The sequence below is a fragment of the Embleya sp. NPDC050154 genome, assembly GCF_044460165.1.
In the GTDB taxonomy this organism is placed as follows: domain Bacteria; phylum Actinomycetota; class Actinomycetes; order Streptomycetales; family Streptomycetaceae; genus Embleya.
Genome location: NZ_JBITJP010000033.1, coordinates 1 through 57,671, shown reverse-complemented (window position 1 = coordinate 57,671; position 57,671 = coordinate 1). Strand labels below are relative to the sequence as shown.

Here is a 57,671-nt window from a genome sequence, read left to right as displayed (position 1 = left end):
ATGGTGTCGGTCCAGGTCTTGGTGACGTCGAAGCCGACGGTGGCGCTGATGCCCTCGTGGCTGACGCCCAGGGTGCCGCCGACCTTGTTGGCGAGGGAGACGCTCTTGTCGAGCTTGACCGCGATGGGAGCCCAACTCGAGGCGGACCAGTTCGGTTCGTCGGGCCAGACGGTGTGGGTGCCGATGAATTTCGGGTTCTTGGCCTCGCGCTTGCCGGCGCAGGGCTTTCCGTCCGCTGCGGGCTTCTTGGCGGACGTGCTCGAGGACGCCTTGCGGGACGACGAGGAGGAAGAGGATGAGGCGTCGGCTGCGGTGAAGAGTCCGGCGAGGACGATCAACGTCAGTGCCAGGACCAGCGTAAGACGCAGGTGCGTTGTGCGGGTCGCCATGATAATTCTCCAGGATGGAGGCGCGGCGATGTCGTGACGTCGCCGTCGCCGTCGTGGGGATCGGATGTCGCCCGGCCGGGGCTGTCGACGGTGCGGCGCGGGGCCTGTCCCGTTCTCGGGATGTGAGGCCGGCCGTCGACGCCGTCCGAGCCGAGATTTCCCGTCCGTCGCGGCTGCGACAAGGGCTGTGGGCGTGTGGGACAGTCCGGCTCTGTCCGGCCTGGTCGGAGGCCCTGTCCGAGGGTGGGGACGTACGTCACGCCGGTGTCCGAGTCGGTGTCGGTCGGCGAGTTCGTGGTGTTGCGCCGCCTCGACGGGATATCAGGCATCCGGGACGCCGCGCCGTGTGGTTCGTGTTGCGCCGGGGTGGGCGCCTCGGCCGCGCCGACGCTCACGGAGGTGGGTTCGGTCCCGTGGCGACGACGGTGCGGGTCGGTGTGCGATGGCCGTGCCGCTCGTTCACGTGCCGGCGGGGTGACAGGGGCGTACCGGAGACGATGTTCGGCGAATGCCCATGCTCGTTCCGGGGCATGACAAAGCGCCTCGCCGGGTCGACGTCGGGCCGTGGTGGGCGTTGTTTCGCCGGGTGGCCGGGTGGGGCTTGTGTGCGCAAATCGGGTTTGAGCGCCCGCTACAGGCAGTCGTTGGTCACGTCGTGGCAGGTCTCCTCCGGGAAGGGGTCGGCCGGTTCGGTCCTGTACGGCGGCCAGGTGAAGGCGGGTTGCTGCGAGGTGGCCCGGGGCCAGGGCGGGGGCGTGTACTCGTCCCGGCGGGGCACCGTGATCGTGGTGCGCGGTGCGGGCGGGGCCGGTGGCGTGCTCTTGGGTGCGCCGGCCGCAGGTGGGGTGCTGTTCGCCGACGGCCGGGACGCGGGTGTGTCGTCCGCGACGGGACTCACGGCGGCGATCGGGGTATCCACCGTGGTGGGCTCAGCGCTGTGCGGACGGGGCGAGTTCGCGGGGGCCGATCCCGGCGGCGTCGGGCGGGCGTCGTCGGAGTCGCGCAGGATACCGATCCCGGTCGTTCCCGCGGCGAGCAGCAGCACGGTGGCCACGGTCACGGTGAGCCGACGGCGCCGCGAGATACCCGACAGGATCCGCCGCTTCGACGACCGGCGCGAGCCCGTGGGCGCGTCCTCGGCGGGCGGCGTGTCGGCAATCGGGGACGGGGCGTCGTCCTCGGCCGGAGTGTGCGGGAGTTCGTCGCCTTCGTGTGCCTGGCCCGTATCGGAGACCGGGATGCCGCCGCCGTCGTTGCCTTCGGCGCCGGGGCCGGGGCCGGGGGCCGGGGTGTCGCTTCCTTCGGTGGCGGGGCCGGGAGCAAGGGTCGGCGCGGTCTGGTCGTCGTCCGGGGGCTTTGTGTCCGTCGGTGCGGCCGGTTCGTCGTCGTGCGCGGGGTCGTCGTCGGGATCGGCTGCGGACTCCTGCCGGTCGGGGTCCATTCCCGACACGACGAGGCCTTCGAGGTCGACAGCCAGGCGCTTGCGCGCCAGTGTCCACTTCTCGACCGTGGCGGCGTCGCCGCCGCAGGCGCGTACGAACACCGCGAGGAGTTCCTCGCGCGGCAAATCCTGGCGGTTCAGTACGCCGGCGAGCGTTGCCCTGGGCAGGCTCGCCCCGAACCCCTGGGCTCTTCGCTCCAGCGCTCGGTAACTCAGGTTCGTCCATTGCCGTAACTGCCGCATCGCGGTCACGAACTCTGCTGGCGTGCGCGCCGAGTCCGGACCCGGTTGGGTATTCGTCACCGTGGTCGACCGTCCCTGTCCCCCGTGGCGGCCCGTTCACGGACCGAAACAGCGGTCATTCTCATGAACGGACGGCGGGCGGACAAGTCCTTCTCGACATCTGTCACGGCTTGTCCCGGTGCATGACACTGCCGGTCCGCGAGGCAGGAGCCTCGCGGACCGGCAGTGGAAGTGCCTTCGGAGTGAATCGTTCGGGATGTGGCCGGGCACCATCATCGATGAAGTCGGCCCCGGCCCGGCCGGGCCGCACACACGCGCATCCGTCGGTCACCGGTTAAGTGCACGACAATCGCACCGATCTGCAGGAGCACGAACTCGACGGCCGCTGCCGGGGCCGGCCACGGCGCGACGCCGGTCGCCGGCGGCAGCGGTACGCGCTCCGCCCAAGCCATCATCAGGCGGAGCAGATCGCGGCTGCGGATCACCTCGAGCACGCCCGCGTCTTGAAGCTGCCGTCCGTGGCGATCGCGTTCGGACCGTGACCTGCGGTCCTCCCTCTCGGGAGGATGACTCGCCGCCGCTGCGAAGAGCACTTCGACGTTCGCGCCGCCGGGCTCCCTCAGGTCTGTTCGGTGCCGCGGCGCGGTTGCATCGGTTGTCGAAGGGTGCGCCGGTCGGGCCAGGGGGTGTGACACGCGACGTGGGAGTTGTCAGCGACGGGCAGCGGTGATGTGGCGGTACGCGACGACCCGGGACGCCGAGGCGAGGGTGGCGACGGTGACGGTTTTACCATTGCCGGGGGAATGAACGACCTTTCCGTTCCCGATGTACAGCTGCACGTGGCCGCCGCCGTTGGTGATCACCAGGTCGCCGGGGACGAGAGCCCGGCGGGTGGTCGAGGTACCAGATCGGGCCATGTCCCAGGTGGTGCGCGGGAGTTGCACCCCTGCTGCGGCCCAGGCTCGCATCACCAGGCCCGAGCAGTCGAACGCGCCGGGGCCCGTCGCGCCCCACCGGTACGGCTTGCCGACCTGGGCCTTGGCGTAGGCCACAGCAGCGTCCGCGCCGGACGCGTGCGCGGCCGGACCGGGCTTGCGGGGGTCGGTGGTACCACGCGTGTCGGGGACTGAGGCCTGGGAGACGTCGGCATCGCCGGCGGTGTCGACGTCGGCCTTCGTCGCGGCCGGTGTTGTCGTCGCGGTGGGTTCCGTGGACGTGTGCGCCGTGGACCTGAGCGCCGTGGATCCAGGCACGCGCAGGGTGGCGCCGGCGTAGATGAGGGTGGAGTTGCCGAGTCCATTCGACGCCTGGAGCGCCGCCACCGTCGTGTTGTGGTCCACGGCCAATTGCCAGAGCGTGTCGCCCCACCGCAGGACGACCTCCCGCTCGGCCGCCGGCTCGACGGGTTCGGCTGCGGGGGTCGGCTCAGTCGCGGAGGCGGGGCCCGTCGGGTCGGGTTCGCCCGCCGCGATGCCGGGGGCGGTCGCGGAATTGGCGGGGGTGTCCGGGGCCGGCGGCTTCGCGGTCGGGGTGGACGCGTCGGCGCCCGGGGTGCCGTTCGCGGGCTTGCCGTTCGCGGGCTTGCCGTCCTGCGGAGCGGCGGTGTTCGTGGGGGCCGCCGTCGTCGGTGCGGCAGTGGTCGTCGGTGCCGTGGCGGCGGGCTCGGACGGCGTGTGGGGCGCGTCCGTGTCTTCCGAGGTCGGTACGTCCACGACGAGGTCGGGCGACGCGGCGGGTTCGCTCGCGCTCGGCCTGGGCGACACGAGCGCGAATACGCCGATGACGAGCGCGCACAGCAGTACCACCAGCAGGCCGCCGCGCTTGCGGGCCGCAGCCCGCCAGGCGTCCCTCGCGGGCGCCGTCGAGTGCCTGCGCCGCCCGCCGGCGATGGTCCTCGTACGGCCCGGGGCGGGCGACGCGTCGGCGATGGCCGTTCCCGCCGGCGGGGTGTCGGTCTTCGCGCGGTCGGCCGATCGCGACTCGCCCCGTCCCGCCGCGGATTGAGGCGTCGAGCCGGCGGCGGGACGACGCGCGGGTCGGACCCGGCCCACCGCGACGGTGCGCTCCGAAGCCGGGATCTGCCCGGCCCCCGTACCCCGCACGGACGTCGTGGCCGTCGTGGCCGCCCGCTCCGAACGGCCCGCAGGCGCGTCGCCCGCCCCGTCCCGGGCCGGAACGCGCCGCATTTGTTGTGTCATGACGACCTCCCTCGTCGGCCGCCCTCGCGGCTCGCAGGGAACGCTCGCTGTCTCGGCGATGTCCGGCCAGAGCATTCGCCGTCCGAGACAGTCCGGACTCGTCCGACGCCCGACGGCCGGCCCTTCCGCAGGCCGGCCGGCGGAGCGTCGCGACGCCGACCGACGCGACGCTCGTACGCCCGCCCAGGAATCAACCCCTGCGCGCCCGACCCGAAGCAACGTGAGTCACGGCCGCCCTGCGGCCGGCGCCGGCGCGCGTCGACACCCCCGGTGGACGTATGCCGTGTCCATGGAGCGCAAAGGCGCCTTCGAGAACCGGAGCCGTCGTCCGACCCGCGAAAGCGACCTCAGGAAAGCCCGCTGACCTGCGCGGACGACTCCGGACAGTCCCGGACGCCCCAATCCCTGGCCGGACGATGCGACCGGCGGGGAGGCTCGGCCGTGTTCGAGCCGACCAGTGACGAGGAGAAACTCCCGTGACACGACGACTGTTCGCAGCCGGTCCCGGAAGGCACCGCAGGGACACGCCACAACACCGGTTGCTGCGGCCCGTCGGCCTGCTGCTGGGCGCAGCCGCGCTCGGCGTACCGGCGCTCGCCTTCGCCGGACCCGCGGCCGCTTCCGAACGCGGACGCCCCGCGACCTACGGCATCGCCCCCCGCGAAACCACCGCACCCGAGCCTGCGGCTCCATCACGCAACACCCGCCCCGACACCAAGGCGACACCGCGGACCGATACCTCCTCCACCCGAGACCCCGAGGCGCCGGAGAGCGTTCCCGCGTGTTCATGCCCCGGCGACCGGCACCCGCCCGAGAAGCCCACCGACCGGCCCGACGCGAAGCCCCCGGCCGTGGACGGGTCGGATGCCCCCACCAACGACGAGAGCTGCGGCGGGGGTTCGACCGAGACGGCAGACGGCTCGAACGCATCGAACAAGACCGACGGCACGGAATCCCAGGACCCAAAATCCCAGGCTTCGGAACCTGGGGACACCGAAGTTCAGGACACGGAACCCAAGGACACGGAACCCGAAGACAAGGCGCCTGAGCCTGCGGCGACCGACCAAGCGGCGGACGACCCCGGCTCCGAGGAGTCGGGCAACGAGCAGGCCGAACCGGACACGACATCCACCCCGGCCCCGAAGAACGAGCCCGAGAACGACGGGGGCGGCACGCAGCCCGACGCTCCCCAGACCCCGACGAACGCCGACGCCGGCGGATCCGACACCGGGGCACCCGAAGCCGAGACGTCGAACGACTGCGCATGCCCCAAGGGTTCGAACGACACCCAGACGCCTCCCGATCCGGACGACAAGCCGGAGGCCCAGACCCCCAAGCAGGCCGACTGCTCGACGAACCCGGCGGACCCGGCGGACCCGACCAACGAAACCGACACGAAAGACACCGCTACCACCACCGACTCGACGGACTCGACGGGTTCAACCGGTTCGACGGGTTCGACGGGTTCGACCGAGCCGCCGGAGACCGACGCCCCCACCGACGCGACGAAGCCCGGCGACTCGCAGACCCGGCCCGACCGCACCTGCTCCCCCGCACCCGCCCGCGCAAAGGCCACCCCTCAACCGGACGCAAAGAAGGGCAAGGCCTCGAAGCCCAAGACCTCGAAGGCCAAGAACCCGAAGAGCAAGACACCGAAGAGCAAGACACCGAAGGCCAAGGCTCCGAAGGCCAAGACTCCGACCAAGCGTTCGCCCCACAAGAACAAGCCCCGATGCACGGAATTCGACCCCGCCAAGCCCGGACAGGTCGAACCGCACGCACCCGCCGACGACACCCTCGTCGCGTCCCGACCCCTCACGTCACGGCCGACGACGTCCAACATCGTCCAGACGGACCGCGTCGGCGCCTGACGCGAGACACCGAAGACCTCACCTCCGAACGCGACGCCCGTCGCGGCGACACCGCCGAACAACGAATGAACGGGCGAGCGTACGACCGAACAAGGAGCACACGTGAAAATCCCCCTCCGACTCTCCCGATCCACCGTCATCGCCACGATCGTCGGCGGCCTCACTCTCGCCGCCGGCATCACGGTCACCACCCCCGCCGACACATCCCGGACCCGATCCGCCCCCTCCCCCGCCTCCGCCTCCGACCCCGACGCCCCCTCGAACGACGGCCGGGGCCTGGCCGTCACCACCGATGCCGTCGAACTCGCCGCATCCACCTCCGCCTTCACCACCACCCCGGCCAAGACCGCACCGGCGCTCCCCGCCGTACGCAACCTCAAAACCAAGCCCGGCAACCAGACGGTGCAACTGTCCTGGTCCAAGGTCACCGGCGCCGACGACTACCGCGTCTACGCCGCCGCCGGATGCGACCTTCTCGGCCCGGACAAGGCCAAGTACCGCCGCGTCAAAGACAACCTCAAGACCAAGACGACCTGGACCCACACCAAGGTCACCGAGACCTGCATGAACTACTTCGTCGTCGCCGTACGCGACGGCCGCGAGGGCGCCCGCCCCGCGTTCGGCACCCGGGCCACCGCCGCCCAACCCAACCGCAACCACGACGAGGCGGTCCGGAAGTACTTCAAGTCCACCCCCTCCCCCGGCGACCGGGTCGCCCGCACCTCGGTCGCACCCGGCATCGACCGGGGCATGGTGATCACCCGCGCCTTCATCCGCAACAAGGACACCCTCAGCGACACCATCGGCGACCACCGCTCCTGGAGCAGCCTGCCGGTCGTGCCCGCCAAGGCCACCATCGCGTGGAACACCGGGACCGGCGAAGTCGCCGTGTACGTCCACAGATCCTGCGCCGTCGGCATCTCCCGGCCCGGCGGCGCCGCGGAGACGCTGTGCCGTAACGCGCTCCCAATCGCGTTCGTCGCCGATGCCGCCTCCGTGGGCGACGCCTCCAAGGACGAACGCAACCTGTTCTCCGTGTCCAAGACCGCCGACGGCGGCCTCAGCATCGGCATGTCCGCGGCGAACTCCTGGAACGACAAGGTCTGCGTCCCATCCGAGTTCGGGCCAAGCACCTGCTTCTCCCTCGGACGCATCAACGCCCGAGCGACCCTGACCCCCACCGGCAAGACCTTCTCCGCCAAACTCACCGGAGACCTCTTCCCGGCCTGGGAGTTCGTCCGCTATCCCACCACCGCTCCCGCCGCGCCCCTGGGACTGGGCCTGGTCCTGGGAACCCGCGACCAGACCCAGCCCCGCGACCTCACCAGCGGCAAGTCCTCCACCTGCACCACACCCGCCAAGGAAACCGAGACCTTCCCCAACCCCATGTCCTGCTGACCCACCTCCATCCACGGCCGCATCTGCACCTCTACCGCACCCACACCCCGCACCCGCACCGACATCCACGTCGCATCGGCACCGGCATTGGCATCGACACCGGCATCGCTTTCGACACCGACACCGGCATCGACGTCGCCGCCACCGCCGCCGCGTGGAGGTCGGTGCGGGTCGAGGCGATCGTCGGTGCCCGGCCCGTACCCGTCTCCTTCGTCGGCACCGCAGGCGAACCGCTGCGCGAGCCCGTCCGACGGGTCGAACGTCCGACAGATCGAGCCGATGGCGTGCCCGGCGTGCGACGACACCCAGTGCCTCGGGGGTGTTCGCCCGTTCGACAATCCGGCTTGTCGGCGCGCCCCTCCCGAACCCACGGCCTGCCGTTTCGGGAAGGTCGACACCCTGCACACGCCTGTCCGGATCGCGCGGCAGCGGGGCGACCCGGACACGGCACGGGCCCGGTTGAGGGGGGCGGCCGAGACCTGCACGCGAAGGGTTTGCGAGGCCCTACCCAGCCGGGCCGTGTCAGCTCTTGAGGAACTGGACGAGGTCCCTGTTGAACTTCTCCTTGTCGCCCGGGACGAGGGCGATGCCGTGGGAACCGCCTTCGTAGACCTTGAGGGTGGCGTTCGGGATGATCCTTGCGCTCTTGCGGCCGGTGGCGTCGATGGGCACCACCTGGTCGTCGTCGCCATGCACGATGAGCGTGGGAACGTCGAACTTCTCGAGGTCCGCGTGGAAGTCCGTGTAGGCGAAGGCGTCGACACACGCGACGCCGCCCTGGATGGTCTCGGCCATGGCCATGTACCAGAACGCGTCCTTGTTGCCCTGGGTGACCTTGTTGCCGTCGCGGTTCGCGGAGAAGAACCCGACCGCGGTGTCCTTCCAGAACTGCGAGCGCTCGGTGAGGATGCCGCTCTTGATGTCGTCGAAGACGGACTGGGGTACGCCCTCCGGATTGTCGGGGCCCTGGAGCATGAGTGGCGTGATCGCGGAGAGCAGGACCGCCGACTCGACCCGCTGTGTGCCGTGGCGCCCGATGTATCGGGCGAGTTCGCCGCCACCCATCGAGTGCGCCACGAGTGTGATGTCCCGCAGGTCCAATCGGGTGATCAGGTCGTTCAGGTCGTCGGCGAAGGTATCGAAGTCGTAGCCGTCGAACACCGGTGTCGAGCGACCGTGACCTCGCCGGTCATGCGCGATGCCGCGAAATCCGGCGTCGGCGACGGCCTTCATCTGGTCCTGCCAAGCGTCGCCGTTCAGTGGCCAGCCGTGAATGAAGACGACCGGACGACCGCTGCCCCAGTCCTTGTAGAAGATCTCGACACCGTCGCGAGTGGTCACCGTGGGCATGCTGGAATCCTTCCGGGGTCGGCTTCGAAGCGGGCACCGCGCCCACCTCGGCGAGCGGATATCACACGACGAGGCCGGACAAACATCGCCCGACACGGCTCCTGGGCGTCTACGACGATCGCCGCCACCCGGGCACGCCCCGATCGGGTCCCGTGGCTCGGTTCCGCCGAAGAGGCACAGGTCGAGCGTCTCTCGGCACCGCGCACACGCGGTCGGCATCTGCGACGGTGCGCACAGCGAGCCATACGGCCACGGCAGGGTCGTGAGTTGCCGCGAATGGAACGCCGGCGGCCCCTGCCCCAGCCGCGGCCGCGGTCCACAGGTGAGCGGCAACCGGCCGAGGAATCGATGACGCACCAACCGCCACGGCCAAGGCGGCGGCGTCCCCCGGTCCACACGCAGACGCGGGTGGACGGCAGCACAGCGGAGGTCCGGAACCTCGGTGACCAGCACTCCCTCGCCAAGGTCGTCAACTGCGGTCGGTCCACGGCACGCTGGAGACGAATCAGTGCGCTGCCGGGCTCGACACCAACGCCATGCTCGCCATGCTCTCCGGGGCGGCAGAGTCCACTCCTGGATGGGCGGCGGACACGCCGGACCGGGCACATTCAAACTCCCGGTGACTGGACGGCCGAGGTCATGAAGGTCGGCGAACTCCGGTACCGCGCGGAGATCCTCGGCGGTGAGGGCGCGGTGTAGGCACCGCGGGCCGGATCCGCGCCGCCGTCCGTTGCGGCCGCTCGATCCCGCATGTGGCGGGGAGCCACGGCCGCGGTGCCCGGTCGACCCGCGGGTGCGCTGGGTCGCAGGACGGTGACGACCCGGACGCAGGCGCCGGCCCGTCCCGGGCCGCCGCATCTGCCGTCTTCAGACCTGGTCACCGATCTCCAGACCCCTTGTGCGGCTGCTACCGAGGTGGCCGGAGCGCGTCGGTGACGACCTTGTCGGCGGCGCGTTGTTGGGAGAGCAATTCGGGCTTGCTTCCGTCGAGGGCGAAGTTCATGGAGACCACTGCTCTTCGTCGGCCGTCTTCGGTGACGCCGAGGATCACGATGGATCCCGAGTCGCCGCCGTCGTGGCCCCAGTAGCGATCACCGCCGGGCAGAGGTCGGGAGACCAGCCCGAGGCCGTACCGGCCGTCGGGCCAGATCTCTTCGATCTCGGAGCTGACCGGCCGGGTGGTCTTCATCGCGGTCAGTTCGGCGGGGCGCAGGAGACGTCCACCGAGGAGTGCCCGGAAGAAGGTGTCGAGATCGCGGGTGGTGGAGACGATGCCGCCGGCCGGGTACGAGGGGATCTGGGAGGTGACGTCGACGAGTTCGCCGTCGAAGCGCTGGTATTGCTTGGCGTGTGGCAGCCGGATGTCCGGCGAGGTCCCGGGCCAGTAGGTGTGTCGCATGCCCAGCGGCCGGAAGATGCGGCGTTCGAACTCGCGGTCCCACGGCTGTCCGGTGATGCGTTCGATGAGCAGTTCGGCGATCATGTAGCCGGTGTTGGAGTAGGCCCAACCTTCGCCGGGGTCGAAGAGTTGCGGCAGGGCGACCCCGTTTGCCACCAAGTCCTTTGTGGAGAAACGCTGGTGGCGCACCTGCAGGTACTCCGCCTTGGAATTCCACGTCGGGAGGGCGTCCTGCAGACCTGAGGTGTGTTGGAGCAGTTGGCGGATCGTGATCGGTCGGCCGGCCACGATCCCGGGCAGCCAACGTTCGACCGGGTCGTCGAGTCCAAGGCGTCCCTCGCCGACGAGTTGGAGGACCACGGTGGCGGTGAAGGACTTGGACGTGCTGGCGATCCGGAACGCGCCGTCGGCGGGGATCGCGCGTCCGGTACGCACATCGGCGACGCCGACGCGAGCGGCGCAGGTGGCGTAGCCGGTCGTCGCCCTCGCCTGAACAGCGGGGATTCCCAGGGCCGAGACTGCCTCGGTGTTGCGGCGCAGCTTCGGGTAGTCGGGCATGTCGAAGGTGCCGGCGGGGTTCTGCGCTCCCGTGCTCCCGATCGCCGCGCTGCCGATGGCTGCGATTCCGGCGGCTACATTGCCGGCGGTTACCTTGCCGGCAGCTACGTTGCCTGCGTCTGCGTTTCCGACGGATGCGTTGCCGGCCGCGGTCGGAGAGCACGGTGGCGTCGCCGCCGCGCCCAGGGTGGGCGTAGCGATCAGGACGGCGGTTGCGGTGGCGCCCAGGACCAGCGTCAATGTCAGCGGTGCGGCGCGAAGGTGGCGTTTCATGCCTGGAAAATTAGGCGCGGCCGGGGCCGTCGCCGATACGGCCGGCTGGAGGTATTGCGGTACAGCCTGCTGTAGTGCCGGGGCCGTACCCCGGTAGCGATACTGACCTGCATGTATGGAGCGAACGCGTGGCGCGCCTGCGCATACCTGCTCGGCAACCTGGTCGCCGCGGTCGGTGGTCTCTTCTTCCTCCCGCGTCCGGGGTCGGCGGGCAACTGGGCGGACCGTCGGCGGTCCGCCGCGCGGCGTTGGCTCGGCGTACCGGGCGAATCGTCTCCGATCACGCGCCGCCGGCTGGCGCTCAACGCGTTGACAGGCGTTCCGACGGGCCTCCTGGTACTGCTCGTCATCGGCAACTTCGTCGTCGGCGTGATCGGCACGACCGCCTGGTGGGCGTTTTCGCCCGAGAACCGCCCGCGGTTGTGGATCGACGTGCCGATCGACGGCTGGGGTGACGCGCTGTTGCTCGGCGTCCTTCAGGTCGCCGCCCTCAGCGCTGTGGCGTGCCTCGTGCTGCCGCCGCTCGCGCGTGCGCAGAATCGTCTCCTCGCGCCGTCCAAGGCGGAGCGGTTGGCGCTTCGCGCGGCCACGCTGACCCGGACCCGCGCCGACGTCCTCGACGCGCACGGCGCGGAACTGCGCAGGATCGAGCGCGACTTGCACGATGGCGCCCAAGGTAGGCTCGTCGCGATGACGATGCATCTCGACCTGGCGCGCCAGGCGGTGCGCGAGGAACCGGGCACGGCCGAGGCACTGATCGAACGCGCACACGCGAGCGCCGAGGCCACTCTGGCCGAACTCCGCGAGGTGGTTCGTACGATCTACCCGCCGATCCTCGCCGACCGCGGGCTGCCCGGTGCGTTGTCCGCGGTCGTCGCGCGTTCGGGTGTGCCTGCCCGGCTCGACATGGACGAGTTGGGTGACATACCCGCCGCGGTCGAGACCGTCGCCTACTTCACGGTCGTCGAGGCGCTGACCAATGCGGCCAAGCACAGTCGGGCCTCCGCCGCCACGGTCGCCGTCGAACGCGATGACGGCCGGCTGCGGATCCGGGTCACCGACGACGGGACGGGCGGTGCCGACGAGGCACGGGGTACCGGGCTGGCGGGCATACGCCGGCGCGCGTTGGCGCTCGACGGCGAGGTCACGGTGGACAGCCCGGTCGGCGGCCCGACGGCCATCACGGTGGAGCTGCCGTGCGGCTGGTGATCGCCGAGGACAACGTGCTCCTCGCGGAGGGTCTGCAACTCATACTCGCCAAACACGGCTTCGAGGTCGCCCGGGTCGTCGAGACCGCCGACGACCTGCTCGCGGCGGTGGAGGAGCACGATCCGCAGGCGGCCATCGTCGACGTACGTCTGCCGCCGTCGTTCCGCGACGAGGGACTCCAGGCGGCGATCGCACTACGGCGACGCCGGACGGACTTCCCCATCTTGGTGTTGTCGCAGTACATCGAGCAGACGTACGCGACCGAACTGCTGTCCACCGGCCACCACGGCGTCGGCTACCTGTTGAAGGATCGGGTCGGCCGGGTCGCCGAGTTCGTCGACGCCCTGCGCAAGGTCGCGGCGGGAGGGTTGGCCCTCGACGCCGAGGTCATCGCGCAGGTCGTCCGCCGCCGGGACGATCCGCTGGCGGCGCTGACCACACGTGAGCGGGAGGTCCTGGGTCTGGTCGCCGAGGGCCTCGACAACACGACCATCGCTGCGCGTCTGCGGGTGTCGGACAACGCGGTGCACAAACACATCGGCAACATCTTCGCCAAGCTGGGCCTGGCCGCCTCCGACGCCGGCCACCGCCGAGTACTCGCCGTCCTCACCTACCTGGACGCATCGCCGCACTGAGCGAGCGCTGCGTACGGCCGTCCCCCTCTGGCGGGCCGAGGCCGTCGAAGCCGCCGCCTTTGATCCGCAACGCCGAGCGCCGGGACGTCCGTTGACCCGGCCGGAGCCTCCCACCGCCCGACGTGATCGCGAATGTCGCGTACTCCTCCCCCCGCGATCCGGACCCATCTGCGCAAACGCGGCATCCGGCACCATTCCCAAACCGACGCACAGGCAGGCAGCCCCACCACTCGACCGCGGGAATGCCGCGAGTTCGTCCTCGAACGGGTCGGGCCCGGATGGAGAGCCTCGACGACGCCGTCGGTTCGGCCTGCCCGCTCCCCGACACGTTTGTCGGGGGCCCGTACGGCGAGCGTGTCCGCCGACATGTCCTGTCGGGCGGCGATGACCTCTGGGAACCCGACACATATGTCGGGTGGTTCAGTACGCGTGTGTGTCGGCCGACATGGCGGCGCCGGCCCGTGGCGGGTGGGACGACATGTCGTGTCGGGCTCGGTGGTGTCGGTGTCCGGAACCCGACACGCGCGTGTCCGGCAACCCGACACGTGCGTCCGGGAATCCGTACGGCGAGCATGTCGGCCGACACGCCACCGTCGCCCCTTGTCGGGCGTTGCCCCTCCACGCGCCGATGGCGGCCTGCCGGTGTCGGCTGTCCCGCTGTCCGGCTGTCCGGCTGTCCGGCGCAGCCGACACCGATCCGCGGCCGACCTCGGACGGCCGCGCAGGACGCCATCGCACCGCCTGCGCGCAGGGCTCGGACAGAGAGTCGGGAAGGTCTGCGTCCCGGACGATCTCGGACGTCCGCGAGTGAGGGCGGTTACGCGCTGCTACGGCCCGTGTACGAAGTTGCCATGCGGGTGGCGCGAGCCGGCGCGCTTCGTCGGGGCCGGAGACGCCATGCTGCCTGGAGCCCGACCTGCGCGGATTCCGTGGCCTACCGGCTGACGGAGGGCCCGAACGTTGTGGTGTCTATGGGGTGGTGCGTGGGGCGAGTTGGGAGACGCGTTCGTGGGGGAGGCGCAGGGCGGTACCGGCGTCGCGGGCCGTCCAGCCCTGGTCGGTGAGCGTACGGGCGGCGTGGCGGGCGGCGTCGCGGACGGCCTGTTCGGCAAAGGCGAGGGCGATTCGGGCCTCCTGGAGGTCCATGAGGGCGGCGGCGGCGTCGGGGTCGGCGGGTTTGACGGGTGCGAGGAACGTTGCCGGCTCGGCCTCGAGAACGTCGGCGACACGCGCGTGTGTATCGATCTCCGCGTCGTGCCAGGTGGCGGCTCGGACCCGGACGGCGTGGCCGTCGGGCAGACCGTCGACAAGGACGACCCACGATGAGCCGTCGCGGGTGGCGGTGGCGGGATAGCTCGGGATCACGCCGGTGAGGTCGTCGGAGTCGGAGTCGGGGTCGATGTCGGGCTGCTCGAAAACCGCGTCAAAGGACATGGGGCGACGGTAGGTCACGGAGGTCTCATATCTGTGCGGGTTTGCCGACTTCTATCCGCATGAGGCGACCGAACAATTCCTGCGGTGGGCGCAGCGTCGTCCACCGCGCCCGAGGGTCGCTCGACAACCTCTACGACGCGCTCGGTCTCCCCGGCGTCTTCTACACCGAATAGGCCGCCCACCCGCCGCAACGCACCTTCGAGGACACGCCGGACAGGTTCCGCGCGCCGGCCCCACACACGCGGAGCATCGGCGGGCGGTCCGGCCGCTACGCGGTCAGTTGTTTCGGGGGTACGACTGCTCCCTCGAAACTGGCGACAGCCCGAACGCCACGCGATTTCCTACGGTGACTTCGGCCAAATTCCCGCAGGCGGGCGCGAAGCGGCTCGCTCGCCAGACCTTCCGAGCCCGGGCCGCCCGCAGTTGCCGATGCCGATGCCGATGGCGATCGACTTGGGCAGATGGCCTCTCGTGATCGAGCCCAACGCGGCATGTCGGCGCCGGCGAAGGCAAAGGCCGTCTCGGCTTCGATCGCCGCCCGTCACCGTAAATGGCCTTGCCCTCAAGGTAGTTCGTCGGTTTTGTGGTGGCGGGCCGGGGCGGGTTCTACCGTGGTGGTGTGGCCGCTGATCCGGTGACACCTTCGACTCCGCCAGGGCGGCGACTCCGGTACGACGCGTGGCGGGCTCGATGGCGGGCTCGGCCGCGTTTGCCCGTCCCGTCGTCGCCCGAGGTCGGGTGGGACCCGCCCGGAGACTGGATTCGGGTCGCGGTGGTCGTCCGCAGGCTGGTGCTGTTGGGGGCGGCCGCCGCAGCGTTTGCCGTGTCGCGGCTCGTCGAGCCGAATCCGTGGAACCTGGACTTGCTGGAGCGCGGATTCCTGTCCAGCGAGATCGTCCCGGCCGCGATCGGCTGGTGCCTGATCGCCGCCGAGGTGGCAGCGACCGCCCGCGGCTTGCTGATCCGCGTCTGTGCTTTGGCATTCGTGGTGCTGACCGCGGTGTCGGGAGTTGTGCTCGCCGCCGTGGCGGCCTTCATCACGCCCCTCTTTGCCGGCCCCGATTCCACCGAAAAGGTCGTGGCGGTGTCGCCGGACGGCCGAACCCGGGCGGTGCGGGTGGACTACGAGGAAACCGCCCATCGCGACCGCGCATACGGCCTGATACTTCGCGTAGACGTGGGTCTGAACCGGAGCACGTGGATCCTGGACAGGTGCGACAAGGCGCAGGGCGAGATCGCGAATGTACGCTTCCTCGGCAACCGCACCCTGGAGTACACCCCGCCACAGGGCCCGCCGGTGCGGGTCCACTTCGACCGGAACGCGAAGGCCGACCGCCAGTGGTGCCCGTGAGACCCGTGCGGGGCGCGTTCCTTCCGGCGGGCGCCCACGAAGCCAGCGGGCTCGGCCGAACAGGCCGGTGAAGGCAACCGCCCCGGCGTACGGGCACTCGGAGCGAAGGTTCTCTCGTCCACAAGCCGGGACCGCGAATCGGAACCGGGACCGGACCCGCCGCGCTGTCACCGGGCGATCCGCCACAGGATGGCATATCACCCGAAGTCGGGGTGAATCGCACCAGGGTCACATGGTGATGACGACCTTCGCGCGGGCGTGTTCCACCTCGAGGTGTCGGATGGCTTCGGGGGCTTCGTCGAACGCGTAGGTCCGGTCGATGGCCGAGGTGATCTTGCCCGAACCGGTGAGTTCCGCCAGCGCCTCCAGGTTCTCCCGGCCGGCCTTCGCGGTCAGGACCAGCACCTTTTGGCGTGCGAGGCGCGACACCACCTGTCCCTTGACGATCAGGCCCATCGGGCCGACCAGGCTTCCGCCCTCGGACATCCCGCCGCCGGAGAGTACGAGGGCCCCCTCCGCGGTCAACACGCTTCGCATGTCCTTCAGGGTTCGATTTCCCACCAGGTCGAACACAACGTCGTACCGCGCGTCGGCCTTCGCGAAGTCCGCTCGGGTGTAGTCGACCACATGGTCCGCGCCGAGCGACCCGACCAGATCCACGTTCCGGGTGCTGCACACACCCGTCACTTCCGCGCCGAACACCTTGGCCATCTGGACCGCGAAGGTGCCCACGCCACCGGACGCGCCGTTGATCAGGACCTTGTGCCCCGGTTGCACTCGGGCCGCATCCCTCAGGCCCATCAGCGCGGTGTTCGCCGCCAGCGGCAGCGCGGACGCCTGCTCGAAGGTCACGTTCGACGGCATCCGCGCCACCAGGTCCTCCGGCGCCGCGACGTACTCCGCGAACGCGCCCTCCACCTCGCCGAGCACCTCGTCGCCGGGAGCGAACCGCTTCACGTTCTCGCCGACCGCCTCGACCACACCCGCGAAGTCCGTACCCCGGATGCGCATCTTCGGCCTGGTCAGTCCGAACACCAGCCGTGCGAGGTACGGGTCACCCCGCATGACGTGCCAGTCGCGCGCGTTGACCGACGCCGCCCGGACCCGGACCAGGACCTCGTGGCCGGCGATCGTCGGCTTGCCCACCTCCTCGACCCGCAACACGTCGGGTGAGCCGTATCGGTCCTGGACGATCGCCTGCATCGGATCTCCGTCCCGCGCGGGTGGATGCCGAACGACTCGCCCGGCACGACACGACGCTAGAGGAGCGAAGTCCGCACAGCCATCGGGGACTTTCCCTAGTGGATCGGCCCGGCAGGCGCGGGGATTGCTCCGCCGTGAGGTCATCGGGTCGCGGTCGTTCGTTCCCACCCACCCCCCGGCGACCCGGGTCGTCCCTGGCGTGGCTGGGCGAGCCGCCGGGCGCATGGGCCCGGTTGTGCGCGAGGCGCGACCCGCCGGGTCGGAGTGGTCATAACAGCGGACACCCGTGTCGCCGTTTACCCGGGTGAATCGCCTCTCGGCTGATGTGACGGCGTTTTCGGCCGGTGCGCGGCACGCCGAGACGTACTCGCATTCGAACACATGTGCGTACGATTGGTCGTGTGGTCGAGGAACTGAAGGACGCGCCTTTGGCGAAGAGCATCACCGCGATGCGCCGCGCGCGCGACGCGGAGGCGAAGGCGCCTGTGCGGATCAAGATCGCCCGCCCTCGGGTCAGGACGGTCCGGCGGCACTCCTGGACACGCGGGACCGGTGTTCGCGCGGTCGTCGTGCCGAGGCGGACGCCGCTCGCGGAGGCCGCTTGGTCTGTCGTGGACATCGCGTGGCGGGAACGCACGCTGCCGACTCTCCTCGACGACGCCGGACTGCCCTTCTACCGCCGGCACCAGGTCCTCTACGACTATCCGGACGTCGCGGCCCGCGTCGTCCGGATGCAGCTCGCCGCCGACCTCGAGGCCCTGCGCCAGGGGTACGCCACGGCGAGGGTGTGGTGCCGGGACGCGGGACTGCCGCCGCATGCCACCGAGGAGCTCCTCGCCTTGTACGCCACGCTCGGCACCACCCAGCACGAGATCATCGACCGCGCGGAGGCCCTCCTCCGGGAGCGGAGCCGCGGCGAGCACCAAGATCGGTGATCAGGCGGGACGGGCGGCCGCGCGAACACGCGCGGCCGAGTCGAGGTCGGTTGTCGCCTCGATCAGCGCCCCCAGGCCGGGTCCGGCCCCGATCGCGCCTCGGCCCGGAGCACGCGGTGGCGGCCGGCGGCGATGCCGGCGGGGACCTGCGCCCGGACAACGCCCGTCGTCGCGTCCCCGGCATCGCGGCCCGCCGCTGCATCCCCTGGTGGGCCGGAAGGGCCCGCGCGGCGGACAGTGGTCTGGGGCCTTGCCCCGCGCGCCGTGCTTCGTGGATCGGGAGGCCGGTCGTGGGATCGACGCGTAACGCTTGGGGAGTCGGCTGGGATCACGGGTGGGGTTCGGTGTCCAGGATCATGCCTGATGTGGCGCCGATCAGGCTGCGGAGGATGGTGTCGGCACGTTCGCTGTCGCGGTCCATGACCGCGTCGAGCAGGTCGCGGTGTTCCTTGTGGACCGCCTGTTCGGTCCAGTGGCGCGCGTCTTCCGGCGTGGGGCGGCACCACCGCCGGTAGAGCTCGGCCTCTTCCCTCAGCGAGGAGGCCAGGTCGCGCAGGCGGGGATTGGCGCAGCCGGCCAGGAGCGCGGTGTGGAAGTCCGTGTGGGCGATCAGCCAGTCCGCGGTGGGCTGGTCGCCGTCACCGCGTGGGGTCTGTTCGAACGTGTGGTGGGCGGCCAGCACCTGGGCGTGCCACGCGAGGTCACCCTCGCTGATCGCGCGGCTCAGGGCGAGGGATTCGATCTCGGTGCGTACGTCGGTCAGGGCGGCCAGCCCGCGGGCGGTCACGTCGGTGACCTGGAAACCGTGGTGTGCCTCGGAGCTGACCAGGTTCCTGGCGACCAGCCTGAGCAGGGCCTCGCGTACGGCGCCGGTGCTCACCCCGTAGCGCTCACTGAGCTCGGGGAACTTCAGCCGTTGGCCGGGCCTGAGCCGGCCGCTCAGGATGTCGGCCCGGATGCGGTCGTGTACCGCCTCGCTGCGGGTCTGCCGCCCGGCTTCTCTCACCACGCGACGGATCCTACAACATTCGACAGATGGCAGAACTTTTAAAAGTATGTTTGACTATTGAAAGTCAGCAGCCACTTCGATCGAGAAGCACCCCGATCGAGATCCGATGGGAGACCCGATGACCGGCCCGTACGACACCCTGCCCGCCGTTCCCGACTTCGCGGTCACAAGCGCGGACGTCACCGACGGAGCGCCGTTCTCACCGGCGCAGTTCGCCGCCATGAGTGGCGTTGCCGGCGCCGAGGACCGATCCCCGCAGTTGTCGTGGAGCGGATTCCCGCCCGCCACCCGCAGCTTCGTCGTCACGATGTACGACCCCGACGCCCCGACCCCGTCCGGCTTCTGGCACTGGGCGGTGGCCGACATCCCCGCCGATGCGACATCCCTCGACGCCGGCGCGGGCGCGCTCGGCGACGGCGGACTTCCCGATGGCGCCTTCCACATCGCGAACGACGTACGCGCGACCGCCTACGTCGGCGCCGCACCCCCGCCGGGAACCGGCAAGCACCACTACCACATCGCCATCAACGCACTCGACGTACCGTCCGTGAGGGCCCTCGGCGTCACCCCGGAGTCGACCCCGGCCGCCCTCGGCTTCCTCACCGTCGGGCACACGATCGCCCGAGCCGTCCTGGTGCCGTGGGCGGGCGAATGAGGGCGGGGACCTGATGGGGTGAGCCGACGCCCTGGTCCGGGACGAACGCGGACATGAGCCGGCGCCCGCCGGCGCTACATCATCGGTCGCGTCCGTCGCCCGGGTATCCGCGTAATCCGGGATTCCACGTACTCCGCACCGAGCCGGGAGCCGGCCACGTTCGCGGCGCTCGAATCGGAGCACAAGCGATCGATTGCCGCCCCGCAGGCCGCGCAGCCCTGCCCGGGAACGGTCGGCACGGGTATCGGCACAGCGCTGTTCCACCACTTCAACCCCGAGTGCCGGCACGGCCCGGTGATCCCCGCCATGTGAGCCGTCACCACGTACGCCGTCACCACGCCGAGTACTGCGCTCGCAGCCGGGCCGCTATCGATCCCACGGCGACTGCGGCTGCTCCCAAGCACCACCCAGTGGACGCTTGGCAAGAACGCCGACAGGAGCGGACCGATCGGACCGGTCCTCGTGACCGCCGACGAGATCGACGACCCGCACAACCTCGACCTCTGCACACGGGTGAACGGCGAGCTTCGGCAGAAGGCGAACACCTCCGAGATGCTGCACAACATTCCCCGCATCATCGCCTACATCAGCGACACCGTGACCCTGCTCCCCGGCGATGTGCTCGCGACCGGCACCATGGCCGGTGTCGGCGTGGCCATGACCCCGCCGCAGTTCCTCCGCCCCGGAGACGTCGTCGAGGTCGAAATCGAATCCATCGGCGTGCTTCGCACTCCCATCGTCGGACCTGACGAATACCGGTAGCGGTCGGGCGGCGAATATCGGCAGCGCGCACCGAGCCCGGCGCCGATGTGGAGCACCGCCCCGCCCCGGGGAGAGGATCGAACAGCAATCCGAGCGCCGAGCCAAGGCTTTGAGCCGTCGCATACGGGTGGACCAGGCGGCCCCCACCAGTCGTGCGCGCCATCCGGATCCGGCTCACCCCAACCCGCGTGGGGACCTCCCGGAGTCCTTGGACCGACTGCGGTCATCCCCCTTCCCGACACCCGCCGGAGGCGATGCCGCTGTATTCACCACGCCCGAGCCCACACGCGGCACTGCCTCACTCGCGGGACCGAGCACCGACGCCAACTTGCCGCCGAGCACGATGTGATGGCGATGTGGGGTCACCGGGACCGCAGGGCCGTGTGCTCCTGCCACTGCCACGGCGCCGGCGCCGGCGCCGGCGCGCAGCGTGCGGGTCGCGGGTCCGACACTCGACCCCGAATCCGGCGCAGCGGTAACTCGCTGTCCGAACGCGTTCGTTCTGTGCGTCGGCTTGGTTGTGCCGGGTGGAGTCGAAAGGGAAAGCGGTTGTCGGGGGCGTGACTGCACGACCGCGGGAGTGGGAGTGTGCCGGCCCCGACGAAACAGCGACCGGAGTCCTCGGCGCGGGGTGGCTTGCGCACGGGCTTGTCTGGCCTGTCTCGCTTGTTCGGCGAGGGCGCGGGCGTTCTCGATCTCGCGACGGCGAGCCACCAGGTTCGTGGTTTCCAGACCGGTTACCTCGTCGAGGTGGTGGCGCAGATGGTTGAACGTGACGACCAGCCCCGGGGCTGCGGCGATCTCCGCGGCGATGGACGGCCCCAGGCCCGCCACCATGAGGCTGGCGTCCCCTGCTTGATCACCGGCGATGTAGACCTTGGCTTTCGCCACCGCGTAGGTCTCCTCTTTGCCCGTTGCGGCGTAGGGGCTGATCTGTTCGGCGATCGCCTTGTCGTCCAATAGACGTAGCCGGGGGAATCGCGCGAAGGCCGGGTGCTGGGCTGTCCGACGCGACGAGGTGTTTTTGAACCGCGGTTTGGCTCTGCGAGCGGCCTTCCTGTCTGCCTTGAGGATGGTGGGCATGAACGAGTGATTCTCGCCGCCGAATCTGTACGCCTCGATATGGGACAGTTCGTGCAGTACGTGCGTGATCGCCGCGTATTCGGGCGAATCGTCAATGACGTGCTCGATACCCCCGACGACTCCCTCTGCCAGCCGATCCCGGTAGCCCTCGCCTCTGAAATTCGTCGCATGCAGGAGGACCGCCCCGGCCGGATTCGCGTGAGCCGCGTACAGGTCGTTGCCCCAGTCGGTGTCCTTGATTCCGAGGTAGCCGAGGTTGTCGTGTCCCGGGTGCAGTCCGGACCAGTGTCCGGCGGCCATGGCGACGAATTTGGCGATGTACAGGTCCGCACCGGTTATATCGACAACGACCTCCCCGACATCCTGGCCGAACTTGGTGTGCAGCAGGTCCCCCACCTCGGCTACGGAACGTGCGGCCAGCACCTGGCGGTAGAACGGATCGTCAGGTGTGATCCCACGAGGAGCCCGGAACGGGGTCGGCCGGGAGTCCTTTGCAACGCCGACGCCGACTCCTACCGCCTTGAGGATGGGGTCCTCGGCACGGTAATTCTTCAAATATGGCTTCACCCGAGGGCCCTTCGCCGCGACACCACCGGCAACCCCGAATCGTGTAGTCCGCTCCCTTGGCCGAAGAGAGGTCCGAACAAGCTCCAACGCGGCCATGAACTCACCGAGTCGTCCCGCCCACGCCCTGACTTCGCTTCCTCGCGCCCATCACCCGATCACCATGCGACGACACCTTCAAGCCGGTGTGCTCCGGCCGGCGCCCATCGTATGTCTGTTGCGCGGCAGATCTGTTCGAAGTGCGGGCCGACAACCTTGCTGAGGAAGGTGGCCTGGGATCGGGCCCAGATCTCGTCGGCGCGGCCGGGGCGTTCCAAGCCGCCGGTCCGGTCCCCTCGCACAACCGGTGCTGCGGCGGGGCGTTGAAGGGGGGTGAGGTATGGATGCCGGTAAGGGCCTCCACGAAGTGGGCTTGCCTGTGTTCAGTTGTGCCCTTCCGGCCCCACCCCCCATGACCGCGGACCTCGAAGGTGCTCTGACCGGCCTCAATCAACGCGGAGACCCTATCCTGCGCCTCCGACACGGGCGTTGCCGTGATCGACGCAGCAACCCGCCTCGCTCTCGCCCATGGTGGCTCCGCACACGAAGCGCGTGGCGTCGGTCGTTGAGGCTCCGGCTCACTCGACGAGTGCCACGTCGGGCATGACCGGCGCGTCACGGGATCCGCAACAGTGGCCCCACCGTGCCAGGCCGCTCGACCCGAACCGTGAAGCCGTGGGCCCGGGTTCCGTGACTCGTAGGCGGCGTCAACGTTCGAGCATCGCCGCCGCAAGCTTGTCGGCCGCCGTGTCGGGGATGACGGTGCCCATCTTGTCGAGGACGAGCAGGCGTGCTCCGGGGATTGCCGTGGCGAGTGCCTCGCCGTTGCCCACAGGGAAGAACGGGTCGACCCGTCCGTGCACGACGAGGGTCGGAAGTGCGAGGTCGCCCAGGCGCTCGCGCCAGCGCGGCGCGCAGTCGAGGCGGGCGAACACCATCGCGAGCTGATTCGCCTGCTGTACCGCCGGTTCGGTCGAGGGCGTGCGATCCCAGATCCGGGCCGCGGTCCTGCGTACCTGTTCCGGGTCGTTGCCAAGGAACTCCGCGCCTTCGGCGACGTATGCCGCGACCGCCGTCCGGTCGCTCCAGTCGGGCATGGGACGGGAGAACAACGCCTGTATCGTCGCCGCGTGGTGGTCCGGCAGGTCGTCGTCGACGGGGCCGGGCGCGACCGGCCGCGTGCCCACCAGGGTCAGCGCCGAGAACGCGTCCGGATGGTCGAGCGCGGCGACCTGGGCAACCATTCCGCCGACGCCGATTCCGGCGAGGTGGGCCGTCGTGGCGCCGAGGGCACCGACCAGCGCGGCGGCGTCGGCGGCGAGATCGCGCAGGTTGTACGCCGGCGCCTCCGGGTCGACGGTCGTCGAGGCTCCGCAGTCGCGCAGGTCGTAGCGGACCACCCGTCGTCCACCCGCCGCAAGCCGCTCGCACAGCGCATCCGGCCACGAGAGCATGGTGGTTGCGCCGACCAGGAGGACGAGCGGATCGGTGTCGCGACCAAAGCTCTCGATGCCGAGTTCGACGCCGTTCGCCCGCTGTGAGGTCATGCGTGATCGTACCAACGCACGCGCGCCGAGGCCGGGAACACGCGCGCAGGGTGATCCTCCGACGCCTCGCTCCGCTCCCGGGACGCCGTCGTCGACGGTGCTTGCTCCTCCGGGCGTCGAGGGACGCATTCAAGGCGCCCGTCGAACCTCTGTGCAAGCGTGTCCTGCTCGTCGGATGACACGGGTCAGTCCTCGTCGTCGAGCAGCCCGAATCCGTCGGGGAACTGCTCGATGAACTCGCGGCGAGACGGATCAGACTCCGCATCGGCCATCTCGGCGATCAGATCGAGCAATTCGGCGCGTTGGCCCGCCGACAGTTGACCGAGCAGATGTCCCACGCCCTCAAGCAACTTCACGGCATCGTCCAAATTCATTTGCTCGTCGTCGCTGCTTTCCACGAACCGGACGACGTCGATCAGCGCCTCGGCCACGGCACGAGTCAAGGACGGGTACACGGACATCCCACCGGCTCCATCGGATAGAAGCGACATGCTGAGGCCAGACGACCACACACATCCGACATCACACTTCGTGAAGCCCACTGAACTTGAGCCACGGAACCTGAGCCACGGAACCTGAGCCTGAGCGCGAGAACGGACGGCGCCTCGCCCGATGCCTGCGGGGTCGGGCGAGGTGAGCCTGTCGGTGTGGTCGCCGGCAGGGGCTATTGTTGTAGGGGCAGTTCGGCGGTGGGGGTCAGTGCAGCCGGGTGGTGGTGTATGCCTGGATGGCGTCCCGCTGGTATGCCGCCAGGAATGGTGCGCTTGCCTCGGATGCGTATGCGGCGTGCCAGGCGTCGTTGGCCACGCAGGTGCGGCCCATGGTGCGGTACTCCTCGGCGGACACGGGCCGCAGTTCGGACGCCCGCTGCCGCGCCTTGATCGCGCCGTACAAGTCTCCTGGCCACCGTTCTTCAGGGTTCGGTACGCGCGCCGCCGTCCGGGTTCGTGCGCGGTCGTGCCGCGTCAGACGGGTAGGTGCTTCGCCAGTTGCTCCCACTGCCGTATGGGCGGGGAGCCGGGGGTGGACGTTACGAGGTGGAGGCTGACGTGGTCGGCTCCGGCGTCGAGGTGTGCCTGGACGCGGTGGGCGATGTCCCCGGCGCGGCCGTGGGCGACCAAGGCGTCGACGAGCCGGTTGTCGAGGGCTTCCGGATTCTCGTGTCCGAGTCCGCGCAAAAGTTGGTGACGGTTCGGCAGTGCGTCCGCGGCGGTGGCGCGGGCCAGGTCGGCGGTGGCCGCTTGGTCGTCGCCCAGTACGCACAGTTGGGTGATGGCCAGGAGGCCGTCGTCCCCGAGGATGGTTCTTGCGGTGTGGGTGTACTCGACGGGCATGCCCAACACCGTTGCGCCCCGGGCGCGTTCGGCGGCGAGGGCGAGCATGTCGGGGTCCAGGGCGGCGAGTACGCGGTTCGGTGAGGTCGCGGTGTCGGGCGGCCCGAACGGGGCGATGTCCAGCGCGTCGAGGTAGGAGCGCATGGTGGCCAGGGGCGGGCCGAAGCGGTGGCCGCGAATGTCCTGGGCCAGGCTGGGGTGACTGTCCCACATGCCGAGCAGGAACCGTCCGGGAAACGCCTCGTCCAGGGTGCGCTGCCCGGCGGCGGTTGTGATCGGGTCGCGGGCGTAGATGTCGGTCATGCCGGTGGCCACGGTGATGTGCCGGGTGGTCGCCAGGAGGATCGCGGCCTGGGCCATGGCCTCCCGTCCCGTGGTCTCGGGGAACCAGAGCGTGCCGAAGCCGAGTTCCTCGATCGCGGCGGCGGCCGTACGGATCTCGGGTGCGCGAAGACGATCGAAGTCCCCTGCCCAGATCCCGACGCGTCCGAGGCCGTGGGTGTGGCGGTGGCCGTGGGTATGGCCGAGGCCGTGGGTATGGCCGAGGCCGTGGGTGTCACCGTTGATGCGGATGTGCGTGCGGGTGCTCATGCGTCCTGTCCGGCCGTGCGCTCGGCGTCGAGGAATGCGGCGATCCGGGCTGCGCCGGTGCTCTCCAGCCACGTGCGGAAGTCCGTCACGCCCGGGTGGATCCTCCGGGTGGCGGGAATGTCCGCGCGGTAGCCGCGTTCGTTGAGCCATTCGTTGGCGTAGGCGAAGTCTTCGCTCAGGGCCCGGATCGCGTCGATCGGAATCTGTATGTAGGGAAGCGGTATGCCGAGTGCTTTCCCGATGGCCGCGGCGATCTCAACCGGGGTGAGTTCGTCTCCCGCGAGGGAGACCGCTCGGCCGATCCATTCCTTCGGTCGGGAGAACGCCAGTGCGGTGACGGCGCCGACGTCGTCGACGGCGATGATCTGCTGGGAGACGTCGGGGGCGAGCCCGGTGGACAGATTCCCGTTCCGCAGCGCGTAGCCGCCGGTGAAGTTATCCATGAAGGACACCGGCCTCAGGATCGTCGCGGGCAGCCCCAGTGCCGCGATGTGCTGCTCGATCCGCCACTTGGCGACCAGGTTCACCGGAAGCTTCTCCTCGCGGTGTCGGTCCGCTCCGGCGACCGAGGTGAAGACGAAGTGCCCGATACCCGCGGCCCGCGCCGCCTCGGCAACGTTGATGCCCCAGGTCACCTCGTCCTCGGCGGTGAAGTCCGGTGCGGTGCCCGGCGATCCGACGGTGGGCTGGACGCTGAACAGGCCCCAGGCGCCCTCGGCCGCAGCGGCCAGGGAGTCGACGTCCTCCATCCGCGCCCGCACTACCTGCGCGCCTGCCTGTGCCAGGGCGGCGGCCTGCACCCCGTTCGGATCACGTGTCAGTGCACGCACGTGCCGGCCGTCGCGGAGCAGGTGATGTACGACAGCCCTGCCCTGCAAGCCGGTTGCTCCCACAACCACGACGGTCTTCTGCGTCGGCATCACGTTTGTTTTCTCCATCGTTTCCGTGCGGAAGGGAGCCACGCCATAAGTGGGGTGGCCCTCCATTTCTTGTTCGCTACGATATGGAGGACCACCCCACTTTTCAAGCCGTCAGGAGTGCCCGTGCCCAAGGACGCCGCCCCGCCCGGCCGACCGATGCGCGCGGACGCCCGCCGCAACGTCGAGAAGCTCGTGGCCGCCGCCGGGGCCCTGATCGCCGAGTACGGCGCCGACGCCTCACTGGAGGAGGTCGCCCGCCGCGCGGGAGTCGGATCGGCCACGTTGCACCGCCACTTCCCCTCCCGGCAGGCACTCCTGGAGGCGGTCTTCAAGGACCGGGTGGAAGCCCTGTGTGCGAGGGCGCGCGATCTGCTCGCCGAACCCGACCCGGGCCAGGCGTTGTCCACCTGGCTGCACGCCGTCGGTGCACATGCCGTAGCCAACCGGGGCCTGGGGGCGTCGCTGATGCGCGACGGGGATCCGGGGCTGGGCGAGACCTGCCACGACATGATCACCAAGGCGGGTGGCGCGCTCCTTGTACGGGCCCAGGCGGCGGGCGCCGTGCGGCCTGGCATCACCATCACGCGGTTGCTGAAGCTCGTCGGCGCCATCGCGCTGGCTACCGAGCAGGATGTCGACGGTCCGGTCGAGGCCGATCTCCTGCTTGCGATCGCCATCGACGGAGTACGTGTGCGCTGACCCCGGCTCGCACGCACGGGAGCTTGCGCCGGCAAGGTCGGAACCCGGAATCCGGCGGGCGGCTTCGGGGCGGCTGTTCGTCGTACCGAGGTGCCGCCGCCCTCGCGCGTGGGACGCATCTCCGCGCCCGTGAGGCGGGGGCGCCGGCGTAGCGCCGGCACCGAGCGCGCCAGACCCCGAGCGAGGGCATCCTCCACCCTTCGGAGAACTGCATCCGTCAGCGCCGTACGCGGTGAGCGGCTCGCGACCCGCGGCTCGGAGCACGGCGGGGTCGCGCCGGTCAGGCCACCAGCAGTTCTGCGACGTCGTGTCCGCGGATGTCGCCCCGTATCGCCCCACCCCGCCGCGCCACGCCGCACCCCACCCTGCCCACCCCACCCCGCTCGAACGGACCCCGACACAGTCCGAATTCCAACGCTCGATGTCCGCAGTCCGAGCCCGAGCCCGGCCCCGACGAACAACCGGAAACACAACGGGGGCGGCGCACGCCGACGTGGTGTCGGTGTACGCCGCCCCGAGTGGGACAAGTTGCGGAAGACGGCCCGCGGGTTCGTCCCGGACTACCTCGGGTCGCGGTTGAAGACCGCCTTGGACCAGACGTAGCCGAGCGCGGAGAGGGCCAGACACCAGGCGACCGCGAGCCATCCGTTGTGCCCGATCTCGGTGCCGAGCAGCAGGCCGCGCAGGGTCTCGATGGCCGGGGTGAACGGCTGGTACTCGGCGATCGGCTGGAACCAGCCCGGCATCGCGTCGATCGGGACGAAGGCGCTCGAGATGAGCGGCAGGACGATCAGCGGCAGCGCGTTGTTGCTGGCCGCCTCGGCGTTGGGGCTGACCATGCCCATCCCGACCGCGACCCAGGTGAGCGCCAAGGCGACCAGTGCCATCAGGCCGAACGCCGCGAGCCATTCCAGGGCCGTGGCGTCGGTGGACCGGAAGCCGATGGCCACGGCGACGAGACCCACCAGGAACACGCTGGCGATCGACTGCAGGACGCTGCCGATGACGTGCCCGATGAGTACGGACCCGCGGTGGATCGCCATCGTGCGGAAGCGGGCGATGATGCCCTCGGTCATGTCCATGGACACGGACACCGCGGTCCCGACCACGGTGCCTCCGATGGTCATCATCAGGATGCCGGGGACGACGTAGGCGATGTACTCGGAGCGGTCGCCTCCGCCGTCGCCCATGCCCGCGCTCATCGTGTCGCCGAAGATGTAGACGAAGAGCAGCAGCAGGATGACCGGCGTGAGCAGCAGGTTCAGGGTGAGGGACGGGTAACGCCGCGCGTGCAGCAGGTTGCGGCGCAGCATCGTGGACGAGTCGCGTACGGCGAGGGAGAGGGAGCTCATCGGACAGCCTCCTTCGGCTGGTCGGTGCCGCCGGTGAGGGCGAAGAAGACGTCGTCGAGGTCGGGGGTGTGCACGGTGAGTTCGTCGGCTTCGATGGCCTCCGCGTCGAGTAGGTCGAGGATGGAACGCAGTTCGCGTTGGCTGCCGTCGCTGGGGATTTGCAGGGACAGCGTCTCGTCGTCGCAGGTGACGCCGTGCAGGGCGGCGGCGGCGCGTTCGTACGCGCGTGGGTCGGTGAATCGGAGCCGGACGTGTCCGCCGGGGATCATCCGCTTGAGTTCCTCGGCGGTGCCCTCGGCGGCGATCTTTCCGTCGTGGAGCACGGCGATGCGGTCGGCGAGTTCGTCGGCCTCGTCGAGGTATTGGGTGGTGAGGAGGACGGTGACGCCGTCGGAGACGAGTTCGCGGATGATGCCCCACATGTTGTGGCGGCTGCGCGGGTCCAGGCCGGTGGTGGGCTCGTCGAGGAAGATGATCCGCGGGTTGCCGACCAGGGTCATGGCGATGTCCAGGCGGCGCTTCATGCCGCCGGAGTAGGTCGAGGCGGGCTTCCTCGCGGCCTCCACCAGATCGAACCGCTCGAGCAACTCGGCGGCGACCCGCCGGCCCTCGCGCTTGGACAGGTGGTGCAGGTCGGCCATGAGGAGCATGTTCTCCTCGCCGGTGATCAGCCCGTCGACGGCGGAGAACTGCCCGGTGACGCCGATCGCCGCCCGCACACCGTTCGGTGACGCGGCGACGTCGTGACCCGCGACCTGGGCCTGTCCGCCGTCGGCGCCGATGAGCGTGGACAGGATCTTCACCGCGGTGGTCTTGCCGGCGCCATTCGGCCCGAGCAGCGCGAACACCGACCCCGACGGGATGCGCAGGTCGATGCCGTCGAGCACGACCTTGTCGCCGTACGACTTGCGCAGATCGGTGGCGGAGACGGCGGCCGGCGACGCGTGACCGTTGGCCCGCCTGGACGTGGGCAGCGTGGGAGAAGGCACGGGGCCCTCCATTCGAAGGCTGAAGTGGGCGGGGAATGGGGCCGATCGAGGATGCGGTGCTCAGACCCGGGCGCGGCGTACGTCGATGTTGCCGTGGCGGGTGCGGGCGCGGATCTTGACGGCGTCTTCGGTCTTTTCCGGGGTGTCGGACGCGGCGAGGGTGTTGCGTACCTGGCCGGAGTTGGAGCTGACGTCGAGCCAGGCGGCCGTACCCTCGCGGACGCCGACCTCGATGGCGCCGTGCGAGGTCTCCAACTGGACTGTGCCGGAGGCTACTTCGCCCACTCGCAGAGTGCCGTGGGCAGTGGTGGCGGTGACCGAGTCCTCGGCGCGCCGGATCTCGATGTCGCCGTTGGCGCCACTCACCCGCAGCTCGCCGGTCGCGGCGTCGACCGTCGTGGTGCCGTGCGAGTTCTTCAGTACGGCGGGGCCGTCGACGACGCCGACGCGCAGGCTTCCGGAGCTGGTGGTGATCTCGGCCATGCCCTCGACCCGGTCCACGGTGATCGAGCCGTGCGACGCGATCAGGTTCAGCGGGCCGGTCGTGTCGAGCCGGACGTCGCCGGAGGAGGTCTTCACGCGGACCTCGCCGAGCCGTCCCTCGCCGAGTACCTGGGTCCAGGATCCGGTCATGTCGATGCGCGAGCCGGCGGGCAGTTCGACCTTCACGTCGACGGTGCCGGTGCGGCCGAACAGGCTGGACTTGGGCGTGCTGATGGTCAATGCGCCGTTCGCGAACGTCACCTCGGTCTGCTCGGTCGCCCGTGCGTCCTGCTCCCGCTTCGGGTCGCGGGGCCGGACCTCGACCACGGTGTCGAGGCGGTCGCCTGCGGTGAATTGGATGGAACCGGCCTCCACGTGTGCGGTGATCGAGATCGGTTCGGGAGTGTCGAAAGAAGGCATGGCTGTCTCGTCCTCTCGGGTCTTCAGGACGTCCCCGCTGGTAGGACGTGCTGGAGGTGAAGTGGTGGGGGCGAAGCGGTGGAGGTGAAGTGCTGCTGTGGGCCGGGCCGTTGCGGCTAGCGCACCCAGCCGTTGAAGCTCTGTCCGATGTTCTGGGTCTTCTCCGTCGTACGTGGCCGCGCGCCGTCGACCGCGGCCGACACGGCCCGTACCAGCCACGCGTTGACCGACAGGCCCTCGCGACTCGCGGCCTCCTCGACCCTCGCCTTCAGGTGGGCCGGCAGACGCAGGTTGACGCGGGCGGCGGCGCCCTCGTCGCCGTCGGTGGGCGCACGAGCCCTGAACGGTTCGACCGGCTCCGCGGCGGCGCCACCGTCGGCGGGCGGCGGCGTCACCACGAAGTCCGGGTCCAGTCCGCGCAGCCGTATGTCGACCGACCCGGGGGCGAGCTCGCGAGTGATCTCGTCCATCGCGGCGGAGAGCACGTTGAGCATGGTCAGACGAGTCGCCGACTCCAGCGGAGCGATAAGCCGCTCGGCCAGTTCGCGGGCATCTTCGCCGCCGGCTTCGGCGGCCACCGCAAGTTCGCGGCGGAGGGTGTCGACGTACGGTGCGAGGTCCATGACGTCATCATGGCAGCACAATGGCGCCATTTGCAAGCCCGGGTGGCGCCCCACCTGGAACCAGGCTACGAACGGCCTCTCTACCTGCGAAAACGTGAAGAAGGAGGCCCAAGCCGCAGTGGCGCCTTGCGCACCCATGGGCCCCCTGGGGCAAGGAATGGCGCCGGATGGCGCCGAGGGGGTCACCATGACGTTCGGCGACACCAGATGGCGCCAGGGGGCGCCACAGGTGTCATGTGATGCCGGGGTTTGTCACATAAAGCGGCTCGCGCTCCCCTCGCGGGCTCTCGCTCCGCTTAACGGGCTCTCGCTTCACCTCGCGGGCGATCGCTGCGCCTTGCGGGCGATCGCTGCGCCTTGCGGGCTGTCGCCGGGCCGACTCAGCCGAGGCGGCACGATCGGGCCCGCCCTTCAGCGCCCGGCCCGCCACGTGTGGAGTCGCGATCGGCCGCCTCCCCACCGGGTCGATCCCCTCCGACGCCCGCAGCCAGAGCGCGGACCCGGCACGGCATTGCCGATCGCGCTGCCCGACTCGGCTCCTTGTCCGTCATCCGACAAGTCCCGGCCACCTCTCCCACCTCCGGAACGCCCGTATCAGGATCTTGGCCACGCTTCGGCCAAGGACCCGGGCTTCTCCAGCAAACGGCGCACCGACCGCCTCGGCCCGCGCGGGTCAAGCAGTGGCCGGAGCCCGCAGGGCGCCACGCATCGCCGACCCGGGACAGCCCCGGAAGACAGGCGCCCTCGCCCCGCACGCACCGATGCCATGACCTGGATCACGCCCCGGCTCGTGGCCGGCGCGACGGTTTTCGGCGACTACACGGGTCTTCATACCGACGCACCCGACCACGCCACGCGGAGCCCTTCATGCGCCACCCCGTCCCCGGCCCGGAGGCGACCAACGACGTCAAAGCGGTCATCTCGACGATCGCCGGTCTCCCCGGCCCCAACGTCTACGCGCAACCGGGCGACGGCTGCGAGCCGAACACCGGCTACGGGACCACGCCCGGCTCCTACGACCCGCACACGACCAGGAAATCGCTCCAGGACTTCCTGGGCCAAGTCGCCTACCAGCACGCCGACTCCACCTACCTGAACCCGCGTGCCGAAGTCGACCCAGGTGTCGACTCCGTCGAGAGCCGCCTGCCGCCCGGCACGCTCTCCTTCGGGCCCGCACGTTCGCACGGCCCGATCCATCGGCTTCCCCCGGACTGGCCCCGGATCGTTCCCGCCTCAACGGCTCAGCTCGGTCTCCTGCTCCAGGCGGGACAGCTTCTCGGGGTTGCGCACCGTGTACAGGCCGGTGATCAGGCCGGCCTCGACGCGCATTGCCATCACGCCGTGGATCTCTCCGGCGCGGCGCATGATGAGTCCGGGCCAACCGTTGATCTGGACCGGCTCGATCGATGTGCCTGCGGTGAATCTGGTCAGGCCGAAGGCCAGGTAGCGGGCCACGTCGTCGGCTCCCACGATCGGGCGCACCGCGGCGTGCCTGATTCCTCCGCCGTCGCTGAGGGCCACGACGTTCGGCGCGAGGATGTCGACGAGGTTTTGCAGGTCCCCGGTCTCGACCGCTCGTTGGAAGGCCTGGAGCGCGGCTCGGGTCTCGGCCGGGGAGATGACATCGCGTGGGCGGCGTGCCGCGACGTGCGCCCGTGCCCGGTGGGCGATCTGGCGGACCGCGGCGGGGCTCTTGCCGACGGCTTCGGCGATCTCGTCGTAGGCGACGTCGAACACCTCCCGCAGTACGAACACCGCCCGCTCGGTCGGCGTGAGCGTCTCCATCACCAGCAGCATCGCCATGGAGAGACTGTCGGCCAGTTCGATGTCCTCCGCCACGTCGGGCGTGGTCAGGAGCGGCTCGGGCAGCCAGGGGCCGACGTAGGTTTCCTTGCGGCGGTCGAGCGCACGCAGCCGGTCCAGCGCCAGCCGGGTGACGATCCGTACCAGGAACGCGCGCGGCTCGCGCACCACGGCCAGGTCGACCCCCGCCCAGCGCAACCAGGCCTCCTGCAGAACGTCCTCGGCGTCGGCGGCCGAGCCGAGCATCTCGTACGCGACGGTGAAAAGGAGGTTGCGGTGGGCCACGAACGCCTCGGTGGCCGCGGCCGAGTCCGCGCGACCGTCGCCGACGCGGGGCGGCTCGGTCGTCTCCGCCGCGCCCGCCTCTGGTTCCTCGCTGCTTGCGCTCATGCCTGGCTTCTCCCACCCGTTCGTTCCCATGCCGGTTCCCGTACCCGTACGCACAAGACGCCGGCCTCCACCGCTCTGTGACACCTACGACCGGGTGACATACGGCACATCACGCCGCTGTCACGCGGACCGAATCGCGCACGTCTCGTGAAGGTCAGGACGCCGCGCGAAGGATCGGCGCGGCACGTACCACCACGAGTGAGGACCACGTCATGGCAACCACGAAGGCGCAGGCCCCGGCGGGCCCATCGCGCCGCTGGGTCGCGCTGTTCTTCATCGGGTTGGCCCAGCTCATGCTCGTACTGGACGCCACCGTCGTGAACATCGCGCTGCCGTCCATCCAGGGGGGACCTCGGGGTCTCCGACGCCGACCGGCAGTGGATCATCACCGCGTACACGCTGGCGTTCGGCAGCCTGCTGCTGCTCGGCGGCCGGATCGCCGACTACGTCGGCCGCAAGCGGACCTTCCTGATCGCGTTGCTCGGTTTCACCGCCGCGTCGGCGCTCGGCGGCGCGGCGGGGAACTTCGAGATGTTGTTGGTCTCCCGTGCGGTGCAGGGTGCGTTCGGTGCGCTCCTCCAGCCGTCTGCGCTGTCGCTGTTGACGGTGACGTTCACCCAACCGAAGGACCGCACCAAGGCGTTCGGGATCTGGGGCGGCATCAGCGCCGCGGGCGGCACGATCGGGCTGCTGGCCGGCGGGGCGCTGACCGACTACCTAGACTGGCGCTGGTGCCTGTACGTCAACATCCCGATCGCCCTGGTCGCGGCGATCGGCGGGTACACGGTGCTGGCCGAGTCGCGGCGCGAGGGCAGGGCGCGCTTGGACGTCCCGGGCGTGTTGCTGGTGACCGGCGGGCTGGTCGCGATCGTGTACGCCACCACCCGGGCCGAGGCCGACGGTTGGGGCTCGACGACGGTACTCGGCCTGCTGGCCGCCGGTGCGGTACTGCTCGCGGTGTTCGTCTTCGTCGAGAGCCGGGTGGCGCAGCCGCTGCTGCCGCTGCGCGTGGTGGCCGACCGCACCCGCGGCGGCGCGTACCTGGCCGTGGGTCTGGCCGTCATCGGCATGTTCGGGGCGTTCCTGTTCATGACCTACTACATGCAGGTGGTCAAGGGGTACTCGCCGACCAAGACGGGGGCGGCCTTCCTGCCCATGGCCGTTGCGGTCCTGGTGTCGGCCGCCGGGCTCAGCACCCGGCTGATGCCCAAGTTCCCGCCGCGGGCGTTGATCGTGCCCGGCATGCTCGTCAACGCCGTCGGCATGTTGTGGATGATCACGGTGGAACCGGACACCTCGTACGCCGGCGGCGTGCTGATCTCGCAACTCCTGCTCGGCTTCGGCGCGGGCCTGGTCATGCCGGTGGCCATCAACTACGCCACCCACGGTGTCGACCACGGCGACCTGGGTGTGGCCTCGGCCACCGTCAACACCGCGCAGCAGATCGGCGGTTCGCTCGGCACCGCGCTGCTCAACACCATCGCCACGAGCGCGACCGTGGACTACCTGGCCTCACACGACAGCAGCCCGGCGACCGCGAAGCAGGCACTGGTGGAGGGCTTCGCGGAGGCGGGGGCGTGGGCCGCGGGGATCATCGTGGTGGGCGCGCTGATCGTCGCCGCGCTGATGAACACGGCTCGTCCGGACCAACTCGGCGCCGACACCGGCGCCGGAACCTCCGACGACGCCGAATGGCCCGAGGCCACCGACGGCAAGGCCGCCCTCGCGGACGACCACGGTGCCGAGCCGCTGCCGGCGCACACCTGACCCCAACGGTCGGCATCGATCGATCGACCGGCGACACCGCTCACGCGCGAGGATGCTCCGGTCTCGCACGGATCGAGACCGGAGCTCTCGGCGAGGCACCCCCGCGATGTCGATGGCCGGCCGGTCCCCTCGCGGGCGACTCGGTGTCCGTGGGACGGCGGGTGCCGGCGCGCGGGCTTCGCCGTTCTTCGGCGGACTTCGAAAACCGGCGGGTGGTGTCTCACCTTCGCCGGGCCGGGCCGAACCAGGTGGCGAGGGCGGTTCGAAGCGCCGAGGTGTCGGGGGTGCCGGCGGTGTCGGCCGCCCAGGCGACGTGTCCGTCGGGGCGGATGAGGAGCGCGGCGGGAGCGGGGATCTCACCGACGATCGGGACGGGCCAGTGGTCGTCCTCGCTGCGCGCCTCGACGAGGTCGACGCGATCGGCCCAGCTCTTGGCGGTCGCCGCCACCTCGGCGCTGCCGCGCAGGTCGAGCAGTACGGGGCGGGCGGCGTGCAGCAGTTTGTAGACGCGGGTCGCGCCGTCGGGCGTCTTGAGGTCGGCGTCGGGAACCCGGCGGCCCTCCAGCGGATGGTTGCCGCCGACCCGGTAGCGGATGTCGAGGGCCGTGAGCATGCCGCGCAGGTACCGGTTGACGTCGTCGAACACCATGAGCGAGCCGAACACGTCGCGGAGCGCGTCCATCTGGGCACCGGGGCGGGCCAGCGCCTCCTGTGCCCGGGTGTTGTGCAAAACGCGCTCCGCGACGGGGTGGCGCTCGGCGTGGTAGCTGTCCAGCAGGGTCTCCGGCGCCCGGCCGTGTACCACCGAGGCGAGCTTCCAGCCGAGGTTGACCGCGTCCTGCACTCCCAGGTTCAGTCCTTGCCCGCCGGCCGGGAAGTGGATGTGCGCCGCGTCGCCCGCGAGCAGCACCCGGCCCTCCCGGTACCGGGCGGCCTGCCGCGCGGCGTCACCGAACCGGGAGATCCACCTGGGGTTGCGCATGCCGTAGTCGGTGCCCACGAGCCTGATCAGCGACTCGCGGAGCAGCTCGAACGTCACCGGGTCGTCGCGGTCGGCGACCCGGTCGTACTCGGTGGTGATCACCCGGTGCCAGCCCGGCTCCAGCGAGAACGCCGAGAAGTTCCCGCCCGGATAGCGCCGCCCGAAGATGAACTCTTCCGGCAGGTCCGGTAGTTCGACGTCACCGAGCAGCGCGGTCATGGTCGCCGGAGTGCCCGGGAAGTCGATGCCCGCCAGTTTGCGCACCGTGCTGCGCCCGCCGTCGCAGCCCACGAGGTAGCGGGCGCGCAGCGTCGCGGACGTCGCCTCCGCCGCGCCCAGCTCGACCGCCACGCCGGTCTCGTCCTGGTGGATCCCGCACACCTGGGACGACCGGCGCACGCGTACGCCGAGCTCGGTGCCCCACTCCTCCAGGATCCGCTCGAAGGCGGACTGCAGGAGCTGTAACGGGAGGGGGTGCCTGGACTCGAGGCCGTCGAAGTCCAGCCAGAGCCCGGAGAAGTGGCCCACCGGCGTCAGTTCGCCGACGGCCAGGAAGCGGTCCAGGACTCCGCGCTGGTCCAGCACCTCGAGGGTGCGCGAGTGCATCCCACCGGCTCGCGACTCGCCCGTCCGCTCCGAAAGACGTTCCACCACCATCACGTCGACGCCCGCCAGCCGCAGCTCGCAGGCGAGCATCAAGCCCGTCGGCCCGGCGCCCGCGATCACCACGTCCGTGTCCAGGCCGGTGTGTCCCATGTCGTTGCCCCCATTCGCCTGTGTTCTTGCTGTCGTCGAATCACGTTCACGGCAGTGGATCGGCCGGTCCGGACACGTCGGTGCCGGAATGCTCAGAGGACTTCGCCGTCCTTCGTCCTCCTGCGCAGGGTCGGCCTGCTGGACTGGGCGAGGTCCTTCCACATGTCGGACAGGCCGGCGATGGTACGAGCCGCGAACAACGTGCGGATGGACACCTCCTGGTTCAGCTCCGACCGGATCAGGCCGACCAGCCTGATCGCTCGCAGCGAGTTGCCACCCATCTCGAAGAAGTCGTCGTCGATGCCCACCCGGTCCAGTTCGAGCACGTCGGCGAGTGCCTGGGCCAGCACCCGCTCGGTGTCGTTGCGCGGTGCCCGGTACTTCCCGTCGTCGAACTCGGGCTCCGGCAGCGACGCCCGGTCCACTCTTCCGCCGGCCGTCGTCGGTATGCGGGCCGGCGTCACGAACACCGACGGCACCATGAACTCCGGCAATCGCCCCGCCACGAACCGGCGCAGTTCCTCACCCGAGAGGTCGCCCCGGCCGCCGGCCGGCACCACATAGGCCACCAATCGCTGCTGCCCGGAGTCGTCCGCCCCGACGGTCACCAGCGACTGCGCGGCCCCGGGGTGCTCGGACAGCACCTCCTCGACCTCGACCGGCTCGACCCGGACACCATGGATCTGTGCCTGGGCGTCGGCCCGGCCCACGTACTCCAGCCGCTCGTCGGCGCCCCACCGCACCCGGTCCCCGGTCCGGTACATGCGCCCGCCGGGCGGACCGAACGGACAGGGCACGAACCGCTCCGCGGTCTGCCCGGGGTGCCCGGGGTATCCACGCGCGACGCCGGGACCGGCCACGTACAGCTCCCCGGTCACGCCGACCGGGACCGGCGCCAATCCCGGACCCAGCACGTACAGGGCGGTGTTGTCCATCGGGCGTCCGATCGCGCCCGGGTGCCGCGCGGGTTCGTCCGCCGTCGAGCGGTGGCACGCGGCGAACCCGATCGTTTCCGCCGGACCGTGGCCGTTGACGAGTGTCAGGTCGGGGCATGCCTCCCGCACCCGGCGCAGCGCGGCCGCGGACACGTGGTCGGCACCGGTCCACACCGTGCGCAATCCGGCGAGGCACTCCGGGTGTTCCGCCGCGATCGCCGAGAACAGACCCACGGGCAGCCATACCGCGGAGATCTCGTCCGACGTTCGCAACTCGGTCAGCGTGTCGATGTCGAGTTCTCCCGGAGGGGCCACGACCACCCGGCCGCCGTTCAGCAGGGGGACCCACAGTTCGAGGGCGAGCGCGTCGGAGGTCTGCGGGGTGTGCCACAACACGGCTCCGCGGCCGTCTTCTCGCCAGTGGCGATCCAGGACGAACCGCTCCATGTTGCGGTGTGTCACGGCGACGCCGGTGGCCGCACCTGCCGAGGTGTGGCCGTACGTCACGGCCAGCAGGCCGTCCCGGTGCACCGGGACCGGAGTCTCCCGCGCCCGTTCGCCGGTGTCGTCGGCGAGGTTCGACCGGACGTCCTCGAACAGCATCACCGGCACACCCGGATCGGGGGAGAGCCCCTCGGCCGTCGTCGCGTCGGTGAGCAGTAGGCGCGCCGGGGAGGCACCGATCACGGTCGTGAGGCGTTCCGTCGGGAACGCGGGGTCGATCGGCAGGTAGGCCGCGCCCGCTTTCGCCACCCCCAACAGGGCGATGGCCAGGTCCGCCGATCGAGGCAGCGCCACCGCCACGACCGTCTCGGGTCCGACGCGCCGACGTCGCAGTGCCCCGGCCAGGCGGCTCGACCGCTCGTCCAACTCCCGGTAGGAGAGCGCGGAGTTCCCGGACATCACCGCGACGGCGTCGGGGGCCCGGCCCACCTGCCGCGCGAACAGTTCCGGAACCGACAGTCCCGGCAGCGGTACGTCCGTGGCGTTGGGTGCCGTGAGCACCCGCTCGCGCTCGAGACCGCTCACGACGTCCAGCGCACCGACCGGCAGTTGCGGATCGGCGGCCGTCAGGGCCCGGATGTAGGCGATCAACTCGCTTCCGATGAAACCCAGTTCCGCGCGGGAGTACAGGTCCGCGGGGGCGTCGAGCCGGAAGTAGAGGTCGCTGTCGGCGCTCCCGTCGGTGTAGACCCCGATCGACAACTCGTCGAACGTCCCGCTCGTCGCGCCGGAGTAACGCGCCGCGCTGTCGGCGAAGTGCAGTTGTTCGGCGAACTCGACGATGTTCATGACGGCGCCGAAACTCCCGCGACCGCTCAGGACCGTTCCGCTCGCGCGCTGGATCTCGGAGTAGTGGCAGAGGGTGTGGCCGAAGATGTCATACGTCTCGTCGCCCACCGCGTCGGCGACCTCGGTGAAGGTCGCTCCGAGCGGAACCCGTACGCGCACCGGCACCACGTTCACCGCCAGACCGGGCGTCCTGCTCGCCGCCCCGACCCGGTTGCCCACGGCCAGCGAGAGCAGGAACTCGCGACGATCGCAGCGGTGTCCGAGGAACACCGCCGCGGCCGTGGTCAGCAGTGACGACATCCATACACCCATGGACTTCGCGGTCTCGGTCCACGTGTCCGCCTCGGCGCGCGGCACGGTCAGCGTTCGGCTGACCATGCCGATGCACTCGGCCACCTCCGCCCAGCGGTCGGCGCTGCTCATCGGTTCGGACAGCGCGGACCGCGTCGCGTCCGACAGCGCCACGCGCGGAACCTGCGCGGGTGGGGGCGCGTCCGCCAGGTACTCGCGCCAGAATTCCGTGTCGTCGGCGAATGCCGGGGAGTCCTGATATTCCGTCGCCGCGTCCGCGAACGATTCGAGATCCCACGGGTGTGGCAACTCCGGTATCTCCGAGTCCCGCGCCAGTGCCGTGTACACCTCGGCGAGGCGCTGCGTCACGATGCCGGCCCCGAACCCGTCGGATATGAGGTGGTGGTAGGCGATCACCACGAGCGAGCGGGTGGCCGCGAGTTTGACCACGCCCAGTCGGAACAGCAGATCCCGCTCCAGGTCGAACGGCTGCCGCAGCATGTCGGCCAGCGCCTCCCGGGCCGCCTGCTCGGGATCGGTCTCGGCGCTGAGATCCAAAAAGAAGGGCCGCCAATCGCCCAATTGCCGGGGCACCAGCCGAAGCCCGCTGCCGTCGTCGACGAAATTGACGCACAGCACTTCCGCCTCGCCCAGCACGTGCCGAAACGCGGATTCCATGACCGTCGCGTCCAGTTCACCGTCCACATCGCACATGGTCAGCGCATGGTTCAACATGTCGGGAGACATCTTCTGTGCCAGCCACAATCCCTTGTGCGCGGACGACGCACCGAACGAACTCAAGCGGATCAACCCCTCGACGAAATAGGCCCGGGAACCGGAGGAATTCGCAGATGGACTCCACCGTCACGTAAGTGGATCAGCCGGTCAAGACAACCGGGCGCGGCGGCGGGGCAAGCCGCGGTCGAACGTGCCGTGTCCCGCCGGCGGGACATACCGCGGGCGGAAATACCCTGGAAGACGGCCCGAACACAGCCGGAACACGGTGGGTCAGCGCGGCACACGGGTGGCCATCGAGGACCTGATGTGCTCGGCGATCCTCCTTGGTGTCGGATACCGCAGTACGGCGTTCCCCCTCAGCTTGAGTCCGGTCGAGGCGCTCAGACGTTTGCTCAACTCCACCGCCAGCAGTGAGTCGAATCCGACGTCCTTGAACTCCTGGTCGGGGTCCACCGTCTCGGCGGAGGGGTGGCCGAGCACGACGGCGACCTTCTCCACGACGTGCTCCAGCACGAGTGCCCGCGCGTCGTCGTCGGACGCCGTGGCGAGCAGGTCCGACAGGGGGACGAGGTGATCCTCACCTGCGGGAAGCCGTGTCGGGGCCGCCTGCGCGGATGTCGCCGCGGGCGAAGAGTTCAGCCAGTACCGCTGCCGGCGGAACGCGTACGTCGGCAGGTCCACTCGCAGGCGCGCCCCGAACAGGGCGTTCCAGTCCACGGCGCCGCCCCGCACGTGCAGTTGGGCCAGCGAGCCGACCACGGCCTCCACCTCGTCCCGGTCCCGCCGCGCCGAGGACAGGACCAGCACGTCGTCCAGGTCCTCGACGATCTCCTGCACCGGGACGGTCAGCACGGGATGCGGGCTCATCTCGATGAACACCCGGAAACCGTCGTCGACCAGCCGGCGGACGGACGATTCGAAGCGAACCTTTTCCCGCAGGTTCTCGTACCAATACTCGCCGTTCAGCTTCGCGGTATCGATTCTTTCGCCGTGCAGGGTCGAATAGAAGGGTAGTGTCGACGTTTTCGGGCGCACATCGGACAGTGGGCCGATCACCTGATCGCGGACCCGGGTCACGTGGTGCGAATGCGAGGCGTATTCGACCGATATTCTCCGGGCCTGAGTGCCTTCGGCCTTCATCTTCTCGACGAATTCCTCGAGTGCGTCGGGTTCCCCGGACACCACCACCGAGCGGGGTCCGTTGACGACGGCGATGCTCAGCCGGTCGTTCCACGGAGTCAGCCGGGCCTCCACGGATTCGGCGGACTCCACGACCGACGCCATCGCGCCGTGACCGATCAATGCCACCAGGGCCTTGCTGCGGAGCGCCACGACCTTGGCGGCGTCGCGCAACGACAACGCGCCGCACACGTGGGCGGCGGCTATCTCGCCCTGGCTGTGCCCGACCACCGCGGCCGGTTCCACTCCCCAGGACCGCCACAACGCGGCCATCGACACCATCACCGAGAACAGCGCCGGCTGCACCACGTCCACCCGGTCCAGGGTCGGCGCTCCCGCCACGCCGCGCACCACGTCGAGCAGCGACCAGTCGACCCACTGGGCCAACGCGGCCGCACACGCGTCGAGGTTGTCCGCGAAGACGGGGAAGGTGTCATACAACCGCCGGCCCATGCCGACCCATTGCGACCCCTGTCCGGGGAACATGAGGACCACGCCTGCGGGGTTTCCCGCGACCCCTTGGACGACCGCCGCGGACTCCGCGCCGTCGCGCAACGACGCCAAACCGCTCAGCAACTCGTCCCGTCCGCGGCCCAGCACCACCGCGCGATGGTCGAAGCGTGATCGGCTCGACGACAACGACCAGCCGACATCCGCGAGATCGACCCCGGGGTCGGCGGCGGCGAAGTCGTGCAGCCTACCCGCCTGCCGCGCCAACGCCGCCGCGCTCTTGCCCGATACCGCCCACGGGACCAGACCGTCGGCGAGGGCCGCACCCGCGGCCCGTTCGCCCGCCCCCGCCGGCGGCGGCCCCTCTTCCAGGATCACGTGCGCGTTGGTGCCGCTGACCCCGAAGGACGACACCCCGGCCCGCCGCGGACCGTCGGCCCGGGTCCACTCACGCCCCTCCACCAGCAGTTCGACCGCGCCCGAGGACCAGTCCACGTGTGCCGAGGGCGTGTCCACATGCAGGGTCTTCGGCAGGTGCCCGTGGCGCATGGCCATCACGGCCTTGATGACACCGGCGACCCCGGCGGCGGCCTGGGCGTGACCGATGTTCGACTTCATGGACCCCAGCCACAAGGGCCTGCCCTCGGCCCGCCCCTGACCGTAGGTCGCCAACAGCGCGCCCGCCTCGATCGGATCGCCCAGCACGGTTCCGGTGCCGTGGGCTTCGACCAGGTCCACCTCGGCGGCCGAGACCCCCGCGTTCGCCAGAGCCTTGCGGATCACCCTCTCCTGGGCGAGGCCGTTGGGAGCGGTCAACCCGTTGCTGGCGCCGTCCTGGTTCACCGCGGAACCACGAAGGACGGCCAGCACCGGATGGCCGTTGCGGCGCGCGTCGGACAGCCGTTCCAGCAGCAACACGCCCACCCCCTCGGCCCAGCCGGTCCCGTCGGCCGCGTTCGCGAAGGACTTGCAGCGGCCGTCGGCCGCCAGACCCCGCTGCCGGGAGAACTCCACGAAGATCGCGGGCGTCGACATCACCGACACCCCACCCGCCAACGCGAGCGAGCACTCCCCCGACCGCAGTGACTGCACCGCCAGGTGCAGCGCCACCAGCGACGACGAACACGCCGTGTCCACGCTCATCGCGGGCCCGGTCAGTCCGAGTTCGTACGCCACCCGGCCGGAGGCCACGCTCAGCGTGCTGCCTTGCAGCAGGTAGCCCTCCAGTTCGTGCTTGTCCTCCTCCAGGAAACGCGCCCCGTATTCGGAGGAACTCACTCCGGCGAAAACACCGATGTCGGCCCCGCGCACGTCGGCGGGAACGATGCCCGCCCGTTCGAGGGCCTCCCACGAGGTCTCCAACAACAGGCGCTGCTGCGGGTCGACCGCCAACGCCTCGCGCGGACTGACACCGAAGAATTCCGCGTCGAAGGCGGCCACATCCGTCAGGAAGCCTCCGTGGCGCACGTACGAGCCGCCCAGGGTGTCGGGATCCGGGTCGAACACATCCCGCCAGCCGCGGTCCTGCGGGAACTCGTCCACCACGTCCAGGCCGTCGCGGACCACAGTCCACAGCTCCTCGGGCGACGACACGCCTCCCGGGTAGCGGCAGGCCATGGCCACCACGGCGATCGGCTCACCGCGCCCGGCCTTCAGCGCGTCGTTCTCCTGCCGGAGCCGATCGCGCTCCTCCAGCAGCGTGCGAAGCGCCCGCTCGACCCGGTCCGCGCCTTCCGCCGTGCGATCCGCCGAGTTGACCATGTCACTCACCCCTCTCGTCCAGAGCCAGGCCGACGAGTGCTTCCAAGTCCATGGCCGCCAGTACGCCGGCGTCGGTACCGGTATCCGGCAGATGACCGTCGGCGTCTTCCGCTCGAGGCGCTTCGGCGTACGCCAGAACCAGTTCCAGGACGCCCGCGTTCCGCAGGCCCTCGATCGAGACGGTCCGCAACACTTCTCGAATCCGCGCCTCCTCGACCGCGCTGGGGTCCGGTGCCGGTCGCAGCAGGCCGAAGACGTGCCGCCCCAACTCGCGTGGCGTCGGGTAGCTGAAGACGATGGTGGACGGCAGGCGCAATCCGGTGGAGGAGGCAAGGCGGTTGCACAGTTCGACTGCGGTCAGCGAGTCGAATCCGAGGTGGGTGAACGCCTCGTCGGCATCGATGGCCGCGCCGGACGGGTGTCCGAGCACGATGGCGGCCTGCTCGCGGACCGCGTCCAGCACGGCTGCCTGCGCCTCGCCCTCCGGCAGGCCGATCCATCCGGCGGGTAGGCCGAGGGCGCCGCCGTCCCTGCTCGTGCTCGTCCGGTTGCGAAGTGGGCGGCTGCCGTCGACGAGGTCGCGCAGGAGCAGCGGCGGCTCCTCGCCGGTGATGTTCCGCAGCACGGAGAGATCCACCCGGGCCGGGATGAGCACCGGCTTGTCGATCGCGCACGCCGCGTCGAACAGGGCCAGCGCCTGGGGTGTCGGCATCTCGGCGATGCCCAGCCGCCGGATCCGCGAGACGTCGACCTCGTCCAGGTCCGTGGTCATCCCGCTGCGCTCCCACCAGCCCCAGCACAGCGACGTGCCGACCAGGCCGGACGCCCTGCGCCGCGCCGCCAAACCGTCCAGGAACGCGTTCGCCGCGGCGTAGTTCGCCTGTCCCGCGCTGCCGAGCGTGCCCGCGAGGGCGGAGAATTGCACGAACGCCGACAGGTGGTGTTCACGGGTCAGCTCGTGCAGGTTGATCGCACCGCCGACCTTGGCGCGCAGCACGCGTTCGAGGCTGTGGTCGGTCAGCGACTCGACCGTGCCGTCCGCCAGCACCCCCGCCGCGTGCACGACCGCCGTCAGCGGGTACCGCGGCGGCATGTCCGCGAGCAGATCCGCGAGGGCGGCCCGGTCCGCGACATCGCACGCCGCGACCTTGACCACCGCGCCGGCCGCCGCGAGGTCCGAGACCAATTCGGCGGCTCCGTCCGCCGCCATGCCCCGACGGCTCGCCAACACCAGACTCCGCACACCGTGTTCGGCGACCAGGTGCCGCGCCACCAGTGATCCCACTCCCCCGGTCCCGCCGGTGACCAGCACACTTCCACCGCCGAACCCCCCGCCCACGTCCAGGACCAACTTGCCGACGTGGCGGCCCTGGCTCATCTCGCGGAAGGCCTTGCGCGCGTCGCGAATGTCGCGGATGGAGATCGGGTTCAGCCGCACTCGCCCGTCGGCGAACAGTTCCATGACGGCCCGGAACATCTCTTGGATCGCGTCCGGGCTCTCCTCGTAGAAATCGAAGGCCCGGTAGTCGACCCCGGGGTGATCGGCCGCCACCCGGTGGGGATCGCGAATGTCCGTCTTCCCCATCTCGATGAAGTTCCCACCGTTGGGGAGCAGCCTCAGCGAGGCGTCGACGAACTTGTGTGCCAGGGAGTTGAGCACGACATCCATGCCGCGACCATCCGAGGAGTCCAGGAACTTGTCCGCGAACTCCAGGTCCCGCGAGGATGCCAGGTGCTCGTCGTCCAGCCCCAGCCCGCGCAGGACGGGCCACTTGGCCGGGCTCGCGGTTCCGTACACCTCGGCACCGATGTGCTGCGCGAGTTGCACGGCGGCCATCCCGACGCCGCCCGCCGCGGCGTGGATGAGGATCCGCTGTCCCTTCTCGAGCCGCATCACGTGGAAAAGCGCGTAGTAGGCGGTGAGGAAGGCGGTCGGCATGGACGCCGCCTCGGCGTAACTCCACTCGTCGGGCACGGGCACGAGCAGGCGGTGATCCATCACGGCCACGGGGCCGAAGGCGCCGGTGAGGGCGCCCATCACGCGGTCACCCGGCGCGAGGTCGGTGACGTCGTCCGCGACCTCCAGCACCATTCCGGCGCCTTCGCTGCCGAGTCCGGCGTCGAAGGCGGTTTTCTCCACCAGTCCCAGGGCGATCGTCACATCGCGGAAGTTGAGCCCGGCGGCGTGCACGGCGACCCGAACCTGCCCGCTCGTCAGCGGCGCCTCCACCTCGGGGCAGGGAACCCAGGTCAGGTTCTCCAGGGTGCCCTTGGTCGGGATGCCCAGCCGGTGCGCGCCGGCCGCCGGTGGCTCGATCCGGTGCCGCGCGGGTGCGGTCGGTGCCATGCGGGGCGTGAGGTACTCGCCGCCACGCAGTGCCTGTTGTTCTTCGCCGAGGGCGAGTACGTCCGGGAAGCGCGCGAGGGAGGTCTCCTCGTCGTCGATGTCCACCAGCTTGAACCTGCCGGGGTGCTCGGCCTGGGCGGACCGGATCAGGCCCCACACGGACGCGCCGGGAAGGCTTTCGACGTTCGCCCCGCCGGCGGTGTCCAGGGCCAGGCGGGTGAGCACGGTCAGCGTGGATTCGGCGAACGTTTCCTCGGCGAGGAATCGCTGGATCCGGTCCAGCACGTGCGCGTTCGCTCCGCCGACCTCGGCGAGCAGGTCGGGGTCGGCGGCGAGGAAGTCGTCCAGGCACAGGACGATGTGCCGGGGCGCCCGGCCCGCGGGGACATCCTCGATCGACTCGTAGCGCGGGACCGCCTCACCGCCCGCCGCGGACAGGCGCGAAGCCAGGCCGTCCTTCGTCCCGAGAACACCCCACTGCCCCCGGTAGGGTTCCCGCCGCTCGCTGTCCCGCAGCGGTCGCCATTGCACTTCGAACAGCGATTGCTCGGGCCCGCCTCGTGCCGAGCGCAGTTGTTCGGCACTGGCCGGTCGGAACGTCAGCGCCGCGACCCGAGCGATGTCGCGGCCGTGTTCGTCGGCGATCGCGACGGACACGACCCCTTCGCCGACCGGGGTGATCCGGGCCTTCACGCTCGGGCCGCACTCCCCGGTCGCGTCCACCCCGGACCACGAGAAGGGCATCCAGCCCCGGCCGTCGTCCATGCCCACGACGCCACCGACCGCCACCGCGTGCAACACCGCGTCGATCAGCGCCGGATGCAGTGCGAACCCGGAGCCGGACGAGCCGTTGTCGGTCGCGGGCAGCGTGGCCAGCACGTACAGATCGTCATCGTGGCGCCACACCTCGCGCAGGCCGCGGAACGTGGGGCCGTAGTCGAAACCCGTGTCCGCGAGGAAGTCGTAGAGGCCGCCGATGTCGAGTTGCCCGGCCCCCACCGGTGGCCACACCGCCGGTGCCGGCGCGGCATCGGTCCGCGCGGGCGAGCGCGCCGGGGTCGGTGCGAGGCTCCCCGTCGCGTGACGGGTCCAGCCGCCCACCGTGTGGCCCTCGGCGCCGGGACGCGAGTACACGTCCAGGCGGCGGTGTCCCGTATCGTCCGCGGCGCCGACGACCACCCGCACCTGCACGTCGCCCGGGTCGGCAAGCAACAGGGGAACCTCCAGGGAGAGTTCCTCGACCGAGGCACACCCGACGAAGTCGCCCACCGACAGCGCCAGGTCCAGGAACGCCGTCGCCGGTACGACGACCGCGCCGAACACGGCGTGATCGGCCAACCAGGCGTGGGTTCGCAGGGACCACCGGTCGGTGAACACGACCTCGTCGGTACCGGGGTGGTCCATCACCGCGCCCAGCATCGGGTGTTCCGGAGCCGAAAGGCCGGCGGAGGCCACGTCCGCGGCGCCCAGCGCGGCCCAGGTGTCCCACCAGTACGGCTGCCGCTCGAACGCGTACGTCGGCAGATCCACCCGCCGACCCGCCCCGAGCAGGGCGGCCCAGTCAACCGCCTCGCCTCGGACGTACAGTTGGGCCAGCGAGCCGACCAGCGCCTCCACCGACCCGCGGTCCCGCCGCGACGACGACAGGACCACCGCGTCCTCCACGCCCTCGCCGGCGAAGGTCTCCTTGGTGATGCTCGCGAGGGTCGAGCCCGGTCCCACTTCGAGGAATACGTTCGCTCCGGCCGCCCGGGCGCACACGACCGCGTCGAAGAAGCGCACGGGTTCGCGGACGTGGTTCACCCAGTGCCCGACGGACGTCAACTCCTCGACCGTGGCCTCGCGCCCCAATCGGGTCGAGACGACCGGGATCGCCATCTCACCCGCGGGCAACGCGCCGATCGATGCCGCGAACTCGGCCAGGATCGGGTCCATGAGCGGGGAGTGGAACGCGTGGTCGACCTCGAGCAGCCTCGCCGACGTGCCGCCGGCGACGAGCCGTTCCCGGAGGTCGTGCACCTCCTCGCGAAGACCCGAGATCACCACCGACGCCGGGCCGTTGACAGCGGCGACACCGACGCGGTCGTACCCCTCGAGCAGGGCGTTCACCTCGTCTTCCGAAGCGCGTACCGCCAGCATGGCGCCCCGCTCGCCGACCGTCTGCATGACCCGCCCCCGAGCCGCCACGAGCCGGGTCGCGGAGTCCGGGTCGAGGACACCACCGACGTGGGCGGCGGCGATCTCGCCGACCGAGTGACCGATCAGGTGATCCGGCCGAGGACCGTAGCGCGTCATGAGCCGGTACAGGCCGACCTGCAGGGCGAACAGCGCCGGCTGCGCGATGTCCGTGCGCTCGCGTTCCGCGGGCTCGTCGGCCAGGAGCAGGGGCCGCAGGGCGAAGGGGAGATGCGCGTCGAAGCGTGCGCAGATCTCGTCGAGGCTCTGGGCGAAGACGGGGAAGGCGTCGTACAACGGCCGTGCCACACCGGCCCAGCGCGCCCCCTGCCCCGGGAACATGAAGACGGAACCACCGAGCTTCCCGGCGACGCCACGCACCACCCCGGCGGATTCCACCCCGTCGCGCAACGACGCCATCCCACTCAGCAACTCGTCCCGGTCACGCCCCAGGACCACCGCGCGGTGCTCGAGCCGGGCCCGGGTCGACACCAACGACCAACCGACGTCGGCGATGTCCGCGCCGGCGGCGGCGAAGTCGCGCAGCTTCCCCGCCTGCGCCCGCAACGCCCGCTCCGAGCGCGCCGACACGACCCACGGCACCAACCCACCGGCACCGCCCGACCCTTGGTCGGCGGCGTCGGACGCCGGCCTCTGCCCGGAGGCCGGCATTTCCTCCGGCGCCGAGACCTCCTCGGGCGCCTGTTCGAGAATCAGGTGCCCATTGGTGCCGCTCACGCCGAACGCCGACACGCCGGCCCGCCGTGGCCGACCGCCGGTCTCCGGCCACGGCCGCGCCTTCGCGAGCAGTTCCACCGCGCCCGCCGACCAGTTCACGTGGGGTGTCGGCGCGTCGATGTGCAGCGTCCTCGGCAGGGTGCCGTGCCGCATGGCCATGACCATCTTGATGACACCCGCCACGCCCGCCGCGCACTGCGGGTGGCCGATGTTCGACTTCACCGACCCCACCCACAGCGGCCGGTCCTCGGGCCGGTCCTTGCCGTAGGTGGCCAGCAGCGCCTGCGCCTCGATCGGGTCACCCAGCGTGGTGCCCGTACCGTGCGCCTCGACGGCGTCCACCTGGTCGGCCGTCAACCGCGCGTTCACCAGGGCCTGCCGGATGACGCGTTGTTGGGAGGGGCCGTTGGGGGCGGTCAGACCGTTGCTGGCACCGTCCTGGTTCACCGCAGAACCGCGCACGACCGCCAGCACCCGATGGCCGTTCCGCCTCGCGTCGGAGAGGCGTTCGAGGAGAACCAGCCCCACGCCCTCACCCCAGGCGGTGCCGTCCGCGGCGGACGCGAACGGCTTGCATCGGCCGTCCGGAGCCAACCCGCGCTGGCGACTGAACTCGATGAACGCGCCGGGCATCGTCATCACGGTCACGCCGCCGGCCAGGGCCAACGAACACTCGCCGTTACGCAGCGCCTGGGTGGCCATGTGCAGCGTCACCAGCGACGACGAGCAGGCCGTGTCGACCGTGACGGCCGGCCCCTCGAGACCCCATGTGTAGGAGATGCGCCCGGAGGCGACCGAGGTCGAGGTCCCCGTCAACAGGTAGCCCTCGAGCACTTCCGGCGACGCGTGCATCGGCGGCCCGTAGTCCTGGTGTGCGATCCCCACGAAGACACCCGTGCGACTGCCGCGCAGCGTCGTCGGGTCGATGCCCGCCCGCTCGATCGCCTCCCACGAGGCCTGGAGCAGGAGACGCTGCTGCGGGTCGATCGCCATCGCCTCGCGCGGGCTGATCTCGAAGAAGCCGGGGTCGAACGCGTCCGCGTCGTAGACGAAGCCGCCTTCGCGCACATACGACTTGCCGTGGGTGCCCGGCTCCGCGGCGTACAGCTCGTCGAGATTCCAACCGCGGTTGCGCGGGAAGTCGGAGATGGCGTCCCGTTCGGCGACGACCAGATCCCACAGGTCCTCCGGCGAGCGCACACCGCCCGGGTAGCGGCAGCTCATGCCGACGATCGCGATCGGCTCGCGCGACGCCGCGGACAGTTCGGCGTTCACGCGGCGCAGGCGTTCCGTCTCCTTGAGAGATGCCCGCAACGCCTCGACAACGGCGTCATTCGATTCGGCCATCACGACCTCCGCGTCTCGTCGGGAACGCCGTTCCCCATCGCCATGCGCACCATCTCGTCCACACCCATCTCGTCCAGCGACGGCCCGTCGCCGTTCTCCGGCGCGTGACCCGCACCGTTCGCGCCATTCGTCTCGGCGCCGCCGACCGGCGGGCGGCCGGCCAGGCTGAGGAGTGACTCCAACAGCCCCGCCTCGCGCAGCCGCGCCGGCGGAATCGACAGCACCAGATCCCGCACCTCGGCATCGTCCACATCCGCCGACCGGCCGGGGGTACCGCCGCCGACCGACCGCTGGGGGAACAGTTCCTCCCGCAGGTACCGCGCCGCGGCAACCGGCGTCGGGTAGTCGAACAGCAACGTGGTGGGCAACTCCCGCAATCCGGTCACGCGTCGTAGCCGGTTCCGCAGCTCCACCGCGGTCAGCGAGTCGAAGCCCGCCAGCTTGAAAGCCCGTTCGGTGCCGATCGCGTCCGGCCCCTTCAGGCCCAGGACCGCCGCGGCGTGCGCGCGGACGGTCTCCAGGAGGGCCTCGTCCAGCTTGCCGTCCGGCATCTCCCGCAACCGGGGCACCAGTTCGCCCTCCGCCGCGCCACCGGCGTGACCACCCGCGGAGTGCGCCGTCGTGGCCACGGCGAGATCGGGAAGATCGGCGATGAGCCGACTGGGGCGGACCGCGGTGAAGCCGGGCGCGAAGTCCGCCCACTCCACCCGAGCCACCGTCACCTGCGTCTCCTGCCGGCCGAGCGAGGCGGCCAACGCGGCCAGCGCCGTCTCGGGGGCCATCGGCGGCAGCCCCTTGCGGCGCAGGCGTTCCTCCACCTCGCCGGTCATCAGGCCGCCACCGCCCCACGACCCCCAGGCCACAGCGGTCGCGGGCAACCCGGACGCCCGCCGCACCTGGGCGAGCGCGTCGAGGAAGGCGTTCGCCGCGGCGTACCCGCCCTGTCCGCCGTTGCCCAGGACGCCGGCGGCCGAGGAGAACAGCACGAACGCCTCCAGCTCCAGATCGGCGGTGAGCTCGTGCAACGCGGTCGCGGCGGCCACCTTGGGCCGCAGTACCCGCTCCAGTTGCTCCGGCGTGAGGGTCTGCACCAATCCGTCCATGAGCGCCCCGGCACTGTGAATCACTGCGGTCAGCGGATACTCCCGCGGAACCGACGCGAGCAACTCCCGCAGCCCGTCCCGGTCGGCGACATCGACCGCGGCCACGGTCACCCGCGACCCGAGCGCCGCCAGTTCCGCCTCCAGCTCCGCGATGCCGGGCGTGTCCCGGCCACGCCTGCCGACCAGCAGCAGGTGCGGTGCTCCGGCCTCGGCCAGCCGGCGGCAGACCTGCGCTCCGACCGCTCCCGCGCCGCCCGTCACCAGCACGGTGCCTCGTGGGCGCCATTCCGGCACCGGCGCGTCACCCAGCGGTGCCCGCGCCAGTCGCCGCCCGAACACTCCCGAGGGGCGCACCGCCACCTGGTCCTCGCCATGGCCCGCGCCGACGCCGTGCCCCGCGTCGACACCGGCGAGAACCGCGCACAGCAACTCCACGGCGCGCCCGTCCGGCCGGGCGGGCACGTCCACGAGCCCACCCCACCGTTCCGGCCGCTCCAGCGCCACCACCCGGCCCAGGCCCCAGATCTGGGCCTGCAGCGGGTTGGCGACGGCGTCCGCGTTCCCGGTGGACACCGCCTCCCGGGTCAGGCACCACAGTCGGGCCTCGACGCCCGCGTCCTCCAGTGCCTGCACCAGGGCAACCGTGCCCGCGAGGCCGGCGGAGACCGGTTCGTGCGCGGCGGTCAAGCCGTCGTCGACGAGCGCGGCGAAGGACAGCACGCCGGTCGGACCGCCGGGCGCCTCGTCCTCGGCGAGCGTGGCGACGAGCCGCCGGCCGAGCGCGGCCCGGTCCCGCAGGTCGGTCGGCGCGACGTCGCATCGGACCACGTGGGCACGGCGTTGCCGGATCGCGTCGAGCACCGTCTGCACGGCGGGGTCCGCGGCGATCGCCTCGGGGACGACCACCAGCCAGGTGCTCCCCTCCAGTCCCGGCGTCGCCCCGGTCCCGATGTCGGGCAGCGGCTTCCACGTGGCCCGGTAGCGCAGGCCGTCCAGTTCCGCCCGATCCAGCCTGCGCCGCCGCCACGACGACATGGCGGACAGTACGGCCGGAAGGGCGGCGTCGACGGCGTCGCGCTCACCGTTCGCGTCGCCCAGCCCCAGTGTGCCGATCAGCGCGTCCGGGTCCTCCCGGTCGACCGCTGCCCAGAACGCGACCTCGCCCGGGTCCGAAGCGGCGCCGGACGCACGGTCGGTACCGGCTCGGTCGGTGGCCGACAGCCAGTAGCGTTCGTGTTCGAAGGGGTAGGTGGGCAGGTCGACGGACTGCGTCGGGGCGTAGAAGCCCGACCAGTCGGCGGTGGTGTGCGTGTGCGTGGCGGCCAGGGAGTGCAGCACACGCTGCCAGTCGCCCTCCTCTCGGCGAAGGGTGCCGGTGATGGCGATCTCGCCGGTGCCGGGGTGGTCTTCGGCGGTTTCCTGGAGCGGGTGGACGAGGACGGGGTGGGGACTCGCCTCGATGAACAGCGTGTGGCCGTCGTCCAGTAGGGCACGGGTGGTCGTCTCGAACGCCACGGTGGTGCGCAGGTTCTCGTACCAGTACGCCGCGCCCATCACGCTCGTGTCGCTCAGCGGGCCGCCGGTGCGACCGGCCACCGTCGAATAGAACGCCACTGCCGCCTCCCGCGGACGCACCGGGGCCAGCAGTTCCAGGAGCCGGTCGTGCAGGGCCTCGACGTGCGGGGTGTGGGAGGCGTAGTCCACCGGGATCTTCCGGGCCCGGATGCCCGCGCCCTCGCAGTGGGCGAGGATCTCGGCCAACGCGTCCGCGTCACCCGCGACCACGGTGGCCGACGGCCCGTTGACCGTCGCGACCGCAACCCGCCCCTTCCAGGGGGCGACGAGATCCTCGGCAGCCGCCACGCCCAGCGGCAGCGACAACATGCCGCCCCGACCGGCGATGCCGGCCAATGCCCCCGAACGCAACGCCACGATGCGCGCGGAGTCGTCGAGGGTGAGAATGCCGGCGATGTGCGCGGCGGCGATCTCGCCTTGGGAATGACCCACCACCGCGTCCGGGGTGACGCCCAGGTGCTCCCACAACCGGGCGAGCGAGATCATCATCGCCCACAGTGCGGGCTGGACGACGTCGACGCGATCGAGGGTGGGGGCGCCCGGAGCGCCGTGGAGGACGTCGATCAGGCTCCAGCCGGTGAACGGTTCCAACGCCGCCGCGCAGGCCTTCAGGTGCTCGGCGAACACCGGCGAGGTCCGCATCAACCCCACACCCATGCCCACCCACTGCGAACCCTGCCCCGGAAAGACGAAGACCGTCCCACCCGAATGCGCGGGCACCGTCCCGGCGACCACACGGGCCGAGGGCTCACCCGCGGCCAACGCCGCCAACCCATCCCGGAAATCCGCCGGTTCCCGACCGATCACCACCGCCCGACGCTCGAACACCGAACGACCCACCACCAACGCATGACCGATCTCCACCGGCGACACACCCGGAAACCGATCCACATGCTCCAACAACCGCCGCGCCTGCTCACGCAGCGCAACCTCCGACCTCGCCGACACCGGCCACGGCAACACCCCGTCCGCCACCACCACCGGCCCCGACACACCCCGCCCGACCACACCCCCACCCACAGGAGCCTGCTCCACGATCACATGCGCGTTCGTCCCACTGACACCGAACGACGACACCCCGGCACGCCGCGGACGACCCGTCTCCGGCCAAGCCCGCGCCTCGGTCAGCAATTCCACCGCGCCCGAAGCCCAATCCACATGGGGAGAAGGAGCATCCACATGCAGCGTCCTGGGCAGCACACCGTGCCGCATGGCCATCACCATCTTGATGACGCCACCCACACCCGCCGCAGCCTGCGTATGACCGATGTTCGACTTCAACGAACCCAACCACAACGGCCGATCCCCCGACCGCCCCTGACCGTAGGTCGCCAACAACGCCTGCGCCTCGATCGGATCACCCAACCGCGTACCCGTACCATGCGCCTCGACCACATCGACCTCGTCGGCCCGAACCCCGGAGTTGGCCAGCGCCTGCCGGATGACGCGTTGTTGGGAGGGGCCGTTGGGGGCGGTCAGACCGTTGCTGGCACCGTCCTGGTTCACCGCCGAGCCGCGCACGACCGCCAGCACTCGATGGCCGTTCCGCCTCGCGTCGGAGAGACGTTCGAGCAGAAGCAGCCCCACCCCCTCACTCCAGCCGGTGCCGTCCGCGGCGGCGGCGAAGGACTTGCACCGCCCATCGGGGGACAGGCCGCGTTGCATGCTGAACTCGGTGAAGACACCGGGTGTTGCCATCACGGTGACACCACCGGCCAGGGCCAGGGAGCACTCGCCGCTGCGCAGCGCCTGCGCGGCCAGGTGGATGGCCACCAGGGAGGAGGAGCACGCGGTGTCGACCGTCATCGCCGCCCCCTCGAACCCGAAGGTGTAGGCGACCCGACCGGAGGCGACGCTGCCCGAGCTGCCGTTGAGCAGGTAGCCCTCCATTCCTTCGGGGACGCAGCCGAAGCGGCCGGCGTAGTCGCCGTACATGATTCCGGTGAAGACGCCGGTGGGGGTGTCGCGGAGGGTCGTGGGGTCGACGCCGGCGCGTTCGATGGTCTCCCAGGCGACCTCGAGGAGGAGGCGTTGCTGGGGGTCCATGGCGAGGGCCTCGCGCGGACTGATACCGAAGAAGGCGGGGTCGAAGTTGTCGGCGTCGTACAGGAATCCGCCGTGCCGCGTGTAGGACTTGCCCGGCTTTCCCGGCTCGGGGTCGTACAGGGTCTCGACATCCCAGTCACGGGTGGCCGGAAACTCGGCGACGGCGTCCGTCCCGCTCGCGACCAGCGTCCACAGGTCCTCCGCGGAGTGCACGCCGCCCGGGTACCGGCAGCCCATGGCCACGATGGCGATGGGCTCGTCGGTGGCGACGGTGGTAACGCCGGCGGGGGCGGTGGTGGTGTCGGCGCTCGGGGCGAGGGTGGCGAGGAGGTGGCCGGCCAGGCGGCGCGGGCTGGGGTAGTCGAAGACGAGCGTCGCGGGGAGGTGCAGGCCGGTGGCGGTGTTGAGGCGGTTGCGGAACTCGACTGCGGTCAGCGAGTCGAAGCCGAGGTCCTTGAACGCCTGGTCGAGGGTGATGCCGTCGGGCGTGGCGTGGCCCAGAACCTGGGCGACGTGGGTGCGGACGAGGGTGGCCAGAGCGTCCTCGGCGTCCTCGGCGGAGAGCCGGCCCAGGCGATCGAGCAGGCCCGTGGTGTCGGTCGCCGTGGCGGCCTTGCGGACGGAGACGCGCACGAGGCCCCGGAGGACCGCGGGAAGAGTGCCGGCCTCCAGATGGGGACGGAGCAGGGCGGGGAGGATCTTGGCGGGAACCGGGCAGGCGACACCCGAAACCCGGGCGGCCTCGAATAGGGCCATCCCCTCCTCCGCCGTGAGGGGCTTGATCCCCAGGCGGGCCAGGCGGGTGAGATGCACGTCGTCCAGGTGGCCGGTCATGCCGCTGCTGTCGGACCACAACCCCCAGGCCAGGGAGGTGGCGGGCAGGCCGTCGGCGCGACGGTACTGGGCCAGCGCGTCGAGAAAGACGTTCGCCGCCGCGTAGTTGCCCTGGCCCGGATTGCCCAGAACTCCCGCCATGGAGGAGAACAGCACGAACTCGGCGAGGTCGGTCCCACGGGTGAGTTCGTGCAGGTGCCAGGCGGCGTCGACCTTGGGGCGGAACACATTGTCGACGCGCTCCGGCGTCAGCGAGGTGATGGTGCCGTCGTCGAGGACTCCGGCGGTGTGTACGACGGCGGTGAGGGGGTGTTCGGTGGGGATGGCCGCCAAGAGCGCGGCGAGGGCGTCGCGGTCGGCGGTGTCGCAGGCGGCGATGGTGACCTTGACGCCCGACTCGGCCAGTTCGGCGGCGAGTTCGGACGCGCCCGGAGCATCGAGGCCGCGTCGGCCGACCAGCAGCAGGTGGCCGGCCCGCCGAGCCTTCGCGTAACGGCGGGCGAACAACGTGCCGAGAGTGCCCGTGCCCCCGGTGATCAGGACCGTGCCGCCCACGGCGGGCTCCGGCACGGCGGCGACATCGGAGGCTGTCTCCCGCACGAGCCGGGGGACGTACGGTTGCCGATCGCCGTCACGCAGAGCCACCTGCGGCTCGCCGCTGCCCAAGGCCGCCCGGAACGCCTCGACGGAGACGGTGTCCTCGTCCTCCAGATCGATCACGGTGAAGCGACCGGGGTTCTCGCTCTGAGCCGTACGGATCAGACCCCAGACGGCGGCGTGTGCGAGGTTGGGCGACTCGATATCGGCGTGGACCACGACGGCTCGCCGGGTGACGAACACCAGCCGGCTGTCGGCGGCCCGCTCCTCGGCCAGCCACGCCTGAATCATGTCCAAGGCGTACCGAACCGCCTCGCGCGCGGCGCCGGGAACATCCTCGACCGAGCCTTCGGACCGGCCCAGTAGACCGGTGGCGACGACCAGGCCCGGGAAGGCAGTGGCCTCGTCCGCCGAGAGCGCCGCCAACCCCGGACGGCTCTCGACGCCGACATCGGCGGGCTGCGACGTGACCGGTCCCGCGCCGACGATGGGCCCCACGAACGCCATTCGTCCGACGTCGAGGGCATCCGCGTCGGGCGCGGAGATCCAGGCCAGACGGAACAGGTGGTCCTCTCCCCCGGTCGCGACGGCCTTCGCCAGTTGCTCGGCGGTGATCGACCGGATGGCCAGCGATGCCACCTCGGCGACCGGTTGCCCGGTGGGATCGGCGAGTTCGACACGCAACGTTCCCGCGTCGGAGGGGGTGATCCGGACGCGCAGCGCCCGGGCGCCCACCGCGTGAAGCCGGACGTTCGACCAGGCGAACGGAAGAAGCACCCGGTCCGAACCCTGCTCGGGATCGGTGGCGGCGATCGGGTGCAGTGTGGCGTCGAGGAGCGCGGGGTGGATGCCGTAGTGGTCGGCGTCGGTGGTGGCGTCGGTGGGGAGGGCGACCTCGGCATAGAGGGTGTCGCCGTCGCGCCAGGCGGCGGTCAGGCCCTGGAAGACGCCGTCATAGCGGTAGCCGCGGTCGGCGAGGCGGTCGTAGAGGGTGTCGACGGGCAGCGTTGTGGCGCCGGCCGGTGGCCAGGCCACCGGCTCGGCCCATGCGGCCGGGTCCGCCGCGGCGGACGCCTGGAGGGTGAGGACGCCGATGGCGTGGCGGGTCCAGTGCCCGTCGGGTGTGGCGTCGTCGGGTCGGGAGTGGATGGTGAGGGTCCGGCGGCCGTCGTGGTCGGCTGCGCCCACGTGCGCTTGAAGGTGGATCCCGCCGGTGGCCGGGAGGGTGAGAGGCGCTTCGAGGGTGAGGTCTTCCAGGTGGGGGGTGTCGGTGGCCTGGCCGGCGTGGAGCGCGATTTCGATGAACGCGGATCCGGACAGCAGGGGCGTGCCGTGGACGGCATGGTCGGCCGCCCAGGGGTGGCTGCGCAGTGACAGGCGACCGGTGAACAGGTGCCCGTCGCCGTCCGCGAGGGCGACGGCGGCACCGAGCAGGCCATGGTCGGCGTCGTGCAGCCCGAGGGTGTGGGGGTCGGTGGCGGCGGCGGGCCGGAGCCAGTAGTGCTCCCGTTGGAAGGGGTAGGTGGGGAGGTCGAGGTGGGTGGGTGGGGTGGTGGGGTAGAAGCGCGTCCAGTCGGTGGTGGTGTGGGTGTGGACGGTGGCGAGTG

The 57,671-nt window shown here is 70.7% G+C and carries 35 protein-coding genes and 1 pseudogene (1 of these 36 running past the window's edge); 10 read left to right on the top strand and 26 right to left on the bottom strand.

Translation table 11 applies throughout. The features are described from left to right. The 4 genes from ACIBSV_RS43770 to ACIBSV_RS43755 all read right to left on the bottom strand — a co-directional run. Positions 1-389, bottom strand: the 5' portion of a protein-coding gene (locus ACIBSV_RS43770; RefSeq protein ID WP_395873071.1) for a hypothetical protein. The gene continues 229 nt to the left of window position 1, outside the view; the window shows 389 of its 618 coding nt (coding positions 1-389); the start codon lies at positions 387-389; its stop codon lies off the left edge, out of view. A gap of 631 nt (positions 390-1,020) precedes the next feature. After that, a complete protein-coding gene (locus ACIBSV_RS43765; RefSeq protein ID WP_395873070.1) occupies positions 1,021-2,082 on the bottom strand; it encodes a hypothetical protein in 1,062 nt (353 codons plus the stop codon). Between the two features lie 263 nt (positions 2,083-2,345). Further along, a complete protein-coding gene (locus ACIBSV_RS43760; protein WP_395873069.1) occupies positions 2,346-2,567 on the bottom strand; it encodes a hypothetical protein in 222 nt (73 codons plus the stop codon). 216 nt (positions 2,568-2,783) lie between these two features. Then, a complete protein-coding gene (locus ACIBSV_RS43755) occupies positions 2,784-4,271 on the bottom strand; it encodes an NlpC/P60 family protein (RefSeq protein WP_395873068.1) in 1,488 nt (495 codons plus the stop codon). Between the two features lie 476 nt (positions 4,272-4,747). Between ACIBSV_RS43755 and ACIBSV_RS43750 the strand changes: the two genes are divergently transcribed. Together ACIBSV_RS43750 and ACIBSV_RS43745 are read left to right on the top strand one after the other, a co-directional pair. Next, complete coding sequence (locus ACIBSV_RS43750) at positions 4,748-6,142, top strand: hypothetical protein (protein WP_395873067.1); 1,395 nt, start codon at positions 4,748-4,750, stop codon at positions 6,140-6,142. 102 nt (positions 6,143-6,244) lie between these two features. Further along, positions 6,245-7,540, top strand: coding sequence for a hypothetical protein (locus ACIBSV_RS43745; RefSeq protein WP_395873066.1), 1,296 nt, complete (start codon positions 6,245-6,247; stop codon positions 7,538-7,540). Positions 7,541-8,062: 522 nt separating this feature from the next. Here ACIBSV_RS43745 and ACIBSV_RS43740 read toward each other — a convergent pair. Together ACIBSV_RS43740 and ACIBSV_RS43735 are read right to left on the bottom strand one after the other, a co-directional pair. Next, positions 8,063-8,890, bottom strand: a complete 828-nt coding sequence (locus tag ACIBSV_RS43740; protein WP_395873065.1) for an alpha/beta fold hydrolase — start codon at positions 8,888-8,890, stop codon at positions 8,063-8,065. A 907-nt stretch (positions 8,891-9,797) separates the two neighbouring features. Beyond that, entirely contained in the window at positions 9,798-11,120 is a 1,323-nt protein-coding gene (locus tag ACIBSV_RS43735; protein WP_395873064.1) for a serine hydrolase domain-containing protein, read from the bottom strand. 111 nt (positions 11,121-11,231) lie between these two features. Here ACIBSV_RS43735 and ACIBSV_RS43730 point away from each other — a divergent pair, with 111 nt between their 5' ends. Together ACIBSV_RS43730 and ACIBSV_RS43725 are read left to right on the top strand one after the other, a co-directional pair. Next, a complete protein-coding gene (locus ACIBSV_RS43730; protein ID WP_395873063.1) occupies positions 11,232-12,329 on the top strand; it encodes a sensor histidine kinase in 1,098 nt (365 codons plus the stop codon). Further along, complete coding sequence (locus ACIBSV_RS43725) at positions 12,317-12,964, top strand: response regulator (protein WP_395873062.1); 648 nt, start codon at positions 12,317-12,319, stop codon at positions 12,962-12,964. Before ACIBSV_RS43730 ends, ACIBSV_RS43725 begins: the two co-directional genes overlap by 13 nt. Positions 12,965-13,933: 969 nt before the next feature. Here the strand turns inward: ACIBSV_RS43725 and ACIBSV_RS43720 are convergent. Next, positions 13,934-14,398: a hypothetical protein gene (locus tag ACIBSV_RS43720; protein ID WP_395873061.1), complete on the bottom strand. Its 465-nt coding sequence runs from the start codon at positions 14,396-14,398 to the stop codon at positions 13,934-13,936. 772 nt (positions 14,399-15,170) lie between these two features. Between ACIBSV_RS43720 and ACIBSV_RS43715 the strand changes: the two genes are divergently transcribed. Then, a complete protein-coding gene (locus tag ACIBSV_RS43715; RefSeq protein ID WP_395873060.1) occupies positions 15,171-15,749 on the top strand; it encodes a hypothetical protein in 579 nt (192 codons plus the stop codon). A gap of 228 nt (positions 15,750-15,977) precedes the next feature. On the opposite strand, the gene ACIBSV_RS43710 is transcribed toward ACIBSV_RS43715, so the two are convergent. Further along, complete coding sequence (locus ACIBSV_RS43710; RefSeq protein ID WP_395873059.1) at positions 15,978-16,952, bottom strand: NAD(P)-dependent alcohol dehydrogenase; 975 nt, start codon at positions 16,950-16,952, stop codon at positions 15,978-15,980. Positions 16,953-17,353: 401 nt separating this feature from the next. Here ACIBSV_RS43710 and ACIBSV_RS43705 point away from each other — a divergent pair, with 401 nt between their 5' ends. Beyond that, the gene (locus ACIBSV_RS43705; RefSeq protein ID WP_395873058.1) at positions 17,354-17,887 is read left to right on the top strand and encodes a hypothetical protein; all 534 of its coding nucleotides are present in this window, start codon (positions 17,354-17,356) and stop codon (positions 17,885-17,887) included. Between the two features lie 328 nt (positions 17,888-18,215). Here ACIBSV_RS43705 and ACIBSV_RS43700 read toward each other — a convergent pair whose 3' ends face one another. Then, positions 18,216-18,896: a GntR family transcriptional regulator gene (locus ACIBSV_RS43700; RefSeq protein ID WP_395873057.1), complete on the bottom strand. Its 681-nt coding sequence runs from the start codon at positions 18,894-18,896 to the stop codon at positions 18,216-18,218. A 118-nt stretch (positions 18,897-19,014) separates the two neighbouring features. On the opposite strand from ACIBSV_RS43700, the gene ACIBSV_RS43695 reads away from it, so the two are divergent. Together ACIBSV_RS43695 and ACIBSV_RS43690 are read left to right on the top strand one after the other, a co-directional pair. Next, positions 19,015-19,551 carry a YbhB/YbcL family Raf kinase inhibitor-like protein gene (locus tag ACIBSV_RS43695; RefSeq protein WP_395873056.1) on the top strand — a complete coding sequence of 179 codons (537 nt, stop codon included), beginning with the start codon at positions 19,015-19,017 and terminating at the stop codon, positions 19,549-19,551. Positions 19,552-19,923: 372 nt separating this feature from the next. Continuing rightward, entirely contained in the window at positions 19,924-20,313 is a 390-nt protein-coding gene (locus ACIBSV_RS43690) for a fumarylacetoacetate hydrolase family protein (protein ID WP_395873133.1), read from the top strand. A gap of 174 nt (positions 20,314-20,487) precedes the next feature. Here ACIBSV_RS43690 and ACIBSV_RS43685 read toward each other — a convergent pair whose 3' ends face one another. From ACIBSV_RS43685 to ACIBSV_RS43660, 6 genes are all read right to left on the bottom strand, one after another. Beyond that, complete coding sequence (locus ACIBSV_RS43685; RefSeq protein ID WP_395873055.1) at positions 20,488-21,951, bottom strand: hypothetical protein; 1,464 nt, start codon at positions 21,949-21,951, stop codon at positions 20,488-20,490. A 755-nt stretch (positions 21,952-22,706) separates the two neighbouring features. Beyond that, on the bottom strand, positions 22,707-23,546 hold the full coding sequence (locus tag ACIBSV_RS43680; RefSeq protein ID WP_395873054.1) for an alpha/beta fold hydrolase: 840 nt from the start codon (positions 23,544-23,546) through the stop codon (positions 22,707-22,709). A gap of 185 nt (positions 23,547-23,731) precedes the next feature. Continuing rightward, a complete protein-coding gene (locus ACIBSV_RS43675; protein WP_395873053.1) occupies positions 23,732-23,977 on the bottom strand; it encodes a hypothetical protein in 246 nt (81 codons plus the stop codon). Positions 23,978-24,242: 265 nt separating this feature from the next. Then, positions 24,243-24,440: a hypothetical protein gene (locus ACIBSV_RS43670; protein WP_395873052.1), complete on the bottom strand. Its 198-nt coding sequence runs from the start codon at positions 24,438-24,440 to the stop codon at positions 24,243-24,245. 71 nt (positions 24,441-24,511) lie between these two features. After that, on the bottom strand, positions 24,512-25,471 hold the full coding sequence (locus ACIBSV_RS43665) for a TIGR03620 family F420-dependent LLM class oxidoreductase (RefSeq protein WP_395873051.1): 960 nt from the start codon (positions 25,469-25,471) through the stop codon (positions 24,512-24,514). Next, entirely contained in the window at positions 25,468-26,391 is a 924-nt protein-coding gene (locus ACIBSV_RS43660) for an NmrA/HSCARG family protein (protein WP_395873050.1), read from the bottom strand. Before ACIBSV_RS43660 ends, ACIBSV_RS43665 begins: the two co-directional genes overlap by 4 nt. A gap of 123 nt (positions 26,392-26,514) precedes the next feature. Here ACIBSV_RS43660 and ACIBSV_RS43655 point away from each other — a divergent pair, with 123 nt between their 5' ends. Next, entirely contained in the window at positions 26,515-27,090 is a 576-nt protein-coding gene (locus ACIBSV_RS43655; protein ID WP_395873049.1) for a TetR/AcrR family transcriptional regulator, read from the top strand. Positions 27,091-27,650: 560 nt separating this feature from the next. On the opposite strand, the gene ACIBSV_RS43650 is transcribed toward ACIBSV_RS43655, so the two are convergent. The 6 genes from ACIBSV_RS43650 to ACIBSV_RS43625 form a co-directional block, all read right to left on the bottom strand. After that, positions 27,651-28,442, bottom strand: coding sequence for an ABC transporter permease (locus ACIBSV_RS43650; protein ID WP_395873048.1), 792 nt, complete (start codon positions 28,440-28,442; stop codon positions 27,651-27,653). Further along, complete coding sequence (locus ACIBSV_RS43645; RefSeq protein ID WP_395873047.1) at positions 28,439-29,443, bottom strand: ATP-binding cassette domain-containing protein; 1,005 nt, start codon at positions 29,441-29,443, stop codon at positions 28,439-28,441. Before ACIBSV_RS43645 ends, ACIBSV_RS43650 begins: the two co-directional genes overlap by 4 nt. 48 nt (positions 29,444-29,491) lie before the next feature. Next, entirely contained in the window at positions 29,492-30,334 is an 843-nt protein-coding gene (locus ACIBSV_RS43640) for a DUF4097 family beta strand repeat-containing protein (protein WP_395873046.1), read from the bottom strand. 116 nt (positions 30,335-30,450) lie between these two features. After that, a complete protein-coding gene (locus ACIBSV_RS43635) occupies positions 30,451-30,957 on the bottom strand; it encodes a hypothetical protein (protein WP_395873045.1) in 507 nt (168 codons plus the stop codon). Positions 30,958-32,190: 1,233 nt separating this feature from the next. Then, positions 32,191-33,150 (bottom strand): RNA polymerase sigma-70 factor, encoded by a 960-nt coding sequence (locus tag ACIBSV_RS43630; RefSeq protein WP_395873044.1) that lies wholly within the window; start codon positions 33,148-33,150, stop codon positions 32,191-32,193. Positions 33,151-33,304: 154 nt separating this feature from the next. Then, a complete protein-coding gene (locus ACIBSV_RS43625; RefSeq protein ID WP_395873134.1) occupies positions 33,305-33,445 on the bottom strand; it encodes a hypothetical protein in 141 nt (46 codons plus the stop codon). Between ACIBSV_RS43625 and ACIBSV_RS43620 the strand changes: the two are divergent. Then, positions 33,432-34,917: pseudogene (locus ACIBSV_RS43620) on the top strand (MFS transporter). The gene ACIBSV_RS43625 and the pseudogene ACIBSV_RS43620 overlap by 14 nt on opposite strands. A gap of 220 nt (positions 34,918-35,137) precedes the next feature. Here the strand turns inward: ACIBSV_RS43620 and ACIBSV_RS43615 are convergent. The 5 genes from ACIBSV_RS43615 to ACIBSV_RS43595 form a co-directional block, all read right to left on the bottom strand. Continuing rightward, positions 35,138-36,655, bottom strand: a complete 1,518-nt coding sequence (locus ACIBSV_RS43615) for an FAD-dependent monooxygenase (RefSeq protein ID WP_395873043.1) — start codon at positions 36,653-36,655, stop codon at positions 35,138-35,140. Between the two features lie 92 nt (positions 36,656-36,747). Then, on the bottom strand, positions 36,748-39,975 hold the full coding sequence (locus tag ACIBSV_RS43610) for an amino acid adenylation domain-containing protein (protein ID WP_395873042.1): 3,228 nt from the start codon (positions 39,973-39,975) through the stop codon (positions 36,748-36,750). 207 nt (positions 39,976-40,182) lie between these two features. Then, complete coding sequence (locus tag ACIBSV_RS43605; protein WP_395873132.1) at positions 40,183-43,302, bottom strand: type I polyketide synthase; 3,120 nt, start codon at positions 43,300-43,302, stop codon at positions 40,183-40,185. A gap of 1 nt (position 43,303) precedes the next feature. Further along, on the bottom strand, positions 43,304-49,909 hold the full coding sequence (locus ACIBSV_RS43600; protein ID WP_395873041.1) for an SDR family NAD(P)-dependent oxidoreductase: 6,606 nt from the start codon (positions 49,907-49,909) through the stop codon (positions 43,304-43,306). After that, a partial coding sequence (locus tag ACIBSV_RS43595) for a type I polyketide synthase (protein WP_395873040.1) occupies positions 49,909-57,671 on the bottom strand: 7,763 nt, incomplete at its 5' end. The genes ACIBSV_RS43595 and ACIBSV_RS43600, both read right to left, overlap by 1 nt.

Excerpts from the sequence above, each read along its gene's own strand:
- ACIBSV_RS43650 (WP_395873048.1), bottom strand. The coding sequence starts at position 28,442 with ATGAGCTCCCTCTCCCTCGCCGTACGCGACTCGTCCACGATGCTGCGC.
- ACIBSV_RS43720 (WP_395873061.1), bottom strand. The coding sequence starts at position 14,398 with ATGTCCTTTGACGCGGTTTTCGAGCAGCCCGACATCGACCCCGACTCC.
- ACIBSV_RS43625 (WP_395873134.1), bottom strand. The coding sequence starts at position 33,445 with ATGAGCTGGGCCAACCCGATGAAGAACAGCGCGACCCAGCGGCGCGAT.
- ACIBSV_RS43665 (WP_395873051.1), bottom strand. The coding sequence starts at position 25,471 with ATGAGCACCCGCACGCACATCCGCATCAACGGTGACACCCACGGCCTC.
- ACIBSV_RS43740 (WP_395873065.1), bottom strand. The coding sequence starts at position 8,890 with ATGCCCACGGTGACCACTCGCGACGGTGTCGAGATCTTCTACAAGGAC.
- ACIBSV_RS43735 (WP_395873064.1), bottom strand. The coding sequence starts at position 11,120 with ATGAAACGCCACCTTCGCGCCGCACCGCTGACATTGACGCTGGTCCTG.
- ACIBSV_RS43730 (WP_395873063.1), top strand. The coding sequence starts at position 11,232 with ATGTATGGAGCGAACGCGTGGCGCGCCTGCGCATACCTGCTCGGCAAC.
- ACIBSV_RS43695 (WP_395873056.1), top strand. The coding sequence starts at position 19,015 with ATGACCGGCCCGTACGACACCCTGCCCGCCGTTCCCGACTTCGCGGTC.
- ACIBSV_RS43600 (WP_395873041.1), bottom strand. The coding sequence starts at position 49,909 with ATGGCCGAATCGAATGACGCCGTTGTCGAGGCGTTGCGGGCATCTCTC.
- ACIBSV_RS43755 (WP_395873068.1), bottom strand. The coding sequence starts at position 4,271 with ATGACACAACAAATGCGGCGCGTTCCGGCCCGGGACGGGGCGGGCGAC.
- ACIBSV_RS43605 (WP_395873132.1), bottom strand. The coding sequence starts at position 43,302 with ATGGTCAACTCGGCGGATCGCACGGCGGAAGGCGCGGACCGGGTCGAG.
- ACIBSV_RS43710 (WP_395873059.1), bottom strand. The coding sequence starts at position 16,952 with ATGCAGGCGATCGTCCAGGACCGATACGGCTCACCCGACGTGTTGCGG.
- ACIBSV_RS43680 (WP_395873054.1), bottom strand. The coding sequence starts at position 23,546 with ATGACCTCACAGCGGGCGAACGGCGTCGAACTCGGCATCGAGAGCTTT.
- ACIBSV_RS43630 (WP_395873044.1), bottom strand. The coding sequence starts at position 33,150 with ATGAGCGCAAGCAGCGAGGAACCAGAGGCGGGCGCGGCGGAGACGACC.
- ACIBSV_RS43660 (WP_395873050.1), bottom strand. The coding sequence starts at position 26,391 with ATGCCGACGCAGAAGACCGTCGTGGTTGTGGGAGCAACCGGCTTGCAG.
- ACIBSV_RS43645 (WP_395873047.1), bottom strand. The coding sequence starts at position 29,443 with ATGGAGGGCCCCGTGCCTTCTCCCACGCTGCCCACGTCCAGGCGGGCC.
- ACIBSV_RS43615 (WP_395873043.1), bottom strand. The coding sequence starts at position 36,655 with ATGGGACACACCGGCCTGGACACGGACGTGGTGATCGCGGGCGCCGGG.
- ACIBSV_RS43640 (WP_395873046.1), bottom strand. The coding sequence starts at position 30,334 with ATGCCTTCTTTCGACACTCCCGAACCGATCTCGATCACCGCACACGTG.
- ACIBSV_RS43635 (WP_395873045.1), bottom strand. The coding sequence starts at position 30,957 with ATGGACCTCGCACCGTACGTCGACACCCTCCGCCGCGAACTTGCGGTG.